The 57,671-nt window shown below is 51.1% G+C and carries 42 protein-coding genes (1 of these 42 running past the window's edge); 35 read left to right on the forward strand and 7 right to left on the reverse strand.

Annotated elements, in window-relative coordinates:
- Positions 1-705, forward strand: a 705-nt coding sequence (locus AC3GOJ_RS09925; RefSeq protein WP_488237310.1) for a cobaltochelatase subunit CobN, incomplete at its 5' end; no start/stop codon positions are given.
- Positions 706-717: 12 nt separating this feature from the next.
- Here the strand turns inward: AC3GOJ_RS09925 and recG are convergent.
- The 5 genes from recG to AC3GOJ_RS09950 are packed head-to-tail and all read right to left on the reverse strand — an operon-like array spanning position 718 to position 5,416.
- Positions 718-2,781 (reverse strand): ATP-dependent DNA helicase RecG, encoded by a 2,064-nt coding sequence (recG, locus tag AC3GOJ_RS09930; protein ID WP_488237311.1) that lies wholly within the window; start codon positions 2,779-2,781, stop codon positions 718-720.
- 45 nt (positions 2,782-2,826) lie between these two features.
- Entirely contained in the window at positions 2,827-3,219 is a 393-nt protein-coding gene (locus AC3GOJ_RS09935; RefSeq protein WP_488237312.1) for a RidA family protein, read from the reverse strand.
- Positions 3,206-3,397, reverse strand: coding sequence for a hypothetical protein (locus tag AC3GOJ_RS09940; protein ID WP_488237313.1), 192 nt, complete (start codon positions 3,395-3,397; stop codon positions 3,206-3,208). The genes AC3GOJ_RS09935 and AC3GOJ_RS09940 overlap by 14 nt, the downstream gene beginning before the upstream one ends.
- Positions 3,398-3,437: 40 nt before the next feature.
- Positions 3,438-4,868 (reverse strand): D-alanyl-D-alanine carboxypeptidase/D-alanyl-D-alanine endopeptidase, encoded by a 1,431-nt coding sequence (dacB, locus tag AC3GOJ_RS09945; protein WP_488237314.1) that lies wholly within the window; start codon positions 4,866-4,868, stop codon positions 3,438-3,440.
- Positions 4,865-5,416 (reverse strand): hypothetical protein, encoded by a 552-nt coding sequence (locus AC3GOJ_RS09950; protein WP_488237315.1) that lies wholly within the window; start codon positions 5,414-5,416, stop codon positions 4,865-4,867. Before AC3GOJ_RS09950 ends, dacB begins: the two co-directional genes overlap by 4 nt.
- Positions 5,417-5,872: 456 nt before the next feature.
- Here AC3GOJ_RS09950 and AC3GOJ_RS09955 point away from each other — a divergent pair, with 456 nt between their 5' ends.
- The 26 genes from AC3GOJ_RS09955 to AC3GOJ_RS10080 all read left to right on the forward strand — a co-directional run bounded on the left by AC3GOJ_RS09955 (position 5,873) and on the right by AC3GOJ_RS10080 (position 39,382).
- Entirely contained in the window at positions 5,873-6,316 is a 444-nt protein-coding gene (locus AC3GOJ_RS09955) for a hypothetical protein (RefSeq protein WP_488237316.1), read from the forward strand.
- Positions 6,317-6,329: 13 nt separating this feature from the next.
- Complete coding sequence (locus AC3GOJ_RS09960) at positions 6,330-7,451, forward strand: glycosyltransferase family 4 protein (RefSeq protein WP_488237317.1); 1,122 nt, start codon at positions 6,330-6,332, stop codon at positions 7,449-7,451.
- Positions 7,452-7,475: 24 nt separating this feature from the next.
- Positions 7,476-9,245, forward strand: coding sequence for a lipid A export permease/ATP-binding protein MsbA (gene msbA / locus AC3GOJ_RS09965; RefSeq protein ID WP_488237318.1), 1,770 nt, complete (start codon positions 7,476-7,478; stop codon positions 9,243-9,245).
- On the forward strand, positions 9,245-11,110 hold the full coding sequence (asnB, locus tag AC3GOJ_RS09970; RefSeq protein WP_488237319.1) for an asparagine synthase (glutamine-hydrolyzing): 1,866 nt from the start codon (positions 9,245-9,247) through the stop codon (positions 11,108-11,110). The genes msbA and asnB (AC3GOJ_RS09970) overlap by 1 nt, the downstream gene beginning before the upstream one ends.
- On the forward strand, positions 11,110-12,234 hold the full coding sequence (locus AC3GOJ_RS09975) for a glycosyltransferase family 4 protein (RefSeq protein ID WP_488237320.1): 1,125 nt from the start codon (positions 11,110-11,112) through the stop codon (positions 12,232-12,234). Before asnB (AC3GOJ_RS09970) ends, AC3GOJ_RS09975 begins: the two co-directional genes overlap by 1 nt.
- Before the next feature lie 2 nt (positions 12,235-12,236).
- Positions 12,237-14,102 (forward strand): asparagine synthase (glutamine-hydrolyzing), encoded by a 1,866-nt coding sequence (asnB, locus tag AC3GOJ_RS09980; protein ID WP_488237321.1) that lies wholly within the window; start codon positions 12,237-12,239, stop codon positions 14,100-14,102.
- A complete protein-coding gene (locus AC3GOJ_RS09985) occupies positions 14,099-15,184 on the forward strand; it encodes a glycosyltransferase family 9 protein (protein ID WP_488237322.1) in 1,086 nt (361 codons plus the stop codon). The genes asnB (AC3GOJ_RS09980) and AC3GOJ_RS09985 overlap by 4 nt, the downstream gene beginning before the upstream one ends.
- Complete coding sequence (locus tag AC3GOJ_RS09990) at positions 15,177-16,577, forward strand: O-antigen ligase family protein (protein ID WP_488237323.1); 1,401 nt, start codon at positions 15,177-15,179, stop codon at positions 16,575-16,577. Before AC3GOJ_RS09985 ends, AC3GOJ_RS09990 begins: the two co-directional genes overlap by 8 nt.
- On the forward strand, positions 16,574-17,329 hold the full coding sequence (locus tag AC3GOJ_RS09995; protein ID WP_488237324.1) for a hypothetical protein: 756 nt from the start codon (positions 16,574-16,576) through the stop codon (positions 17,327-17,329). The genes AC3GOJ_RS09990 and AC3GOJ_RS09995 overlap by 4 nt, the downstream gene beginning before the upstream one ends.
- Positions 17,326-18,363: a glycosyltransferase family 9 protein gene (locus tag AC3GOJ_RS10000; RefSeq protein WP_488237325.1), complete on the forward strand. Its 1,038-nt coding sequence runs from the start codon at positions 17,326-17,328 to the stop codon at positions 18,361-18,363. Before AC3GOJ_RS09995 ends, AC3GOJ_RS10000 begins: the two co-directional genes overlap by 4 nt.
- 2 nt (positions 18,364-18,365) lie before the next feature.
- A complete protein-coding gene (locus AC3GOJ_RS10005; RefSeq protein ID WP_488237326.1) occupies positions 18,366-20,225 on the forward strand; it encodes a glycosyltransferase family 2 protein in 1,860 nt (619 codons plus the stop codon).
- A 137-nt stretch (positions 20,226-20,362) separates the two neighbouring features.
- Complete coding sequence (locus tag AC3GOJ_RS10010) at positions 20,363-21,808, forward strand: mannose-1-phosphate guanylyltransferase/mannose-6-phosphate isomerase (RefSeq protein WP_488237379.1); 1,446 nt, start codon at positions 20,363-20,365, stop codon at positions 21,806-21,808.
- Entirely contained in the window at positions 21,808-22,602 is a 795-nt protein-coding gene (locus AC3GOJ_RS10015; RefSeq protein WP_488237327.1) for an ABC transporter permease, read from the forward strand. Before AC3GOJ_RS10010 ends, AC3GOJ_RS10015 begins: the two co-directional genes overlap by 1 nt.
- The gene (locus tag AC3GOJ_RS10020) at positions 22,602-23,879 is read left to right on the forward strand and encodes an ABC transporter ATP-binding protein (RefSeq protein WP_488237328.1); all 1,278 of its coding nucleotides are present in this window, start codon (positions 22,602-22,604) and stop codon (positions 23,877-23,879) included. The genes AC3GOJ_RS10015 and AC3GOJ_RS10020 overlap by 1 nt, the downstream gene beginning before the upstream one ends.
- Positions 23,879-25,840, forward strand: a complete 1,962-nt coding sequence (locus AC3GOJ_RS10025) for a hypothetical protein (protein WP_488237329.1) — start codon at positions 23,879-23,881, stop codon at positions 25,838-25,840. The genes AC3GOJ_RS10020 and AC3GOJ_RS10025 overlap by 1 nt, the downstream gene beginning before the upstream one ends.
- Positions 25,841-25,854: 14 nt before the next feature.
- Positions 25,855-28,404, forward strand: a complete 2,550-nt coding sequence (locus AC3GOJ_RS10030) for a glycosyltransferase (RefSeq protein ID WP_488237380.1) — start codon at positions 25,855-25,857, stop codon at positions 28,402-28,404.
- A 44-nt stretch (positions 28,405-28,448) separates the two neighbouring features.
- Positions 28,449-30,035 (forward strand): hypothetical protein, encoded by a 1,587-nt coding sequence (locus AC3GOJ_RS10035; RefSeq protein ID WP_488237330.1) that lies wholly within the window; start codon positions 28,449-28,451, stop codon positions 30,033-30,035.
- 15 nt (positions 30,036-30,050) lie between these two features.
- Positions 30,051-31,016, forward strand: coding sequence for a glycosyltransferase (locus tag AC3GOJ_RS10040; protein WP_488237331.1), 966 nt, complete (start codon positions 30,051-30,053; stop codon positions 31,014-31,016).
- Complete coding sequence (locus tag AC3GOJ_RS10045; protein ID WP_488237332.1) at positions 31,006-31,404, forward strand: GtrA family protein; 399 nt, start codon at positions 31,006-31,008, stop codon at positions 31,402-31,404. The genes AC3GOJ_RS10040 and AC3GOJ_RS10045 overlap by 11 nt, the downstream gene beginning before the upstream one ends.
- A gap of 3 nt (positions 31,405-31,407) precedes the next feature.
- Positions 31,408-32,457, forward strand: a complete 1,050-nt coding sequence (gmd, locus tag AC3GOJ_RS10050) for a GDP-mannose 4,6-dehydratase (RefSeq protein ID WP_488237333.1) — start codon at positions 31,408-31,410, stop codon at positions 32,455-32,457.
- Positions 32,457-33,305 carry an NAD-dependent epimerase/dehydratase family protein gene (locus AC3GOJ_RS10055; RefSeq protein ID WP_488237334.1) on the forward strand — a complete coding sequence of 283 codons (849 nt, stop codon included), beginning with the start codon at positions 32,457-32,459 and terminating at the stop codon, positions 33,303-33,305. Before gmd ends, AC3GOJ_RS10055 begins: the two co-directional genes overlap by 1 nt.
- Positions 33,284-34,090, forward strand: coding sequence for an aldose epimerase family protein (locus AC3GOJ_RS10060; RefSeq protein WP_488237335.1), 807 nt, complete (start codon positions 33,284-33,286; stop codon positions 34,088-34,090). The genes AC3GOJ_RS10055 and AC3GOJ_RS10060 overlap by 22 nt, the downstream gene beginning before the upstream one ends.
- A 9-nt stretch (positions 34,091-34,099) precedes the next feature.
- Positions 34,100-36,640, forward strand: a complete 2,541-nt coding sequence (locus AC3GOJ_RS10065) for a glycosyltransferase (protein WP_488237336.1) — start codon at positions 34,100-34,102, stop codon at positions 36,638-36,640.
- Entirely contained in the window at positions 36,630-37,529 is a 900-nt protein-coding gene (locus AC3GOJ_RS10070) for a glycosyltransferase family 2 protein (protein WP_488237337.1), read from the forward strand. The genes AC3GOJ_RS10065 and AC3GOJ_RS10070 overlap by 11 nt, the downstream gene beginning before the upstream one ends.
- Positions 37,530-37,564: 35 nt before the next feature.
- Positions 37,565-38,278, forward strand: coding sequence for a glycosyltransferase (locus AC3GOJ_RS10075; protein WP_488237338.1), 714 nt, complete (start codon positions 37,565-37,567; stop codon positions 38,276-38,278).
- Between the two features lie 3 nt (positions 38,279-38,281).
- Entirely contained in the window at positions 38,282-39,382 is a 1,101-nt protein-coding gene (locus tag AC3GOJ_RS10080) for an MraY family glycosyltransferase (protein ID WP_488237339.1), read from the forward strand.
- A gap of 12 nt (positions 39,383-39,394) precedes the next feature.
- Here the strand turns inward: AC3GOJ_RS10080 and AC3GOJ_RS10085 are convergent, their stop codons facing one another.
- Positions 39,395-41,686, reverse strand: coding sequence for a tetratricopeptide repeat protein (locus tag AC3GOJ_RS10085; protein ID WP_488237340.1), 2,292 nt, complete (start codon positions 41,684-41,686; stop codon positions 39,395-39,397).
- Positions 41,683-45,510 (reverse strand): O-linked N-acetylglucosamine transferase family protein, encoded by a 3,828-nt coding sequence (locus AC3GOJ_RS10090; RefSeq protein WP_488237341.1) that lies wholly within the window; start codon positions 45,508-45,510, stop codon positions 41,683-41,685. The genes AC3GOJ_RS10085 and AC3GOJ_RS10090 overlap by 4 nt, the downstream gene beginning before the upstream one ends.
- A gap of 195 nt (positions 45,511-45,705) precedes the next feature.
- Between AC3GOJ_RS10090 and AC3GOJ_RS10095 the strand changes: the two genes are divergently transcribed.
- The 8 genes from AC3GOJ_RS10095 to AC3GOJ_RS10130 form a co-directional block, all read left to right on the forward strand.
- On the forward strand, positions 45,706-49,119 hold the full coding sequence (locus AC3GOJ_RS10095; protein ID WP_488237342.1) for a beta strand repeat-containing protein: 3,414 nt from the start codon (positions 45,706-45,708) through the stop codon (positions 49,117-49,119).
- Between the two features lie 162 nt (positions 49,120-49,281).
- Positions 49,282-50,994 carry a type I secretion system permease/ATPase gene (locus AC3GOJ_RS10100; protein ID WP_488237343.1) on the forward strand — a complete coding sequence of 571 codons (1,713 nt, stop codon included), beginning with the start codon at positions 49,282-49,284 and terminating at the stop codon, positions 50,992-50,994.
- Between the two features lie 8 nt (positions 50,995-51,002).
- Positions 51,003-52,130, forward strand: a complete 1,128-nt coding sequence (locus tag AC3GOJ_RS10105) for a beta-barrel domain-containing protein (RefSeq protein ID WP_488237344.1) — start codon at positions 51,003-51,005, stop codon at positions 52,128-52,130.
- A 2-nt stretch (positions 52,131-52,132) separates the two neighbouring features.
- Positions 52,133-53,491 (forward strand): TolC family outer membrane protein, encoded by a 1,359-nt coding sequence (locus AC3GOJ_RS10110; RefSeq protein ID WP_488237345.1) that lies wholly within the window; start codon positions 52,133-52,135, stop codon positions 53,489-53,491.
- Positions 53,492-53,505: 14 nt separating this feature from the next.
- Entirely contained in the window at positions 53,506-54,744 is a 1,239-nt protein-coding gene (locus AC3GOJ_RS10115; RefSeq protein ID WP_488237346.1) for a glycosyltransferase family 4 protein, read from the forward strand.
- Positions 54,745-55,111: 367 nt separating this feature from the next.
- The gene (locus tag AC3GOJ_RS10120; RefSeq protein ID WP_488237347.1) at positions 55,112-56,293 is read left to right on the forward strand and encodes a DegT/DnrJ/EryC1/StrS family aminotransferase; all 1,182 of its coding nucleotides are present in this window, start codon (positions 55,112-55,114) and stop codon (positions 56,291-56,293) included.
- Positions 56,290-56,964 (forward strand): NeuD/PglB/VioB family sugar acetyltransferase, encoded by a 675-nt coding sequence (locus AC3GOJ_RS10125; protein ID WP_488237348.1) that lies wholly within the window; start codon positions 56,290-56,292, stop codon positions 56,962-56,964. Before AC3GOJ_RS10120 ends, AC3GOJ_RS10125 begins: the two co-directional genes overlap by 4 nt.
- A protein-coding gene (locus AC3GOJ_RS10130) for an AMP-binding protein (protein ID WP_488237349.1) crosses the window boundary here: on the forward strand, positions 56,961-57,671 show its 5' portion. 699 nt of this gene lie beyond the right edge of the window; the window shows 711 of its 1,410 coding nt (coding positions 1-711); the start codon lies at positions 56,961-56,963; its stop codon lies off the right edge, out of view. The genes AC3GOJ_RS10125 and AC3GOJ_RS10130 overlap by 4 nt, the downstream gene beginning before the upstream one ends.

Raw genomic sequence — 57,671 nt, forward strand, 5'->3', positions numbered from 1 at the left:
GCGCATACGACCACTGCCCAGAAAAGTATCGCGCTGGAAATGCAATCCCGCTACCTGCACCCGGGTTGGGTGAGTGGCCTGCAGAAAGAAGGTTACGCCGGTACCTTGCAGGTACTCAAAGCAGCCCAGTTTGCCTGGGGCTGGCAGAATACCGCACCAGACACCATTCGCCCGGATCACTGGCAGTCTTTCTTCGACGTCTTCGTTAAAGACACCCACCAGCTCGGCACCCAGGCATGGATGCGGTCGCATCCGCAGGCCTATGCCCAGATGATAGAGCGCTTAATTCAGGCCGAACGGCACAACTACTGGCAACCCGATGCCGCAACGCGCCAGGGGCTGGCGCAGCTGTATGAGCAACTGACGCGAGACGCCCCGTTGGCACAACCGTCGGCCCAGGCTGCCGCCTGGACGGCGCAGACCCTGGATAAGGTCGTTGAAATCGCCAAGACTGATGCAGCTCAGGCGGCTCAAGCAGATCGCGTGCAGGTGCTCACGGAAGGTGCAGCACCGAAGCCGGTAGAGGCTGCAGTGGCCTTAGCGACACCGTATACGGTAGTGCAGGGCGCGCGTCTGAGCAAAGTCGATCCCGCTGAACCGATTGAACCGCCGCTGCAAATCACGCCCTGGTTATCTGTGCTCTTGCTCGTGGGGCTTCTGTGTCCGGTAGTCGCCGGGGGTTGGGTGCAGTATCGGCGTCGCTAAGGTGGTATGGCCTCAGGTCTTTAAAAACCCTTCGGCATGACCGAACCAGCGATCCATATGCATGTCGGTGAGCGCGGGCGTTTCCTTCAACATCAGATCCGCAATTTTCTGCGCAGTGGGGATCAAGTCGGCATCCCGCTCCAGATCGGCGTAGCGCAGCATCGGCACACCGCTTTGCCGTTTGCCGATCAGTTCGCCGGGCCCGCGTAGTTGCAGATCGGCCTGGGCGATTTCAAAGCCATCGGTATTCTCGTAAATAATGCGCAAGCGTTCTTTGGCGGTATTGGACAGTGGTTGTCCGTAAATCAGAATACAGCTACTTTCTCGGGCGCCACGCCCGACGCGACCCCGTAACTGATGCAGCTGTGCCAACCCAAAGCGCTCGGCATGTTCAATCACCATCAGGCTGGCATTGGGCACATCCACGCCTACTTCAATGACCGTGGTGGCAACCAGCAGATGGTGTGTTCCCTCGGCAAAGGCACGCATAGCGCTCACCTTCTCATCGGCTTTCAGGCGGCCATGCACGAGCCCCACCTGATATTCCGGTAAGGCTTCGGTTAACAGGGCGTGGGTATCAATCGCCGTTTGCAATTCCAGCGTTTCAGATTCTTCAATGAGTGGGCAAACCCAGTAACACTGTTCGCCACCGGCAATCGCACTGCGAATTGCAGTGATGACATCGTCGCGCCGTGTATCGGCAATCAGGCGGGTGCGAATCGGCGTCCGGCCGGGTGGCAATTCATCAATTACCGAGCAATCCAGATCGGCAAAGTAACTCATCGCTAGCGTGCGGGGAATCGGTGTTGCCGACATCATCAACTGGTGCGGGTTATTGCCCTTTTCGCGGAGCGCCAACCGTTGTGCCACGCCAAACCGATGCTGCTCATCAATAATCACCAGCCCCAGCTTTGAGAAATCCACGGTGTCTTCAAACAAGGCGTGGGTGCCGACCACTAGATTCGCATCAGATGCCGCGGCTGTTAGTTGAGTCGTGCGTTCCGATTTTTTCTGGCTACCGGATAGCCACGCGATTTTAATGCCCAAAGGCGTGAGCCATTCAATCAGCTTGTTGTAATGCTGCTCGGCCAGCAATTCGGTGGGTGCCATAAAAGCCACCTGGTAGCCCGCTTCAATGGCTTGGCACGCCGCCAGTGCCGCCACAACGGTTTTGCCGCTACCCACATCGCCCTGCAACAAACGCTGCATGGGAAAGTGCTGGTTCAGATCGGCACAGATCTCACCATACGCGCGCTCTTGGGCGTGTGTCAGCGCAAAGGGTAGGCGTTTGATCAGCGCATTGGTCAAAGAACCATTGCCACGCAAAATTGGCGCACCTTTTTGTCGCCGTGCCAGGCGTGCCTTGCGTAACGATAGTTGCTGCGCGACCAGCTCTTCGAGGCAGATGCGTTGCCAGGCCGGGTGGTTGCGTGCGTTGAGTGCGCCTACATCCACATCAGGCGGCGGCGCATGCAGAAACTGCAGCGATGCGTTCAGACCAGGCAGGTGGCGCGTTGCCTCGGTGTGGGGCAACGTCTCTGCCAGATTCAGGTCTTTCAGCGTCTTATTAATACGCGACCGCAACTGGGCTTGCGATACCCCGGCGGTCGTCGGGTACTGTGGCGTGAGCGTCTCGCTCGGTGCCTTTTCTGTAGCGGCTTCAGGCGGTATGCTGATGGTCGGATGCACCAGCTCCGGGCCCAGATAGCCAGGCTTTAGTTCACCCCAGGCATGCAGCGTCAGATCTTCATCGCGGGCGCGTTCGAACTTTTTGGTCTGGCTGCCGTAAAAATTCAGAAAACGCAGATTGGCGCGGCCGCTGGCATCTTCTACTTGTACCACCAGCTGACGCCGTGGCCGAAAGGCCACCGTAACGGCACGTACCTTAATGGCAAATAACGCTGGACCGGCAGCGGGCGCTTCAGCAAGCAGCGTTACGTGTGTCTGGTCTTCGTAGCGCAGCGGCAGGTGCAGTACAAAATCGAGCGGCCGCCGCAGACCCAGTTTCTCCAAGCCGGCGACAATGCCGGTCGATGATTTGCCGGGCTTGGCCACGGCAGGTTTTTTGGCAGTCATGCCCGAATTCCCTGCGTGGCTATCGTTTCAATAATCGCGGTGTGCTTACAGCACCATTACCGCATCGGCTTCCACTTGTGCACCACGCGGTAGCGAGGCCACGCCCACGGCGGCACGTGCCGGATAAGGCTCGCTAAAGTACTTGGCCATGGTCTCGTTCACTTTGGCAAAGTTACCCAGATCCGTGAGGAAGACATTCAGCTTAACAATGTGGTTCAACGAACCACCAGCAGCTTCGGTAACGGCTTTGAGGTTTTCAAAAACCTGCACGATTTGTGCATCAATGCCGTCGACCATCTCGGCAGTTTTCGGATCCAGGCCAATCTGGCCAGAGAGATATACCGTGCCGTTGGCATTCACCGCTTGTGAATAGGTGCCAATGGCAGCGGGCGCGTTCGGTGTAGCAATGATGGTGCGGGGTGTTTTAAATTGGGTCATGTGAGAGTTCCTCGTGCATGTTGGGATCGGCTTTGTTGGCGAAGAAATCTTCAGAAGGGCGCTTGCCGTTTAAGAAGTAGTCAGTCCAAATGCCCTTTGTTTGTTCAGATGGTGAGTTGTTAAGCGCTTCGGACTTTAGCTTAACTTTTTTCGATTGGGTTCCGGTGTTGATAGGCATTTTACGAACATCCCCCTTGTTTGCCTAAGGCTAGCACGTTCTATTGGTTCGCCAGACTATTGCTCAGCTGGTCAATGGCCTCGCGCAATGCGCCGTAATTGGCCGTAGCCTTCGGGTCCTGGATCATTACAACCAGGGTATGCCAGCGGCCACGATTATCCTGCACATAACCGGCCGCCGTGCGGGTGTTTTCCAGAGAACCGGTTTTCAGGCGAATACGGCCGACGTCGCCCCCATTGTTCTTGCTCTTCTTTAGCGTACCATCGGTGCCGCCAATCGGTAGCGAACTCAACAGCTCCGGCATGCGTGGGTCATTCCAGATCACACGTAGCAACCCGGTCATTTCTTCCGGCGTGGTGGCTTCTTTGCGTGAAAGCCCCGAACCATTCTCAATCACCAGATGTTTCATCGGCACCCCGCGGGCGGCGAGCGTCTGGCGCAGCGCCTGTTCGGCACCGACCTGGGTAGAGGGCGCATCGGCCAACAGCAGGAAGAGTTGCCGCGCCATCACGTTGTTGGAGTACTTGTTAATATCGCGTACCAGCTGCGCCACCGGAGGGGATTCTGAGCTCGCCAGCCATACCGCGCCCGTGGGCGTCACACCACTCACGGCCTTGCCGCTCCAGGTGCCGCCCATCTCCTGCCATAGGCCACGGATCAGTGCCTCGGCATATTTATTGGCACCGGATTCCCCGGCCAACTCAGGTCCATGGGCCGCCAATTGCAGTGTTTGCGGTGTACAGGATCGCGGGAACCGGCCCTTCAGGGTAATGCGGAAGTTGCTGCTGATCGAACTTTGCACGGCATCTTTCCAGTCACTGCATGGCCCATCGCCTAATTGCAATTGGTTATCCACCGAAGCGCCCGCTAAGGGGGTATCCAGTCGGGCCTGAACGCTGTCATTTTCCGGTGTCAGTACCACCTGGATCGCCCTAAAATTAAGCAACAGCGCATCCGGCCCCACGTTATAAGGCCGCATGGGTTTGCTATCAAAGGTGCTTGGGTCAAAGGGCAGGGCGGAGGCCGAGCCAAAGCGGGAGCGATCCAGCACGATATTGCCGCGAATATCCTGGATGCCCTGGGCGCGTAACTGGCGCAGCAGGCTCGACAGGCGTTCTATGGTGATTGAGGGGTCGCCGCTACCGACCAGAATCAGGTCATTGTTGCGCTGCCATACCTCGGTCTTCAGCGTGGTGGCCGGCCCCAGGCGCACCAGGGCTGCATAGGTCGTGTATAGCTTGGCGGTGGATGCCGTGAGTCGCACAGCCTGAGGGTTGAGCGACCAGCCCGGGAGCGCTTTATCTGCCGCATCCAGCGGCTGGGCCACCACGCTGACGTGCGCCGCAGGAATATCTACTGCGGCCAATGCGCGGGTAAAACGTGCAATGGGCACGGCGACCGCAGCGTCCTGCGCCGAGACAGCCGGCGCAATTGTGATCAGGCACGCTAAAAATAAGCATGGAAGCTTCATGAGGATCGCTCTTCCCGGCAGGCCGCTTCAATCAGGTCAAATGCCGTCTCGGTGACCGTGGCCTGAAACTGCTTCCGGCGATTGGTTGAAATCTTGCCCTCGTTTTGCAAGGCGGACCGAACAAGAAGGGTCAGATCGTTTCCCCGAATATCCTCGGCGGCATCAACGGTTTTGTACACCCGATCAAACTGCATGAGGAATTGCGTTTCTTCTTTCAGATCCTGCTCGAGCGCCTCTTTAGCCATCTGCAGGCAGAACGCAACCGCGGTCGTAGCATTCCAGTAGCGGTAGATGGTGTCATCCGCCTTGAATTTGAAGTCGTAATCCTCATCGCCGATCCAGGTGACATCCCAACAAGCTCTGGCAGGTGCCGAATACGCTTGTAAAGCCGTCAGATAATCGCGTTCGTGTCGCTTCATCGCAAAGGAGCTCTCGGTTTCATGGAGAAACGTCCAGGATAAGGCCCGATCCATAAAGTCCGTACCCTGTTCGGCCATAAATTGATTGGCTCGGGCGAGGGTGTCTTCAGCCAGTAACGCATTGATCACTGGCGTTCTTTCGACCGTAGCACAGTAATCCAGTGTCCCGATGCCGTTGAAGTTGACGCGCCAGCGTGCATCGCGAACCCCTTGAGTTGTGATGTAACGCCGTTCATCAAACAGTTGATGGTTGGTCCGCTGATATCAGGCAGGGGGTCTAGATGCCGTTTGTTGGCCTTTTCCCAGAGAAAACCCAGCAAGCGGATATAAGATCCGGAAGGCGCTGTTTTGACCGCATCGATCATATCCGGGTCGCTAACGTGTCGCAGTGCTTGCATTAAAGTCTGCAGCCATTTTCTTAATGCGCCCAGGATTTTATTAAATAACCGTTAACGACCAAAGATTTTGTTAACGATGGCTTGGTGCCATTCTAGCGGCTATTTCGGTCAGTGGTGTGCCGAGACAGCCGGCGTAATGCCGAATAGAATAGCGGCTAACATCAAACTGTTTTTCATGGAGACGATTATGCCAGCCAATCTGTTCAAGCTTGTGGGCAGTCCCCGTTCTTTGCTGGCTGGGCTGGCCATCGCACTGAGCGCCACCGCCTGCGCGCCGGATCTCATGCAGATCGGCATCAGCAAGCAGCTCGATGATTACATGGATCGCGTTGCCAATAACTGCGGCAATATGTACATCAACGGCTTCCAGGTCTGGGTGCTGGCGCAAGGAGAATCGGCCGATGCCAGTTATCAGGAATACTTTCTGGACCAGGCCTCCATGCTGCTCTATGGCACCATCACCCCGGAACAGTACGTTGCCGACATGAGCGGTTACTTTGACGATATGAGCCCGCGCGGCATGAAAACCTATCAGTGCATCATCGCCCAGCTGCCCGAAAATGCCCCGGCGCTACCCAAGGCCTATCGCACCATCATGAAAGCCGCCCCACAGGTTTCGGGTAACGATTGATACCGAGCCTGCAATGAAGTTGGCCATCATCCGGCAGAAGTACTCCGCCTTTGGCGGGGCAGAGCGTTTTATCGAACGCCTGTTGCCCGGGTTGGCCGCCCATCAGGTTGAGGTCAGCCTGATTGCCCGCAAATGGTCGGGGGATGCAGCGAGCCCCATGCGTTGGGTGAAGTGCGATCCGTTTTATCTTGGCAGCGCCTGGCGGGATAAAGCTTTTGCCAGAGCCGCATGTGAGAAAGTTGCCGAAGGGGATTACGACCTCGTTCAATCGCATGAACGTCTGGCCTGCTGCGACATCTTCCGCGCCGGCGATGGTGTGCACACTGCCTGGTTAGAGGCGCGGCAGAACTATCTGGGCGAATCAATGGCTTGGCTACGTCTCAATCCCTTTCACGCCAACTCGCTGGCCGCCGAGCAGCATATGTTTGCCAGCCCGCGCCTGAAGCAGGTGATCTGCATCTCGAATATGGTGCGACACGATGTGCAACGCCTCTACCAGGTGCCGGATGAAAAGCTGGTCACCATCTACAACGGCATTGATCTTGAGGCGTTCTGCCCGCAAAGTGCGGAAATGCGTCATCAAATGCGAGAAGCGCTCAATATCCCGCAAGATGCATTGACCTATGTGTTTGTGGGCTCCGGTTTCAAGCGCAAAGGCCTGGAAACGGCGATTCATGCTTTGCCTGAAGCCGCGCATCTGATCGTGGTGGGTAAAGACAAAGAAACCGCACGTTTTCAGAAGATCGCTGCACATAGCGGGGCAAATACCGTGCAATCAACACGTGTTCACTTCCTCGGGCCGCAAAAAGACGTGCGGCCCTATTACGCGGCTGCCGATGCCCTGGTTTTCCCGACCATTTACGAACCCTTTGGCTCGGTCGTGCTCGAAGCCCTGGCTTGTGGGCTGCCCGTCATCACCACCGATCGTTGTGGTGGTGGCGAAGTCCTTACCCAGGGGGTGGATGGATTTGTGCTGCCTACCGGAGATATTCCGGCATTTGCCGCCTGTATGCGGCAAAATACAATTTTGGACTGGGGTAACCGCCGCACTGCAGCGCGCCTGACCGCAGAACGCTATCCCATCAGCCGCACGGTCGATGCCATGTTGGCGCTTTATCAGGAACTTGCTCGCTGACACGGCCGTGTTGCGACGATATCAATGATTAATAAAGACACGCTGCAACTCTATAAACGCCTGCTGGTCTATGCGCGTCCGTATTACAAAGCGCTGGCCTTGGGTTCGGTGCTCGCGGCGTTGTCGGCCGCGACCGAGCCGCTGCTCCCGGCGCTGATGAAGCCCATGCTGGATGATGGCTTCAAGTTTGGTGAAGGCAGCCCACTCATCTGGTTGCCGTTTGCCGTCGTCGGCATCTTTTTTGTCCGTGGGGCTTTGGGCTTTGCGTCGACCTACGTCATTTCCTGGGTGCAAACCCGGATCGTTTTTAGAGTCCGCGTCGATATGTTTGCCAAGCTGGTGCAGCTCCCCAGCAGTTTCTTCCAGAAGGAACCCTCGGCAAAAACCATTAACCGCATCACGAACGATGTGAATGGGGTCACCTCGGCCAGCACCACCGTCCTGACCACCGTGATTAAAGATGGTGTGACGGTGATCGGTTTGCTGGCCTGGTTGCTCTACCTCAACTGGCAGCTCATGCTCATCGCCGTGACGGTGGTCCCTGTGCTCATGGTGTCCGTGCGCAAGCTCAGCAAACGCCTACGCCGCCTCATGCATGCCGAGCACGACAATATGGTGCTCATGACCACCGCCGTCCAGGAAGCCATTTCCAATCAGAAGGTCATCAAGGTCTATGGCGGTGAGCAGCAGGAGCTTTCCCGTTTTGAAGGTGTGGCCAACTACCTGCGCGGCATCTTCATGCGTGGGGCCATTACGGCGGCCCTCGGTACACCCATCACCCAGCTGACTTCGGCCTTTGCGGTGGCCATCATTATTGCGGTGGCGATGGTCCAGTCCGCCGAAGGCATGACCACCATTGGTGGCTTTGCCTCCTTTATTACCGCCACGCTCATGATGAATGCGCCGCTCAAGCGCTTGTCGGATCTCAATGCGCCGATTCAGCGCGGCCTTGCTGCCGCAGAGCATATCTTTGCGCTACTCGATGAACCCGCGGAACGCGATACGGGCTCGGTGACCCTGGATCAGGTCCGGGGCGAAATTATCTTTGACAAAGTCAGCTATCGTTATCCCGAAGCCGAGCGGGATGCCCTGACGGACATCAACCTGCTCGTTCGTCCCGGTGAGCGTATTGCGCTCGTCGGCCCCTCGGGCGGCGGCAAAAGTACCTTCGCCAATCTGTTGCCCAACTTTCTGCACGTCACCGGTGGCGAGATCCGGATTGATGGCCACCCCATCGACACCGTTCACCTGCAGAGCCTACGCCAGCAAATGGCCTTGGTGACCCAGGAAGTGCTGCTTTTTAATGACACCATTGGCAATAACATTGCCTTTGGCGCCACGCGGCAGCTCAGCCTAGAAGAGATTCGTGCTGCGGCCAAAGCCGCACATGCGCTGGAATTTATCGAAGCGCTGCCAGAAGGTTTTAACACCTTGGTCGGTGAGGGCGGCATGCGCCTTTCCGGTGGCCAGCGCCAGCGTATCGCTATTGCCCGTGCCGTGCTGAAGAATGCGCCGATCCTCATTCTCGACGAAGCCACCTCGGCGTTGGATAACGAATCGGAACGCCATGTGCAACAGGCGCTGGATGAACTTATGGTCGGCCGCACCAGCTTTGTCATCGCCCACCGCCTAAGCACCATTGAAAACGCCGACCGCATCGCCGTGCTCAAAGAAGGGCGTATCGCCGAAATTGGTACGCACAGTGAACTGCTGGCGCTCAATGGCATCTACGCCTACCTGCACCAGGTACAGGGTGATGCAAAACCCGTGACCACTGAAGAGGGGGCTGCCTGATGTGTGGTTTTGTCGGTTGGCTGGATAAAAGCCCTGCAGACCAGAGCGTGCTCGAGCGCATGACCACCACGCTAGCCCACCGCGGGCCGGATGCGGCAGGCTATCATCTGGATGGCCCCATCGGTCTGGGCCATCGTCGCCTGGCAGTGATTGATCTGGCCGCCAGCCAGCAACCCATGCTCAGCCACTGTGGCCGATACGCGCTGGCCTATAACGGCGAACTCTATAACTTCAAAACCCTGCGCGCAGAACTGCAAAGCAAGGGTGTTCAGTTCCGTACCAACGGCGACACCGAAGTATTGCTTCAGGCGTTGATCGCCTGGGAGGATGACGCGTTACCGCGTCTGGAGGGCATGTTCGCCTTTGCCTTCTGGGACAAACACACCGGCTCACTGCTTCTGGCGCGAGACCCCTTCGGCATCAAGCCGCTCAATATCTATCAGGATGACCAGCGCATCCTGTTTGCCTCCGAGCTCAAAGCCCTACTCGCCCACCCTGGCGTCAGCCGTGACATCGACCTGGATGCCTTGCAGCTCTATCTGGAATGCCAGTACATCCCGGCGCCGTTCACCATCTTCAAGCAGATCCGTAAACTGCAACCGGCGCGGGCGATGCGTTTGCAGAACGGCCATGCATTCGAATGGACCTACTGGAACCCCAGTTACGAACCCAAGTGGACCGCTAGCGAAGCCGAACTGACTGATCAACTGGAAGCGGAGCTCAAGCGCTCGGTGTCTTCCATGCTCGTCGCCGATGTGCCGCTCGGTGCCTTTGTCAGCGGTGGCATTGATTCCTCCCTGGTCGCCGCACTCATGAAAGACGCTGGCCAGAGCCAGCCCAAAATCTTTAACCTCGGTTTCGTCGGTAATACCAGCCACAGCGAACACGAATACGCCGCCCGCGTGGCGCAGCACATCGGTGCGGACCATCACCCGCTCATGGTGCAACCGGGTGACGTGATTGAAGCCTTTGATCAATGGGTCGACATCTACGACGAACCCTTTGGTGATCAGGCTGCGCTGCCGACCATGCTGCTGTCACGCCTGACACGTCAACATGTGACCGTTGCGCTCAGTGGCGAAGGGGCCGACGAAGTCTTCGCGGGCTATAGCAACTACGGTAAGCGCCTCAAAGAGGCCAAACTGGCGGCACGTCTGGGTCACCCCTTGTCGCCGCTGCCGCTGATTTATCCACTGCTGCCGGCCACGCTGCGTAAAGACCGCCTCATCAAAGCCGCCGCTAGACCGCTGGCTCGTCGTTACCTCACCATCCCGAACCATTTTGATCGTGAGTTGCACAAAGGCATTCTCAACCCGGCGCTCACCCGGCAGACGTCGGTGCCACTCGAGATGCTGGCCGAAGAGGCCTATGTCAATTGCCAGGCCAACGGCTATCTCGACAAGCTGCTGACGATTGATCAGAAACTCTGGTTACCGGATGACCTGCTCACCAAAGTAGACCGCGCCACCATGGCCTATTCGCTGGAGGCACGGGTGCCGTACCTTGATCACAAGTTGGTTGAGTTTGCGGCACGCCTGCCGGCCAACATGAAGCTGCACGGCCGGGACACCAAGTATCTGCTTAAAAAAGTGGCAGAGCGCTATCTGCCGCACGACATCGTCTATCGCGGCAAACAGGGGTTTGTCATGCCGCTGCACGAGTGGCTGGCTGGCGGCCTGAAAACCTCGCTCACCGATATGCTCGGTGAGGGTGGTCTGGCCGGACGCAATATCTTCCGCGCGGGCTTCCTCGACAAATTGCAACGCGAACAGGCCACACCCAAACAACCGCATGGCGGCCGCCTGTGGACCCTGATGGTGCTGGAACTCTGGTTCCGTCGCTATGCCCCGGATTTCAAACTGTGATGAACAAAAAACCTCTTTCGATTCTGCATACTGAATCCTCCACCGGCTGGGGCGGGCAGGAGATCCGGATCCTCACCGAAGCTGCCGGCATGATCGCGCGCGGTCACAAGGTCGTGCTCGTCACACCGCCGGAGGCGGAGATTGCGCCGGCTGCCGTCAAGCGGGGTATCCCCACCGTGACGCCGCCCATCGCCTGGAAAAACTGGGAAGGCTTTCGCGCCATGCGTGCTTATCTCAAAGCACACGGTCACGAATTCGATGTCATCAACACACACAGCTCTACCGATAGTTGGCTGGTAGCCGCCGCCCGCGCGACCTTGCCCAAGATGCCGCCGCTGGTGCGTACGCGCCATGTTTCGACCACCATCCACAACAAATTGACGACCCAGTGGCTGTATCAGAAAGCCACGCGCCATATCGTTACCACCGGCGAAGCACTACGCCAGCAGTTGCATCAGGACAATGGCTTCACGCTGAATAGCATGACTTCCATTCGCACGGGCATTGATCTGAACTACTATCAACCGCTCGAGCAGCTAGCCATGCGCGCCAAGCTCGGTGTGCAAAATCGCCCGACCATCGGCATTCTGGCGACCCTGCGCGATTGGAAAGGCCATGATCAACTGCTCGATGCCTGGACCACGCTCAAGAGCGAATTTCCCGGTTGGCAGATTCTGTTCATTGGCGACGGTCCGCGCCGTGCGCATCTGGAGCAACGCGTTGATGAGATGGGCATGCGCGATTCGGTGTACCTCGTCGGCAATCAGGACAACGTGCCAGAATGGCTGGCCTGTATTGATCTCTTTGTATTGCCGTCCTACGGCGAAGAAGGCGTCCCGCAAGGACTGATGCAGGCCATGGCCTGTGGCAAACCCGCCATCAGCACGCCCATCGGCGCGATTGGCGAAGCCTTGCAGGACGGTCAGACCGGTCTCATGACGCCGCCCAAAGATGTGCCGCAGCTCACCGAAACACTGCGCCGCCTCATGCAGGATACCGCCTTGCGTCAGCAGTTTGCGGCGGCTTCGCTCGACTACGCACGTAACAACTTTGGCATCGATAGTATGCTCGACCGCATGGAACAAGTTTTCCGCAATACCATCGCCGCTGAGGGTTCGCGCTAACCATGTGTGGCATTGCCGGCATTCTTGGGCAGCAGGCGCTGGCACCCGCCACGCTGAATGCCATGCTGGCAGCGCTGCGCCGCCGTGGGCCGGATGCCGAGCACGTGGTGGGGTGGAACGCCCAGGGTGTGCTCACCAACAGCGATAGCGATGTCGCTCCCGATGTGGCACTCGAGGTTGCGTTGATTCATACGCGCCTCGCTATCATGGATCCGCGCCCCGAAGCGGATCAACCCTTTAGCAACGATGATGGCAGTATCTGGCTGTGCTACAACGGTGAAGTCTACGACTGGCAGCGCCATGCCGATGAACTCAAAGCACAGGGCGTGCGCTTTAAAACCCATGCTGATACCGAATTCATTCTGCGCGGCTATGAGGCCTGGGGCCTGGAAGGCTTGCTCCCCAAACTACGGGGCATGTTTGCCTTTGCCATTCTGGACTGGAACAAACGTGAAGTCTTTTTAGTGCGTGACCGCATGGGTCTCAAGCCCTTGCTCTACACCACGGCCAATGGTGGTTTGGCCTTCGGTTCCCTGGTACGCGCCGTGTTGCCGGCCGTGCCCAAGGATCAGCGGCAGTTCGCGCCCGAAAGTATCGATGCCTATCTGGCGCACCGCTACATCCCTGCGCCGCGTACCATTTTCCAGCACATCCATCGTCTGGAAAACGCCCACTATCTGCATTACCGGCTCGATACGCAGCAACTGACCAAGCATTGCTACTGGCAGGCCACGCCGACCAGCGCCGACTGGCAAACCGAACTTGATACGGCCATCCGTATCCGCACCGTGGCTGATCGACCGCTCGGCGTGTTTCTTTCCGGTGGCATCGATTCCAGCACCATTGCCTGCCGGCTTAAAGAACAAGGCTTTGATCAACTACAAACCTTCTCGGCCTCATTTCCGGGCAGCACGCTGGATGAATCGTCGGTAGCCAGATCCATTGCCGAGGCGCTGGATCTGCCCAACACCGAAATCCCCGTGCCGCTCACCATTGCCCATGACTTCGAGCAGATCATCGCCGATCTTGATGAGCCTTTTGCCGACCCTTCCAGCTTTCCCACCTGGTATCTCTCACAATCCACCACACAGCATGTGAAGGTGGTGCTCGGGGGGGATGGCGGCGACGAACTCCTGGCCGGTTACAAACGCATCGGCAAACATTTGCGCACTACCTGGCGGCGTTTACTCAGACTCCCGTTGCCCAAACTGTCCGACATCGCCGGTAAAGGCTGGCGTAAGCTGGTTGAAGAACTGCGGCTTAACTGGCTGGAGGCCTACAGCCTGCGCTTCTCCGGCATGACGCCGGGGCAACGCGCTTTTCTGCAGCCGACACTAAGAAATCCGCAGGTGACCTACTGGCGTTACCCGTCGGCCGAACGTCTCAATCAGTTGCCACCCATCAAGCAGCTGCTGGCGGTGGATGCCGACAACTACCTGCCCGAATACATTCTGCGCAAAGCCGATCTCTGCACCATGGCGCATGGCCTGGAACTGCGAGCCCCGTTGCTGGATCATCGGTGGGCTGAATGTGTGATGGCCTTGCCGGATAATATCCGCTTCACTCAGCCCGCCAAAAAACTCTTTGCCGACGTCACGCAACGTCTGGCATCGCTCAAGCTTTTCGAGATCAAGAAACGCGGCTTCAATCCCCCGCTGCAGCCCTGGCTGCAACAGGACCTTAAAGCCCGCTTTGCGGGTTTGGGCCATCGGCTCGACGCGCTGACCAGCGGCCAGCTCAACGCCCAACGGGTGGAACAGCTTGTTGCCGAATATCAGCAAAGGCCTGCGTTGGCCGAGCAGGTGCTGCAGCTCCTCATTCTCGATGCCACGCTAGGTCAGCTGGCCAAACTGCGGGCGCAGGCATGACGATTAATCAGCCAGCACTCGCCGACCTGCAGCCCCGGCGCATTCTCTGCATGTATGTCGCCCGCTTTGGCGATACCCTGCTCATGAGCGTGGTTCTCAAAGCCCTGGCCAAACAATACCCGAACGCAGCGATTGATTTTTTAGGCCACAGCAAGCGCATTCAAGTGCTGGAGAATCTGCCGTTTATCCGACATCTGGGTGCCATCAGCAAAAAATCGGCCCAATTCAAAGGCTGGTGCGCCAAGCTCATGGGGCGCAAACCTTACGATGTGGCCTTTGTCTGGGGCCATGATGCCGAGCTGGTCGATTACGCCAAACGCGTCAGCCGCCATGTCGTGATCAGCAGCCAGTGTAATCAGAAGCGCATCAACCAGGTGGACGCCGTCATTGACTACCCGGCCGATACCCTCAAGATTCGGGAGGAAGACGACAAACCGCTTACCCAGTGGTTACTCGATATCCCAGAAAAAAGTCTGGGCTTCAAAGCCGACGACCCTACCAGCGAATACATGGTCACCCTGGCCGAGCGGGCGTTGGCCCTCGAGTTGCTGCAAAGCGCGACTCGCAGCCAGCCGCTGCCGATGCTCATTGGCCTGGTGGTCGAAAGCCATCCCTCGGCACCGCATCGTGACTGGCCCCTTGAAAAATTCACGGAGCTCACGGCCCGCGTACACCAGAAATATCCCGAAGCCTGGTTTGTGGTCATCAGTGGTGGTCTGGCAGCGGCCAAGCTCAAGCAGCTCAAAGCCGCCGCCGGAGACCAGCTGGCCGAATTCGGCAGCCGTCTCAGTATGCGTGACAGCGTCGCCATGATGAGTCTGCTGGATCTCTATATTGGCGTGGACACCGGCCCGACGCTCTTTGCTGCCGCACTCGGTATCCCTGCGGTCACAATGTTCCATTGCATGCGGGCGGGCCATCTTGTGGTGAACCCCAAACAACCGGCCAACATGACCATCATTGACCACCCGAAACCCCGTTGCCAATGTACGCTGCAAACGGCGATGGGAGAACTGGATGTCGACACGGTCTACGCAGCGGCTGTTCAACGGCTAGGATTGGAGGCAGAACCCCATGCCTAATCCATCGTTAACGCCGGTGCTTGTGTTGGTCAGTACGTTATTAATCGCTTGGCCCATTCCTGGCACCATCGGGTTAAGAAATGTCTTGGCAGGCCTCACCTTGCTCATGCTGGTGCCAGTGATGCGTTCAGGTAGTTGGCATCAATTTAAATGGCCGCGCTGGCCGACCCGTTTTTATTGCGCACTCACACTCTGGATCACGCTGGTGATTGCCGCGTGGTCTGTAGAGCCGACCTTGAGCTGGCGAGAGTATTGGCCACAGTGGTTGTTGCCGGGCCTCTGCGGGGTTACTGGTGTGCTATTAGCCATCAAGGCCCTGGGGCTAGGAAGTCGGGCGGTCAGTCGTGTGGTTGCTACCGTCTTCTACACATTTTTCGCGCTGGTGCTCTTACACGATGTGCTGGATGCGATGTACTGGATCCTGACCGGAACCCCGCCTTTCCGACAGGCCCCGGTGTTGTACCTGCCGGAAATGGCGCAAGCTCTCACCCACGGCGAATCAGTATGGTCTGTGTTTCGCGGTCAATACGGTGAAAAATTCAGCTTTGTGAACAATACCTTCGCCGCCATGCTCTTTGCTGAAATCATTCAGCGCATCATTCAGCGCAAACGCTGGATTCCCGTTTCCAATGGTGTCCTTGCGTTGGGTTTGGCATCACTCCTGTTGTGCAGTTACTGGCTGAGCTTTCGCAACGGCAACATCGGTCTGATGGGCATGCTGATCATGGCAGGCATCATGGTACTGATCCGTGTCCGGCATCGAATTTCTTGGGGCAAAATCGTCGGGCTTTCGGTCGCTGGCATCGTGTTTGTGATCGTCATGATCGGCGTCTTCTGGAAAAGTGACCCGCGTTGGGCGCGATTTGCCGAAACCTTGCCGATTGCCTGGGATACCGAGCATCATCAGGCGTGGATCTCTACGCGCTTGGAACCCTATCCCACCCTCAAAGATGGTTCAACCATTGATCCATCCGCGTATGAACGCATTAGCTGGATCAAGGAAGGGACTAAACTTGCCATCGAAGACCCGCTTGGTACGGGCTTGAACCGCAATGCTTTCTTTGATGGCATCGATCGCAAGTTCAACCTCGGCGGGTCTGTGCGCGGTGGGCACGCCCACAGCGGTATTGTGGACTTTACGATTGCCAACGGATTGCCCGGCATCATCCTGTGGCTGGCCTTTCTGGCCTCGCTGGCCTGGATCGGCTGGCAAGCCTTTCGCGATGGGCGCATTTCTCTGGGCTTGCTGGTGATGTTTTTAGTCAGTGGATTCTTTACCCGCAGCCTGGTCGACAGCAATATACGGGATCACGTACTCCAACAGTTTCTATTCCTGATCGGGCTCTTTGTCATGTTGGCCAATAATTCAGAGCAAGAGAGGTCACTGCAATGACAACAGACCTCTCCCAGGTGCTGGTGGCCATGACCACCTATCCGGGTAATTTCGAGCACCGGATGATCCTGCACAAAGTGCTCAAGCACTTCCGCTGGCGTAACGGCTGGCGCATCAAGCTAGCGATCTTCAGTGACGGTGTCATGGATGACCCGTTGGTGCATCACTACGCCGATTACGTGTTGGATCGACCTGGTCCCAGTGGAATCTACGAAGGTGAGCTGGAGAGCGTTCGGCGTTTGGCGGCATTCGCCAAACAACATCATTTTCTGGTCATCATGAAAACCGCTGGCGACATCATCATGAACCGCAACGACTGGGTCGAGCGTGCGGTTCGCTACTATGATAAAAAAAACTGCCGCCTTCTATCTACCCACTGGCATGAGAACAACAGCGGCATTGTGGGTACCAAGTTTTTTATCTGCGATACCGATTTTTTACGCGAAACCTGGCCGGCCATTCGCTATACCAGTGAGGTGGAAGAGGCCTTTAGTGCCAGTATTGCCGAGCGTTTCAATTCGGACGAGGTGCTGTATCTCATTAATTCCAATACCGGCGAAGCGGATGAAGTTGAGGCAGAGCTCAAAGACTGGTGTTGGGAGCACGGCCACCGATTAAGTAAATTCAAGCAACTGGATGACTGTACGCCTGTGCTTCAGCGGATTCTTCACAAGACGTTTCTTTACCAGTGGCTTCGTGTACGCCGTGATATCCAACGCAGCGCCAGTCGCTTGAAGAAAGCCCGACCGTGAAGCTCCATCGTATTCTCGTCATCCGCCGTGACAACATCGGCGACCTGGCCTGCACCACACCGGCCATTGCCGCTTTGCGCAAGCACTACCCGGATGCCGAGATTGGGGCACTGGTCAACTCCTACAACGCCGACGTATTGCGTGCTAACCCCAACATCGACAAAGTCTTCGTTTACCAGAAGCTCAAGCATGCGGGTGGTATGGCCAACCAGTTTAAGGCGCTGAGCGAGCGTCTTAAATTGGTGGCGCAGCTGCGTCGCTGGAAACCGGGTGCCACGATTCTGGCGAAATCCAGCTATGACCTGCGTGGGCTCAATTTTGCCCGGCAGATTGGTGCCAAAAAGATCATCGGTTTTGTGCCGGAAGACACCAAGCAGGCGAAAGCCCTGCCCGATGTTCGGCTTAAAACGCCGGTCTTCACCGAAGTCCACGAAGTGGAGGCGGTCAATCAGCTGCTCGGTGCGCTCAATATCTCGGATGGGTTGGGTCCCTTGCAGGTCTTTCCAGAACAGCAGGCAATGGTGGCCTTACTCAACCGCTTGCCGCAAGCATCCCACCGCATTGCCTTACATATCAGTGCGCGTGAACCGGAGCGCCGTTGGGGCAACGACCACTTCATCGCACTGGCAACGCATATTCTTGCAACGTATCCAGAGTCGCAGATACTGCTCTTCTGGTCACCCGGTAAGGCGGATGACCCGCATCACCCGGGAGATGACGAAGCCGCTGCAACAATCCAGCAAGCGGTGCAGAGTGATCGGCTGGTACCGATGCCCACGCAAAACCTCACCGAGCTGATTGCCGCGCTTTCACTCTGTGAGCTTTTTATCGGCACCGATGGGGGCGCTATGCACCTGGCCGTGGGGCTGCAAAAGAAAGTACTTGCCCTCTTTGAAAACCTGCCGACTAAGCTGAACCACTGGTACCCGTGGCAAGTCACACATGAGGTCGTTCACGGCGTTGACTCGTCCCAACCCAACATCGACCAGATCAGCTTAGCCCAGGTCGAAACAGCCTTGGCGCGCTTGTTGTAACCATGGGGCTGAATTTACGGGGAGCCCTTATCGAGCTTCGGTGCCGCGGTGGGCTTATCCGGTGTGCCAAACAATTACCCGCCATCCTCCGCTGCTTTGGCTGGAAGCGCGGCTTTAAATTTCTCTACAAACAGATCCGCCGCAACGACTATCAGACCTGGATTCAGCGCTACGACACATCAGATGCGGTTCTAGAAGCGCAGATCCGTGACCAGATCAAGGCCATTGAGACTCCGCCGAAGATCTCACTGCTGATGCCCGTTCAATCGATACCGCTGAAATTCCTCCAAGCCGCAATTGCCTCGGTTCAGTCACAGTCCTACGACAACTGGGAACTCTGCTTGCTCACCGATGCATCGGTTGATCCGGCGGCGCAGGCCATGCTGCAGGCGCTGATCAAAGCAGATTCGCGGATCCATCTTGTTTCGCAGCCCATGGGCGCAACGAGTGCAATGGGCGAGAGCCCGGCGGGATTGAACGCAGCACTGACCCAGATCACCGGTACTTACCTCGCAACGATCACAAGCTGCGATGTGCTCTCACGGCATGCGCTTTTTTATGTTGAACAGGCCATCGCTGCCGATCGGGATGTCGCACTTTTGTACACCGATGAAGACCGCATCAGCGAGCAGGGTGTCCGCTATGCCCCACATTTCAAGTGTGCGTTTAATCTGGAATTGATGTTGGCTCAGAACCGGATTGGTCATCTGGTGGTTTACCGATCCGAGCGCGTTAAAGAGGCTGGTGGCTGGCGACCGGGTTTTGCTGGCGCCGAAGATTATGATCTTGCCTTGCGCTTGATTGCCCGGTTGCAGCCATCGCAAATCATTCATATCCCGCGAGTGCTCTATCACCAGCGCACTGTGCGGGGGATGCTTGTCGCCAATACGGTCGCAGCCACACAAGCCGTCGCTGCCGGACGACGCGCGGTGGGTGACTATCTGGCAAGTTCAGGTCGGGGTGGATCCGTCGAGCCATGCCCCGAGGCGCCTCAATACAACCGCGTGCGCTACCCGCGGCCTAAGAAGCAGCCGCTGGTCAGCATCATCATTCCGACACGGGATCGTGCCGAACTACTCGGTATGTGCCTTGATTCGATTTTTGCAAAAACCACTGACGCCCGTTTTGAAATCATCATCGTCGATAACGGCAGTGTTGAAGCGGCGACACAGGCGCTCTTCCAGAAACAACCTGCGGCCAAGGTTAAAGTCCTCCGTGACGATGCACCGTTTAATTACTCCCGGCTCAATAACCTAGGGGTTCGAGCCGCTCAGGGCGATGTCATCTGCCTGATGAACAATGACATTGAAATCCTGACACCGGATTGGATCGAGGAAATGTTGTCCTTTGCGCTACAGCCGGACATCGGCTGCGTGGGCGCAAGGCTCTGGTTTCCCGATGGCCGACTCCAGCACGCGGGGGTGATCACCGGGCTGGGCGACATTGCCGGGCACCCCCATAAATTCTTTCCGAAAGCGTATCCAGGCTATCATGGCCGGGCAGTGTTGACTCAGAGCTTCAGTGCCGTGACTGCAGCGTGTTTAATGGTGCGGCGTCAGGTTTGGGAACAGGTCAACGGACTCGATGAAACGTTAGCTGTCGCCTTCAACGATGTCGACTTCTGCCTCCGTGTCAAAACGGCGGGTTACCAAAATGTCTGGACTCCTTACGCGGAAATGAATCACCACGAGTCCGCATCGCGTGGCAACGAAACCACGCCGGAAAAGCAGGCACGATATCAGGCAGAAATCGAACGGATGATTAGCCGCTGGGGCGATGTCCTAGATCACGATCCCGCCTACAACCCAAATTTAACGCTTAAGCACGATGATTTTTCCTTGGCCTGGCCCGCAAGTCATTGAATGCAAATAAAAATTTGAGGATTTTGTGCTGTCGTGGCTATGCTATAATGTCTTATGTTTTTTTGTAGATATCAGGCTTGTGTTTTTGGCTAAAATTTTTTAAGAGTTTTTCTCTAAATCAAGATCAATCTAAAAATATGCAGTTGATACCAGTTGTCTTGTCAGGTGGTGCGGGTACGCGCTTATGGCCTGTTTCACGTGAAGGCCATCCTAAGCCGTTTATGAAATTGGCTGACGGTGAAACGTTGTTAGAAAAAACCTATCGGCGCGCAACAAAGCTTCCTGGCCTCATAGACTGTGAATTTGGCCCCAAAATAGTTACGGTGACTAACCGTGATTATTATTTCATGACACGCGATGAGCTTCAGAAGGCAGGAGCTGCTGGCCCGTTTCTACTTGAACCTTGTGGACGGAATACGGCCCCGGCAATTGCGATGGCGGCACATTATATTCTTGATAAATTTGGGTCGGATGCAGTCATGTTGGTTTTATCGGCAGACCATTTGATTCAAGATGAGATCGCATTCGCTGAAGCTGTTAAAACGGCCACAGAGCTAGCAACATCAGAGGCCAATTTTTTGGTGACATTCGGCATCGTGCCCAAAGCACCGGAAACGGGATTTGGTTACATTAAGGCAGGTGGTCAATTGACCAATGCTTATCAGGTAGAGGCTTTTGTTGAAAAACCTGATGCTGTAACAGCTCAAAAATATCTGGACTCCGGAAATTACTTCTGGAATGCTGGGATGTTCTGTTTCAAAGCCAGTCAATTCCTGGGCCAACTCAGCCTCTACGCGCCCAAAGTTGCCCTCACATGCAAAAAATGTTGGGACGCGATTGAAGTAAGTGCAATGCAAGGTGAGCTCATGCTAGAAATTCCAGAGCGGCTTTTTTCTGGTGCAGAAGATATTTCCGTCGACTATGCGCTTATGGAGCGGTCTAACAAGGTCGCTGTAGTTCCCAGTGATATAGGGTGGAGTGATATTGGCTCTTGGAGTGCAATTCGTGATCTGATAGAACCAGATTCCCAGAACAACCGTGCTTATGGCGATGTAGTCTTCGTAAACAGTCATAACACCTTTGTGCAGTCAGAAGATCGGCTAGTGGCTGCAGTTGGGTTGGACAACGTGATGATCATTGATACCCCTGATGCACTACTTGTGGCTAACCCAGAGTTCTCGCAAGACGTGAAAACTGTCGTGAATCTCCTGAAGAAAATCGACCATGATGCGTTTAAATTGCACAAAACAGTCTGTCGTCCATGGGGTACATACACCGTTTTGGAAGAAGCGCCGGATTTCAAAATGAAGCGAATTGAGGTTAAGCCAGGTGCGCGGCTTAGCCTCCAGATGCACAAACACCGGAGCGAACACTGGATTGTTGTTCAGGGAGAAGCTGTGGTTGTTAACGGCGATGAAGAGTTCCTCGTCCAACAAAATGAATCGACCTACATTCCCGCGGGGCATAAACACCGCCTTGAGAATCGAACGGATCGAGATCTCGTGTTGGTTGAAGTGCAATGCGGTACATATCTCGGTGAAGACGATATCGTCCGATTTGAAGACAATTACGGCAGGGTCTGATGCTACGTTTTGCAAAACCTTTATGGGCTTATCGTAGCTTCATTTCTGGGAGCGTCAAGCGAGAATTTCAGACCAGGTACAAGGCATCCATGCTCGGTGCTGCCTGGGCAGTCTTAAATCCACTGGCCATGATTGCCGTCTACACCATCATCTTTTCTCAAGTCATGCAGGCAAAATTGCCAGGGGTCGGTAACGTTTATGGCTACAGCATTTACCTCTGCGCGGGCACCTTAACTTGGGGGCTGTTTGCGGAAATTGTTGGGCGGGGTCAAGCCGTCTTTCTCGACAACGCAAACCTGCTGAAGAAACTGAATTTTCCACGACTATGCTTACCCACAATTATCGTAGCGACAGCACTCGTAAATTTTGCCATTGTTTTTAGCCTATTTCTTGGCTTCTTAATTATTACAGACAGCTTTCCTGGCATTGTTTTCGTAAGCGTCATTCCTTTGCTTGCCTTGCTGGTTTTGTTCTCAATTGGCTTAGGGGTAACGCTGGGTGTTTTAAACGTCTTTTTTAGGGACGTTGGCCAGTTCTTTGGCATCTTCGTTACGTTCTGGTTCTGGCTAACCCCAATCGTCTACACAACAAATATCATGCCTGAATCGGTTCGTGATTGGATTGCCATTAACCCTATGGCGCCCATCATGGAAGGATTTCAAACCGTAATTTCAGCGGGCCAGTGGCCAGACTGGGAAGCGCTGATCTATCCCGCTATATTGGCAACCATGCTATGTGCCCTCGGGTTTCGATTGTTCCGAAAGCATTCGGGTGAAATGGTGGATGAACTCTAATGGGAACCGTCACAGCAGTTAACCTGGGAAAGGCCTACAAGCAATATCCTTCCCGCTGGGCAAGAATCGTCGAATGGCTCTACCCAAGTGGTGTGGCTCGTCACCAACTACATTGGGTGCTCAAAGACGTTAATTTTTCCATTCACGCGGGTGAGGCTGTGGGCATCGTTGGGGTTAACGGTGCGGGTAAGAGTACCTTGCTTAAAATGATCACCGGGACAACCCAGCCGAACGCCGGAACCGTGCAAACCACTGGTAGTGTTGCGGCGCTGCTAGAGCTCGGCATGGGTTTTCATCCAGACTTTACAGGTCGCCAGAACGCTTTAATGGCGGGTCAGTTACTGGGCATGCAACCGGAAGAAATCATCAAGCTAATGCCCGAGATCGAGGCGTTTGCCAGTATTGGCGAGTACATTGACCAACCCGTAAGGGTTTATTCCAGCGGTATGCAAGTCAGGCTAGCATTTGCGGTCGCCACCTGCAAACGCCCTGATATTCTGATTGTGGACGAGGCATTGTCAGTGGGCGATGCCGCATTCCAGCGCAAATGCTTTCAGAGAATCGAAGGTTATAGAGCAGCGGGTACGACTCTGCTTCTGGTAACGCATGACGTTGAAACAGTAAAAAAAATCTGCGATAGGGCTATCTTCATCAAAAACGGAACCTTGTTTCAGATAGGGCCGGCCAAGCAGGTATGCGACCAGTACGAGCAGTACTTGTTTGGCGGTCGCAAAGATAAGCCCCTTAAAAAGCCTGCAGAAGTTGAGCGTATACCTAATGCGGCGAGATTTGATCCGGGTATGGTTGCCAGTTGCGAAACGATTTATGGTAATGGCGAAGCAGAGATTGAAGCCTGTTGGTTGGCTGATCTTGATGGGAACCGCATTAATATCGTTGAATCAGGTGAGCCCTTTCGTTGGTGCTACCGCGTCAGGTTTAACGAAGATGTAACAAATCCTAAATTTGCGATGATGCTCAAAACGCTTGAGGGTATATCTATATTTGGCACAGATTCAGAACTGACCAATGAGGCCTCAAATGTTATCAATGCTGGTCGAGTATTATTAGTCGAGTTTTCTCTGCAGAATCTTTTGGCGCCAGGTATTTACTATTTTAATTGTGGTGTTCGTGTGGATACGCTTGAAGGTGTTCGATTCCTAAGTCGTCGTGTAGATGCTGCGCTACTTAGAGTCACCGCGTCTAAGGAAACCACAGTAATTGCTGGTTTGCTGGAAATGAAAATGCAAATGGAAATAAAAGACTTGGTGGATGATTAATGAAGAAAATTAATCAACCAATTTTTATTCACTCCTTGTTTAGGTCCGGAAGCACCTACATTTTTAATGTTTTTCGACGTGCGAAATATGCTTATATTTGCTTTCAGGAGCCTTTGCATGAGATGGCAGTTTTAGCAAAGAATAGACCAGATGACCTCATTGTTAACTTTGGTGATCATGAGGCGTCAATTAATCGTCACCCAAAGCTAGAGAAACCATACTTCTCGGAGCTATTTGAGGCGTGGCCGGCATGGCAAGAGCACATTAAGGAGAAGTATGTTTATCAGTCCTACTTTGCTAATAAAAAGGAAGATGTTGGCATTGGCTTTTGGCAGTCATTAACTTCTGTAGCCAAAGGGCGCCCCGTATTCCAAGAGTGTCGGACGTCTGGCCGTATTGGCGCCATTAAGAATTATATTGGTGGTCTACATCTTTATCTGTGGCGCAATCCCTGGGATCAATGGTGGTCCTACAAAATCAACAACTACTTCGAGGCAGCAAATCAACTCATTATTCATGCTGATAATCCACCTGCACCATTAAGGCTCATGCTTGCAGCAATGGATCTCCCCAGATTTGATGGTAAAGGTGTTGTGGCAGCAATTCAGCATTATCAGTCAACGCCAAAAACCACGGAGGAAAGCTACCTTGTTTTCTACATGCTATGGTGCCTGGCGCTGCGGGAGGGGACAACCTATGCAGATCTCATATTTAGTATCGACCGTCTTAGTGATTCCAAAGATTATCAACATGAGATTTTGATCAAGCTTCAAAAGCTCGGCATTGACGGAGTAGACTTTTCAGATTGCTCTGTTCCCCAAGGTGTTTACTCAGAAAAAGACAAGGCCTTTTTCGGAGCGTTGGAGGCAAAGGTTCATTTATGGCTACTAGAAGGCGGGTGGAAGCAGGCTGAAATTGATGCGATTCTAAATTTGCGCAAAGATTTTGCGCCAAAGCAATGGAGCCAGCCAGTTGCGAATTTAAATCCAGAAACCCTTGTTGATTTGGTAGAACGTTTTAGCGAGCTTTCTAAGCGATTTGAAACTACCAATGCAAAAAATGAACGAGCGGCAGACAAAAATCGATTTGAAACAGAGTCAAAAATTCAGCAACTAGAGAGACAATACCAAGACGCTCGAACAAAAGATGAGCAATGCCAGAACAATCTAGGTCAGGCAATACAGGCAGTTCAACAAAGTCAAGCTCAATTGCAAGAAATGGTTGGTATAGTTAACCAATCGAATAGGCTTGCCCAAGAAGCCGAGTCAAGAGCCGCTCAGTCTGAAAAGATGGCCCAAGAAGCCGAGTCACAAGCCGCACTATCTGAAGTTCGCGCACAAGAAGCCGAGTCAAGAGCCGCTCAGTCTGAAAAGGTGGCCCAAGAAGCCGAGTCACAAGCCGCACTATCTGAAGTTCGCGCACAAGAAGCCGAGTCACGTGCCTACCAATCAGTGCAGATGGTCGAAAAACTCAACTCAGAGATCGCATCGCAGAGAACCGAACTTCATAACGTCCTAGAATCCAATCATCATCATTGGAATCTAGCCAATCAAAGATGGCAAGAGCTTATCGCAGTGTATAACAGCAAATCTTGGCGCATAACGGCTCCCCTAAGGTGGCCAGTTAATCAGTTTAGATTATTGAAAATGCACGGATTCAAAAGCCGTGCAAAGGCATTGATTAATAAACTTCTCCGGAAGCTCAATGCCTATTTGTTGGGTAGACCTAAGCTTCGCAGAACATTATTGTGGCTATCACAAAAAATTGGCATTTACAGACTATTAAAAAGCTGGCGAGATCGTTTGCGCAGCCAACCTGATTACATAAAAGAGGTCCTCCAAGCTGAAAACCCAAGTAAAGAAAATTGTGAAGATTTAACAAAAGAACTAATGCCACAAGCCAGAATGATCTATAACAAACTAAAAATATCAATAGAGCAGCGTCAGGGCCAAAGTCGATGAGAATAGTGATTGATATGCAAGGTGCCCAATCCACCGGGAGTTGGAATCGTGGCATAGGGCGCTATACCTTGGCGCTTGCATCGGCAATCGCTAGAAACAGAGGCGATCATGAAATTCTTCTGGTGTTAAATGGAGCCTTCCCAGAATCCATAGAGCGAATTAAGCAGCACTTCAGTGAGCTGATTCCCGAAGAAAACATTAGAATCTGGTACTCAAATCAACCCACAGCTTTTAATAATGAAAACAATAAATGGCGTCGTGAAGTTGCGGAGCTTGCACGGGAGGCATTTATTGCCAGTCTAAAGCCTGATTTTGTTTTAATAGGAAGTCTATTCGAGGGTTTGGGTGACGATGCAGTTGTTACTATTAAGTTGTTTGATGAAAGTATTAAAACCGCAGTTGTTTTATATGACTTAATACCGTACATAAACAGCGATATCTATCTGCAAAACCAAGATGTGAAAAGATGGTACTTATCAAAGATTGAGCATTTGAGTCGGGCCGATTTATGGTTAGGTATTTCAGAGTCCTCGGCTCAAGAGGGTATCGATCATCTTGGATTTGACAAAAATAAATGCGTTAGTATTTCGACTGACGCAGATGAGCAGTTTAAAGTGAATGTTGTGTCAGACGCAACGATGGCTGGATTAAAAAGAAAATACGGAATTATAAATGATTTTATAATGTACACCGGTGGTATAGACTACAGAAAAAATATCGAAGGTTTAATCAAAGCGTATGCATTAATGCCTGAGTCGATCCGCGCCAACCATCAGCTAGCGATTGTTTGCTCCATTCAGGAAGAGACAAGGAATTCACTAATTAGGCTTGGAGAATCACTTGGACTAGAAGAGAATCAGCTACTTTTAACGGGTTATGTGCCAGAAGAAGACTTAGTTTCGCTTTATAACATATGCAGGCTGTTTGTATTTCCGTCATGGCACGAAGGTTTTGGATTGCCGGCACTGGAAGCAATGCGATGTGGTGCTGTGGTATTAGGAGCAAACACCTCGAGCCTGCCTGAAGTGGTTGGCAATCCAGAGGCCTTGTTTGATCCATATTCAGTTGAAGACATGGCCAAGCTTATAGAGCGTTCCCTAATGGACGATCAATTCCGCTTTAGTCTTAAAGAAAAATCAATTAAACAAGAGAAGAATTTTTCCTGGGACAAAACTGCAATTAAAGCAATAACGCTCATTGAAAATTCATTAAAAAGCTCTTTGCCAAGTAGTAAAAGCGAAAAACCAATAGGATATAAGCCTAGATTGGCCTTTTTATCACCACTTCCTCCGTTGAGATCTGGTATAGCTGGATATAGTTCCGAGTTGATTCCTGCTTTGACCGCATGCTATGAAATATCAGTTGTCTTAGACCAGGACGTCATGACAGATGAATGGATAAAATCCAATTGTAAAGTTTTGAGCATAGAACAGTTTAGAGAAAGAAGAAAGGAATTTGATCGAGTCTTATTTCATTTTGGGAATTCCGAATATCACAAGCACATGTTTGACCTCCTTGAGGAGACTCCCGGAGTTGTTGTCCTCCATGATTTCTTTATGTCAGGTGTGCTTAATTACATGCAGGCAAAAAACTACAAACCTGATGCAATGGATAGTCGCTTACTGCTCTCTCATGGATATACTGCACTTCAGTTCAAGCGTGCATGCACTAATGCTGACGAATTTTTATCGAAATACCCTTGCAATTTTTCAGTAATAGAAGACGCATTAGGCCTAATAGTCCATTCTAAATACTCTAAACGCCTTGCTGAATCTTGGTATGGAATTAATCAAGAGAAGTGGGAAATAATCCCGCTCTTACGAGAGACCAAAGTGTTTCAGTCACGATCCGATGCTCGCAGAGAACTTGGGTTTGATGAAAATGATTTTTTGGTTTGTTCATTCGGAATGCTTGGTCCGACAAAAATGAATGATAGGCTGTTAAGAGCATGGCTAGATTCTGGACTTTCAAAGACACAGAATTGCCATTTGATCTTTGTAGGTGAAAATCATATGGGAGACTATGGTTCAGAGCTGCTTGAAGTTATCAAGCGAAATAAAGTGAAATCGAAAATAAAAATTACTGGATGGACAGATGATCGAATTTATGATCAATATCTGGCGGCTGCAGACATTGGTGTACAACTAAGAACGCTCTCCCGTGGAGAATCCTCAAGCGCAGTTTTAGATTGTATGAAGTATGGACTCCCTACAATAGTTAATTCTAATGGCGCTATGAGTGATTTGGCTAGTTGCCCTGTCTGGATGATAGATGACGAATTTGGTGATGCAGATTTAGTATCTGCATTAGAAACGCTATGGAGTGATAAGGAATTGCGGTATAAGCTGGGATCGTCAGCTAAAGAAATGATAATTGAAAAACATAATTCAAAGATATGTGCAGAGAAGTACATGGACGCAATTGAGAGATTCTATGATGAGAGTCACAACTGCTTGGATAGGGTCATCCATAAAATTTCAATGCTCGAAACGAAAAACCAAACGGATGCTGAGCTTGTCCAGCTTTCGATAAATTTGTCAAAATCTTTCATATCGATAGCCTGAGTCAATAAAGACCAGTTTTTTTAAAATTCCACTAAGTCTATTCAATGTATAAGTTTTTAAAAGAAACGAAGGAATATAAAGGCAAATTTATAGCCACAAGCCATCTCCTTCTGTTTACGGTCATTATCTGTCTGCTTTTTTTTGTTCTTCATACCTACAGATGGCGCTTTCATTCTGATGCTGCTACAGCTGGGATGATTGCATTAGAACAGATTAGAACCAATCAATTACTTGTTAACGGATGGGCTTACTCTCAAGATTTTTGGCCGATGTTTGTATTTAACTCTGTTTATTTCTTAGAAGGACTCCTCGATAGTGTTTTTTTAAGGACCCAAGTATGGGTTGCCCTTCAATCCATATTAATTGCATATCTTACATACAAATTGCTCGGGCGGCTTACAAGTGGTCTTGTTAGAAATATTTTTTTGGTTTACCTCCTTTCTGGAGTTTCTGCGCTATGGTCAGAGTTTTTTTTCGGTCAAGGTCAGTATGGTAATGTATTGCTATTTATTCTCCTTGCAACAACTCTAGTCTTAAACATTCTTGATCTGAAGAGACCTGTCTTAACGAGTGGTATAGGCTTGTTTCTTATTTTGACTTATGCCAACAGCACCTCAATCAGGTACGTTCCACTTTTCATTTTGCCATCAGCTCTTTCACTTGTTGCAATTGGGTTGAGCTTACGGGAATTACGAGTAAGAACGTTTATTTCGCTATCGATATTAGTTGTTTCTACTGTTTGTGGCTTGTTAATTTTTTCAATTCTTAAGAAGAACTTTGTATTTTTGGACGGTGTAAACGCCTCTACGTTAGTTTCCTACGCCACTGCTTTAAGTGAAAACTTACCGGTCTTGTTAGATGGCTTATTCTCTTTACTATCTGAAGAAGTTATTGGTGTGAGGTTTGCGTCGCTTTCTTCAGCTCTCTTCCTTTTAAAACTTGGGTTGGGGCTTGCCCTAATCGCGTGCTCTTTTTTTATAATTTTTAGAAAGAATAATTACTCTGAGCCTATTCTAACAACCATATATATCAAATACTTTGGCCTTGCACTTCTAATCATTTCCTTGGCTTCAGTTTTATTTATTTCATCAATAACCAACAAGGTTGCTGCTGCTAGATACTTAATGATCCCCGTGTATTTTTTGATATTGCTGTCTACTTTGTTTCTAAACGATCTCCCTTCGTTGTATCGTCGAACTTTGATTGCGACTATGGTTGTGGTATCATTTTCAAATATCTGGATATACTACATAAAGCCCTATAATTCCGTTAATCAGTTTGATGTAGTAAAGGCCGAACTAGTAAATCGAGGGCTAACGCGTGGGTTTGCAACTTACTGGAATGCGGATGTAATCACTGTTCTTTCTGATTACAAAGTTAAAGTATTTCATCTCGATGCCGATTCGCTTAAGCCTTCTTTTTTTATGTCTTCAAAAAATTTCTACGAACCAAAAGCCATAAAAAAAACTTTTTTGTTACTTAATAGAGAAGAAGTGGCTAAGCACAATAATTTTTTGGCGTCGCATCTGCCCGGCATAACTGATTCATTTGATATTAATGGGTTTAGTGTATTTGTTTTTGAACAAGGTTTTGAGAATGAATTTTCCGACTGGTACAAACCTTTTAATTAAATTCAGGAGTTCCAAATGAAGTCGTTTTATCGGGGCCAAAGTGTTGCCCTTATTGTTCCTTGCTTCAATGAGGAAAAGGCGATTCAAGAAGTTGTTCTTGGTTTTAAAAAGTCAATGCCTGAAATTGATGTCTATGTCTTCGACAATAATTCGCATGATCGTACAGCACAGGTTTCGAAGGACTGCGGTGCTAAAGTTGTTCACGTATCTTTGCCTGGTAAGGGCAATGTTGTAAGAAGAATGTTTGCAGATGTCGATGCTGATGTATATGTGATGGTTGATGGGGATTCAACTTATGAAGCTGCTGCTGTTTGCAAACTCGTTGATAAGCTCCTTGATGACGATCTGGATATGGTTGTTGGATGTAGAGTGACTGATTCTGCTGCTAGTGGAAAGGCATATAGAGCTGGCCATGAGTGGGGAAATCGACTGCTAACCCAAAGTGTCGTAAGGATCTTTGGCGGTGAATTTACCGACATGCTTTCGGGGTATCGAGCATTTACAAGGAGGTACGCTAAATCCTTTCCTGCGTTATCCTCAGGTTTCGAAACAGAGACCGAATTGACTGTTCACGCGTTAGAATTGCGTATGCCATTTGGGGAGATTTCTACTGCCTACGGTGCAAGACCAGAGGGTTCGCACAGTAAACTTTCAACTTATAAAGATGGCTGGAGAATTCTAAAGACTATTGTTAAGCTCTACATTTCGGAGAGGCCACTTTACTTCTTTACCGGATTGTCGATCCTTCTAACGCTTACTGCGATTCTTCTTTCTTGGCCGATCTTTCTTGAATACTTTTACACAGGATTGGTTCCTAGGTTACCCACGGCTTTGCTTTCTGCGTCGCTTATTATCTGTGCGTTGTTGTCGTTTGCATGTGGTTTGATTTTGGACAACGTGACTCGCGGGCGTCATGAAATAAAGAGGCTGGCCTATCTCTCTTATGCACGGCCAAAGCTTGATACCAACAATGAAGTTTGAAAAAGAATTCTTTCTATTTGCAATAGTCGGTAGTGCCGGCTTTGTTGTGGATTCAGTAGTCCTATCGATTTTTTATGAGGTGATGGGTCCATACGTTGCCAGAATTCTATCCTTCACCTGTGCAATCTTACTTACTTGGATACTAAACAGATCATTCACGTTTGCGAATAAGAGCTCTAGCTTCTCCCTAGTCAGAGAATTTCTGTCTTACGCTGGGCTAATGATTGGTGGTGGGATGGTAAACTATATTTGTTATGTGTTGATGGTTACTTTTGTGCCTTTTGTGGATAATCGGCCCATACTTGGCGTGGCAGCTGGCAGCTTTGTTGGGCTGGGTGTGAATTTCGTCACGTCCAAAAAATTTTTGTTTAAGCACACTGAGTCTTAAAGTTTGGAGGAGTTTGTTGTGAGCATTGCAATCGTAACGGGCATCACGGGCCAAGACGGGGCCTACTTGGCAGAACTTTTGCTCGAGAAGGGTTATACGGTATACGGCACTTACCGCCGTACAAGTTCTGTTAACTTCTGGCGTATTGAAGAGCTGGGTGTTCAGAATCACCCTAACCTGCACTTAGTCGAATATGATCTTACTGATCTTGGTGCCAGCATCGCATTGGTGCAAAAAGTACAACCTGATGAGATTTACAACCTAGCAGCTCAGAGCTTTGTTGGGGTCTCGTTTGACCAGCCGTCCACCACGGCCCAGATTACGGGCATTGGAGCGTTAAATCTTCTTGAAGCCATTCGGTTGGTGAATACTAAGATTCGCTTTTATCAGGCCAGCACTTCTGAAATGTTTGGCAAGGTTCAGGCTATTCCTCAGAAAGAAGATACTCCTTTTTATCCACGCAGCCCATATGGCGTTGCCAAACTCTACGCGCATTGGATGACCATTAATTACCGTGAGAGTTACGACATTTTTGGTTGTAGCGGCATTCTCTTTAACCATGAGAGCCCGCTGCGTGGCCGTGAATTCGTCACACGCAAGATCACCGACAGTGTGGCCAAGGTCAAGCTCGGCCAGTTGGAGTGTATGGAACTGGGTAATCTAGACGCGAAGCGCGACTGGGGTTTTGCCAAAGAATACGTTGAAGGTATGTGGCGCATGTTGCAGGTTGATACGCCAGACACCTACGTTCTGGCCACCAACCGAACTGAAACAGTCCGTGACTTTGTCGAAATGGCATTCAAGGGTGCCGGCATTCAGGTTGAATTCAAAGGCACGGCCGAGAATGAAACCGCTGTAGACACAGCAACCGGTAAGACGGTTATGCGCATCAACCCCAGGTTCTATCGACCAGCCGAAGTTGAACTGCTCATTGGTGACCCGGCCCACGCTAAAGCCAAGCTGGGTTGGGAGCCAAAAACCACCCTGGAGCAGTTATGCCAGATGATGGTCGAGGCGGATTTGCGCAGAAATAAAGCCGGTTTCTCTTTCTGATGAAACGATTGCTGATCACGGGTGCCGAAGGGTTTACCGGACGGCACCTTGTTGATGCTGCGGTGGCATCCGGGTTTGATGTTACTGAATTAAAGTCCGATCTGACCAATGCTCCAGCCCTTGAGCAGGAAATATTGGCAGCCAATCCGACGCATGTAGTCCATCTGGCTGCGATTAGCGCAGTGACCCACGCGGATCAATCCGCTTTTTATCAGGTCAACCTGTTTGGTACCCTGAATCTTCTGAATGCGCTCATCGCTCTGCCCACGCCGCCAGAGAAAGTGCTTTTGGCGAGTAGTGCCAACGTTTACGGCAACCAGATCGGAGAAATCTCAGAGGCTGTCTGCCCCAAGCCCGTGAACCATTACGCCACGAGCAAGCTGGCCATGGAGCATATGGCGATGACCTATGCCGACCGGCTACCGTTGCTCATGGTACGGCCTTTTAACTACACGGGGGTCGGTCATGATCAGCGCTTTGTTATCCCCAAGATCATTGATCATTTTAAACGCGGTGCCGAGAAGATTGAGCTTGGTAATCTGGAGGTATACCGCGAGTACAACGATGTGCGTATGGTTTGCGACGTCTATTTGAGGCTGCTGGAAAAAGGCCAGTTGGGGGAGATTTACAATGTATGCTCGGGCAGGGCCTTTTCGTTGGGGGAAGTGATCGCCTTGGCGGAGAAGCTGTCAGGTCAACACATAGAGGTATCGGTCAATCCCATGTTTGTTCGGGCCAATGAGGTGCATACCCTATCCGGAAATGCGGAGAAGCTTGAATCTGCTATTGGGCACGTTCATGGCTATTCGTTAGAAAACACCCTAGCGTGGATGTTGGCGTCAAACTAGTTCAGTCAACGCTTGGTGCACAGGTTCTAGAAGCCACCGCAACGGCAGTCGGGAACTTGTTTTACAGAAGCGCACTGAATGTTCTTCCGGGCAAAATTCCTAGGGGCGGTGTGCCAGTTATCTTTCCCCAGTTTGCCGAATATGGTGATCTCGGCAAACATGGCTTTGCTCGCAACATGCAGTGGCAGAATACGCTGGCCGATTCTCAGGATAAGGGTTCTGCGCTTGGTCGAACCCGGCATACGCTGACGATTAATGATTGGGACATCAGCTTATGGCCCTACCATGCGCAGATTATTCTGGATACGGAATTAACGTCTGAGCATTTTGAGCAAACCCTGACCGTCATCAATCTAGGCAATCAGGAATTTTCCTGGACGGGTGGTTTACATCCCTATTTTTTTACCATGGACATCCGAAGTTGTACTTTGACGGGTTTGTCCGGTGTTGGTTACCACGATAGATATTCCGATCAGCCGCGATTAAAAGGGAGTCACCAACTGGTTTGGTGTGAAGCCCCGTGTGAAAAGCTATTTGCAGAAGCCCCGCCTTTGCAATTGCAAGCAAATGGGCGCATTTTGGACCTTAGCTGCACGGGGTTTGATCAATGGATGATCTGGAACCCCGGTAAAGAGGGAGGCAGAGAGCTCGATGACATGGCAGATGACGATTGGCAGCGTTTTGTCTGCATTGAACCGGTATGTGTCGAGAGGCCTGTAAGGTTGCCGCCCGGTGAGACGTTTACAGGTAGCTTACGTCTTGGTTGGGGGGCGAAGTGTCTGTAAACTTCCATAATGCTCAGAAAAATTAAATGCTTTGTTAGGGATGTGTGGGCATCCGTTTTTTTTTCTGTTGTACTACGGAAACCAGAAGCATTTTCTTCAGACCAGATCGGAATCAATTTTATTGGCTATGCAAAAGCCGAAATGGGGCTTGGTGAAGCCCTTCGTTCGTTGGTTCGTTCATTACAAACAGTCAACATCCCGCTGCTGGTTCGGGATTTTGACCCGAAAATCCGAAGTGATCAGACGAACATGGAAATGGCAGGCCTTCTGGAACCGGCCTGTCGATACCCCATAAATTGCCTTTGCATCAACCCTGATATGCTTTATCGCCTGCCCAAATGGTTGCGATATCGAGAATGGACAAAACAATACAACGTTGGGTATTGGTTCTGGGAACTCTCAAATTTTCCCGCTAACTGGCGGTATGCAACAAAGCTGGTAGATGAAATATGGGTTAATACAGAATACGTGGCTGAAGCCATGAGAAAAAGCGGTAAACCAGTCTACAAAATTCCGTTTTCAGTGGCGTTTGTATCGCCCTCGGAGCGCATCACCAGGAAGCAACTGGGGCTCGATGAATCTGCATTTCTATTTTTGTTCAGCTACGATGTTCTCTCTTCGTCAGGACGAAAAAATCCGGAAGCAGTCATTGATGCTTTTTTGCAGGCGTTTCCCAAACAGGAGAACGCATCAGTGGGTTTGGTCATCAAATCTGTTAACGAAAGCGTAGCGCCCGACCTAACAGCAAGGTTGCTTGACCGGATTCAGCAAGACACCAGAATCACCATTATCGATAAGGTGTTGGCAACAGATGAGATGCGCGGCCTGATAAGCTGCTGTGATTGCTATGTGTCCCTCCACCGGGCAGAAGGGCTCGGCTTGGGGATGGCTGAAGCAATGTATCTGGGTAAGCCCGTAATCGCGACCGCCTACTCGGGAAACATGGAGTTTATGAATGAGAAAAATTCATACCTGATTCCCTATCGGATGATTCCCGTAGACCCCGACGACTATCCAAACGCACAGGGTCAATTCTGGGCGGATCCGGATGTATCAGCCGCTGCCGCATCAATGCGCAGCGTCTTTGAGTCGCCTCTTGATGCCAAAGTCATCGGGCAGTCCGCAGCAAACTACATCCGCCAGCACCACTCACCTGAAGTATCGGGTCGGGCAGTACTTGAACGAGTTAGGCAAATCGAACAGAGTGGCCGCACCGAACCCCGAAGTGATCCCGTGCCCAAGAGCATTCTCATGCTCGGCCAGAGAGGTTTGCAGGCATTGGTCAGCCTGATGACCATGCTCTTCATTGCAAAATTTCTCTCACCAGAGTCCCAAGGGTGGTACTACGCCTTTTTAAGCCTCGCTTCCTTGTATACGCTTGCCGATCTGGGATTGTCGGTGGCACTGGTTCCTTATTTTGCAGTCAGTTTTAGCAAAATATCGCTACGTCGGCCAGGTCTTCTGGATGGCGCGGACAGTGCACAGTTGGTACAGCGATTAAGGCAGTCAGTAGACTGGTATGTCTTATTGGCTTTTTTATACGTACTCATTCTCACGCCATTCGGCATCTGGTTTTTTGGCAGGCTGCCTTCGACCCAAACGGACTGGCTGTTGCCGTGGGTGGCAATTGTTTTTACGTGTGCAGGGCAACTCTTACTGCTTCCGTTGATGGCATTCATTGAAGCCGCAGGTAAAGTCGTTGCCATCACCTACATGAGATTGGTTCAAATTGCCCTAAGCGGCGTTGCCTGCTGGTTTTTGCTGTACGAGAACCAAAGTTTGTGGGCGGCCTTTATTGTGGTCTTTAGCGCTGTAATTATTCCTTTTATATGGTTGAAATCCCAATGGCCAAGACTGCTCGAGTTGGTCCAGTCAGATATCTGCAAAAACTTCACTTTCAAGTCGTCGATCAATGGCGTTCAGTGGCGAATTGGCGTCTCATGGCTCTGTGCCTATTTATCCAGCCAGATATACAGCCTTATTCTTATGCAGCTTGATGGCCCGATTATTTCTGGCCGGCTGGCGCTGAGCATGGCGATTGCCAACATGGTCGGGGTGCTCTCGTTATCTTCAATGGCTGGAAAAGTCGCCTTTGTCAGTCATGACGCTGCGCGCAACGACATATCAGGATTTAGAGCTAAATTTCGGGCTGACATGAGCTTCTACGGAGGAATATATGCCCTAGGTATATTGTCTGTTCTGGCCGTGTACTGGTTTATTCAAGACACAACCTATACAGAACGGGTTTTGCCCCTATGGCAGATCATGGGCCTGATGGGGTTCATGTTTGTCGTAAACCTGCTGAATCTTTTTTCATCCTATGTGCGTTCCTATTTGCGCGAGCCATTTATGCGGGTTAATTTGATCGGTACGTTATTGACCTTGCCACTCGCTTATCTGGGGGCCGTCTATTTCTCATCGGCTGGCATCGTTATTGTGCTTGCTGGTGTTGCTCTTGTCGTAACCTTGCCTTTGGCAATAGTCGTTTGGCGTTCAGAGATCAAGAAAGCGGTTGAAGACGCAGGTAGAAAGAACGATCATGCATTCTAAAACAGCCTCGATCGTAATCACCTACAATCCCGACAAGGATAACCTGCTAAGGCTTATAGATAAAACCGTACAGCAACTTGACTGGGTGCTTGTTGTCGACAATGGTTCGCAGCAAGATATTCGTCAATGGCTTGGTGGGTTTCGGGAAAATGTCGAATTTATCCCTTTAAGAGAAAATCTAGGCATTGCGCAAGCCCAGAATGTCGGGATTCGGCGTGCCAAAGAGCTCGGGGCAGATTATGTCGTACTCTTTGATCAAGATAGCAATCCTGAGCCCACAACCTTACCAGCGCTGGTGACTGCTTTAGAAAAGCTGCTGCAAGAAGGTCATCAAGTGGGCTGTGTTGGCCCACGTTATGTGGATAGTCGTCAGAACAACCCAACGCCATTCATTCGGGTCGAAGGATTGCGTCTGGTTCGTACATCATGCGATTGCCAATCGGAAGTGGTGCCTGTCGATCATTTAATTGCCTCGGGTTCGCTCATTCCTATCAAGACACTGGATATTGTCGGTGGCATGAAAGAGGAATTGTTCATTGATTATGTCGACCTGGAATGGTGCGAACGGGCTTTGGCCATGGGGTATCAAACCTACGGTGTATGTGCTGCAAAAATGGAGCATGCTCTGGGGGATGAACCCATCAAATTCCTTGGAACGGCTTATCCCGCTAGAAGCCCGTTAAGACATTACTACATGTTTAGAAATGCGGTTTGGATGTACCGGCAAAATTATGTCCGATGGAACTGGAAAGTCGTTGATGCATTGCGCCTCTTGCGTAAATACGTTTTCTACACGCTCTTTGCCAAGCCCAGGCATCGGCACTTACAGATGATGACCAAGGGAATGTGGCACGGCCTCATCGGTAAGATGGGTCGGTTCGAAGCATGATATCGGCCTCGATCGTAAGCCACGGGCATGGCGATATGGTCTGGCAACTGGTGCGTCAGCTAGAAAGTTGCCCGGAGATCTCGCAGATTATTGTAACGCTAAACATTGAAGAACCGAGTCCAGCCGCACAGCATGAAAAATTCACCATCATCAGAAACAGCACACCCAAAGGTTTCGGCGAAAACCACAACGCTGCCTTTGCTCTGGCAACCGGCGATTTTTATGCAGTGATTAATCCGGATATCGTTCTTGAGCAGAATCCATTTCCTATTTTGCTAGAGACGTTCAACGAAAATAATGTTGGCCTCGTCGCCCCGCGAGTAAATGGACCCCATGGTGAACCTGAAGACAGTATGCGGCGTTTCTTAACGCCTTGGTCAATGCTCATGCGTGTGATTGGCTATGATTCTGGTGCATATTCATACGCTAAGACGCCTCATGCCATCAACCCGGACTGGGTCGCGGGTATGTTCATGCTATTTCGCACCAATGCCTATGCTAGGGTTCAAGGGTTTAATGAACGCTATTTCATGTACTGCGAAGACGCAGACATTTGCACACGGTTATGGAAGGCTGGTTACGCCGTTGCCGGTTGTACATCGGCCAGTGTCATTCACAATGCCCAACGCGCTAGCCGCCAGAATCTTAAACATCTATCCTGGCATCTGCGTAGCATGATGCGGTATTTTTTGAATCATTCCTTTTCGTTGCCGAAGTGTACGGTCTGCGTAGACACAAAAAGAAGATAAACCATGTCAGCCTTGGTCGTCGCCTTCGTTCTGAGCCTAATTGCCACCTTGCTTGTGGTGCGCTTTAACCATCTGCACGAACACATTACTGCAGATCATGACACACAGGGTATCCAGAAATTTCATACAAGCCCTGTGCCACGTGTTGGCGGATTGGGATTGGTCATTGGCCTAGTTGGCGCGCTGGGATTCAGATATTTTCAGAATCAGGAGGTGGGTACTTTTGGCCTGCTTTTACTTGTGGCCGCGATACCGGCTTTTGGGTTTGGCTTCGTAGAAGATATTACGAAGCGGATTGGGGTCAAAGTCCGTCTCATCGCCACGGCATCGTCGGCAGTATTGGCAGGTTATTTGTTAGGTGCGTGGTTATCGAGCCTGCAGATTCTGGGCATCGATAACCTCATGAGCCATTACCCCCTGTTTGCAATTATTGTCACGTGCTTTGCGGTGGCCGGGGTCGCTAATGCTTTCAATATTATTGACGGCTACAACGGTTTGTCCGGTATGGTTGGTGTCATTATTCTTGGCGGCATTGCCTATGTGGCATTTCAACTCCAAGACCATGAAATCATGATCGCTGCCGTTGCCATGATAGGCGCCATCCTCGGTTTTTTGATCCTAAATTACCCACGCGGCCTTATATTTCTGGGGGATGGTGGCGCCTATCTGATCGGTTTCTGGGTTGCAGAACTTTCAGTGCTCTTAACAGCACGTCACCCTGAAGTATCCAAATGGTTTCCTTTGTTGCTCTGTGCCTACCCGATTTTTGAGACACTCTTCACCATTTACCGGCGCGTTATCATTCACCGCACGCACCCGGGTATGCCGGATGCAGCGCACCTGCACCAGATGATCTACAAACGGGTTGTGCGTTGGGCAGTAGGGTCGAGCGAGCCGGTTGATAAGGTCATACGTAATTCACTAACGGCCCCTTACCTCTGGGTGCTCACTGCCCTGGCTGTTATACCAGCGGTGCTCTTCTGGCATAACGCCTGGGTATTGCGCGGGTTTGCACTGCTATTCGCGATCACTTACGTTGTACTTTATCGCAAGCTTGTATACTTCAAAACTCCAAAATGGCTCAGCCTTAACTGGAAGCGCTAAGCTACAAAACAATTAGCCCTGCACCTTCACATGCATCGGCGGCAGGCCCTGGCAGGCGCGGTTGTGAATGGTTGTGAAGGCTGTTTCGATATGGCGGGCGAAGGCCTGGTTATCGAAGAGGGCTGAACTGGGCAGATTGGCCGCCAGTTTCTCACGGATAGATTGCATCAGTGCCGGGTCAGAGGCCAGTTCAACTGCTTTATCTTCATACGCTTGTTCAGTCGCAGTAACCAGCTCCGGCAGACCCACCGCCTTCAGTAGGCTTGACCCCATCCGCCCTGCAAACGACTTACCCGTCCGGGTCAGCACTGGTAGCCCCACCCGCAGTGCGTTACTGGCCGTTGCTCCTGCGTTATACGGCAGCGTATCCAGGAACAAATCCCCCAACCGTTGGCGCGCTAGGTGATCCTCTAGCAGAATCTTCTTGGCAAAGATTAGTCGGCCTGGGTCTACCCCGTGCGCTGCTGCAAACGCCCTTAAATTCTCCTGGGCCTTCTCATTACTCACAAACAACCACAGCACCCCATGGGGCACCCGGTTCAGAATCCGCATCCAGATCTCAAACACCGGGGGCGTAATCTTGTAATTATTGTTAAACGCACAAAACACAAACGCATCATCCGGCAACCCGAACTCCGCCCGGGTCATCGGTCGGTCAGAAGGGTGCTGCTCCGGGTCATTGATCTGGTAACTCGGCAGATAGATCATCTTCTCGTTGTAGAAAGGCCTTGCCTCTGCTGGCACAATCGTCTCATCCGTCACCAGATAATCAATATAGGGCGCGCCCATCGTCCCCAGATACCCGATATAGCTCACCTGCACCGGCGCCGCCCGGTGTGCAAAGATCCCGGCCCGGCAGTTCTCAGTAAACCCATTCAGATCCACTGCAACATCGATCTCCATTGAACGGGCGAGTTCAGCCACCTCCTTGTCGGAGAGATCCTGGATCTCGATAAACTGATCCACAGACTCTTTGACCCGCTGATGCCACTTATCCTTGATTGGGTTACCCAAGGAGAACGCAATCACCTCAAAGCGGTTACGGTCGTGAGCCGCAAATAGCCCCAGCATCAAATGGGCGACCGGGTGGTTTCTGAAGTCGGTCGAGAAGTAGCCGATCTTAATCCGAGTGTGCTCGGCATGTGTCAGAGGTGGCGGCAGTTCATCCTTGGCCGGAAACTCACTCCCTACAAAAGTCTCAATAGCGCGCTGCTGGACTTGTGGATCGTCCACCAGGGTCATTACAGCAAATGGGGCCGACACCGGCTTGCCGGCCATAATGTCACGCGTCAGGTCTGCAACTAGGCCATCGAACCCCGCCCATTCCCCCACATGCAATTTAATGTAAATACATTGGGCGCGTAAGAACTTGGTCTCCGGATCAATCGCTAGTGTGCGCTCGTAAGCAGCCAATGCCGCGGGGAAATTTCGTTGTGAATAGTATAGATTGCCTCGATTGAGTGTTGTTGAATGCTTCATAGGCTCAAGCGCTAACGCCTGATCGTAAAGTGCTTCAGCCTCATCGTAGCGGAGCTGTTTAACTAAAACATCAGCACGGTTACCCAAACAATCCACATGCTTCGGTTGAAGCAACAAACAATGTTTGTAAGCAGCATCGGCCTCGCTTAAACGTCCCAGTTGCTGCAACAAATTGCCTAAGTTGTAGTATGAATCCGGCAAATCTGGATTCAAGGCAATCGCCTTGTTGTAGCAGATTCTGGCCTCGTCAAGCCGTTTCAACTGCTTGAGCGCCGTGCCCATATTGCAGTAGCTCTCAGCGGCTTTCGTTTCAAAGCAGATCGCTTGCTCGTAACAGGCAATTGACTCCTCGAAACGATTTAAATCTACGAGTAAATTGCCCAGACGAAAGTAGGCATCGGAATATCTTGGGTCGAGCGCTATGAGCTTCTCATAACAAGCCAAGGCTTCATCTGGCTGGTGGAAGCTTTCACATAGCAGAACCCCTAAATTAGCGTAGGCACTCAAGCAGTTCGGGTCAACGGCAATGGCCTGTTCATGATAAGCGCGCGCCTGGTCGAACTGCTTTAAACGGCGGCACACCACGCCAAGGTTTGTAAGCGTATCGGCATTGTTCGGCTGGAGCTTTAGAGCCTCCTTAAAATGGCTGGCGGCATTCTCCATTTCCCCCAGTGCAAAAGCGACCTGCCCCAAGCGGATATGAATGGGCGTCTGTTTTGGTAACTCCTTAGCAAGCGCCAGAAAAACTTTCTGGGCATCTTCCAGTCGGCCAGCGTTTTGATGCGCAATACCCGCCTGAAACCGCTGATTGGCACTTGTGGTCATCGTTCTTCGCCTTTTACGGCGGTATGCGCTGGCGGCAGGTTTTGGCAAGCGCGGTTGTGAATGGTTGAGAAGGCGGTTTCGATATGGCGGGCGAAGGCCTGGTTATCGAAGAGTGCGGATGTGGGTAGGTTAGTGGCCAGCTTCTCTCGGATAGACTGCATCAGTGCCGGGTCAGAGGCCAGTTCAACTGCTTTATCTTCATACGCTTGTTCAGTCGCAGTAACCAGCTCCGGCAGACCCACCGCCTTCAGTAGGCTTGACCCCATCCGCCCTGCAAACGACTTACCCGTCCGGGTCAGCACTGGTAGCCCCACCCGCAGTGCGTTACTGGCCGTTGCTCCTGCGTTATACGGCAGCGTATCCAGGAACAAATCCCCCAACCGTTGGCGCGCTAGGTGATCCTCTAGCAGAATCTTCTTGGCAAAGATTAGTCGGCCTGGGTCTACCCCGTGCGCTGCTGCAAACGCCCTTAAATTCTCCTGGGCCTTCTCATTACTCACAAACAACCACAGCACCCCATGGGGCACCCGGTTCAGAATCCGCATCCAGATCTCAAACACCGGGGGCGTAATCTTGTAATTATTGTTAAACGCACAAAACACAAACGCATCATCCGGCAACCCGAACTCCGCCCGGGTCATCGGTCGGTCAGAAGGGTGCTGCTCCGGGTCATTGATCTGGTAACTCGGCAGATAGATCATCTTCTCGTTGTAGAAAGGCCTTGCCTCTGCTGGCACAATCGTCTCATCCGTCACCAGATAATCAATATAGGGCGCGCCCATCGTCCCCAGATACCCGATATAGCTCACCTGCACCGGCGCCGCCCGGTGTGCAAAGATCCCGGCCCGGCAGTTCTCAGTAAACCCATTCAGATCCACTGCAACATCGATCTCCATTGAACGGGCGAGTTCAGCCACCTCCTTGTCGGAGAGATCCTGGATCTCGATAAACTGATCCACAGAATCCTTCACCCGCTGATGCCACTTATCCTTGATTGGGTTACCCAGGGAGAACGCAATCACCTCAAAGCGGTTACGGTCGTGAGCCGCAAATAGCCCCAGCATCAAATGGGCGACCGGGTGGTTCCAGTAATCCGTAGAGAAATACCCGATCTTGATCCGCGCATGCTCGGGGTGTGGGGTTGGAAGCGGCAGTTCATTCTTGGGTGGATACTCACTCCCTGCAAAAGTCTCAATAGCGCGCTGCTGGACTTGTGGGTCATCCACTAGAGCCATCACCGCAAACGGGGCCGACACCGGCTTGCCGGCCATAATGTCACGCGTCAGGTCTGCAACTAGGCCATCGAACCCCGACCAATCCCCCACATGTAACTTAGTATACAAATAGTGGCCTTGCAGAAAGTTGACCGGCACACGCAGCTCAACAGCTTTCTGATAATTCTTTACGGCTTCCGGATAATTCTTGAGGCCACCATAGCAGATCGCCATGTTGGCTAAAGCAGAGCCGTAATCTGGCCTGATCGACAGCGCTTGCTCAAAGAGGGGGATTGCTGCTTTAAAGTCCTTGCGCCGCATATATACATTGCCGAGGTTGTAATAGGCATCTTGCAGCTTAGGGTTTAGCGAAATCGCCTTTTTGTAGGCGGCAATGGCCGCTTCAGGTTGTTGGAATGCCTCATGCATCAAAAGCCCAAGGTTACAATGGGCTTCAGCATAATTCGGGTTAATTTCAATTGCCTTTTTCTGGCACGCCAGTGCGTCATCGTAACGCTTTAGCCGGCGGTAGATCACACCCAGATTTGCCACCGTATCAGCTCGCTTTGGGTCGCAGGATAGCGCATCTTCTAAGTGCTTGGCAGCATCTTCCAGATTACCCAATGCAAAGGCAGTTAGCCCTGCACGGTTGTGCAGGGAAAACTCTCTGGGAAACTGTTGCACCAAGGCCGTAAACACGCCATACGCCTCAGCGGCCTTGCCGTCCGTTAACAAACGAATGCCTTCTTGGAGGCGTCGATTGGCAAAGGCGATCGCGTCAGAGGTGCCACGTTTCTGTAGTTTTCGGTTTTTCAAAGCGTTCCTGCTTGTCATTAGCGTTTCTGAAAGCGCGGCTCGAACCTTGGTCACAACGGCATCCCAGCGACCGGGCTGGGCTTGTCGGAAGAGGCGGGCGCTTGGGTACCAGGGTGAATCTTTCCGCGTCAGGAGCCAGCGCCAATCCGGTGCAGCGGGAAGTAGAATCCAGACGGGTTTTCCCATGGCGCCTGCCAGATGCGCCACCGAGGTATCGACCGAGATCACTAGATCCATCAACGAAACAATGGCCGCGGTATCCGCAAAATCATTAATTGCCTCGCAATGAGTACGAATCATCGGTAACGCAGCAAGACTGTTTGCATCCTCTTCTCGGATCTCTTTTTGTAGGCAATGAAATTCAATCGGTAGCGATAAGAACGGTAAAAGTTCCTTCAGCGCAAGACTCCGGTTATGGTCATTTTGGTGCAATGTTGAGCCAGACCAGACCAACCCAACCCGAGGCTTGGCATGCGAGCCGAGTCTTTGAGCCCAGGTTGCAACGCGTAACGGTTCGGTAGACAGATAAGGTGCTGAAGGCGGCATATGGTCGAGCGTTGTGCCAAATGCCAAAGGCAAACTCATCAGCGGGATATAGTAGTCAAACCTAGGTAACGGGTCGCCCATAACAACAAGCTCGCAGGCGGGTGTCAGTGTCTTCAGCAGCGGTACCAAAGGTGCCGGGGTTTCCAGAATAACCTCGGCGTCCATTTCGACTGCTAATTGGACATACCGGGCATATTGGATGCAGTCGCCGATCCCTTGCTCATGATGTATCAGCAAACGTTTGCCTGCGAGAGGCGTTTTGCCGAGCCATAGGGGCTCATTGAAATCGCGGCTACCCAAGCGCATTCCCGATTTCCAGCCCCATTCATACAACACAAAACCCTCTGGAAAATCTCCCATCAGGAGCTTTAGAAATGCTTTGTTCCAGTAGGCGTCCGCAAAGTCAGGGTTCAGTGCAATCGAACGATCAAGGCACGCCAAGGCTAGTTCATAATTGCTTGTCTTATGGGAAAGCAGGCCCATGTTAAAGTGAGCGTCCGCTGAAGCGGGGTCTAGCATCAGCGTCCGCTGAAAAAAGTAGCGGGAATCTGCCTCGTGCCCTAGGTCCGCAAGCGTGACACCCATATTGCAGTAAGCTTGGGCGTAATCGGGCTTCAGTCTAATGGCATCTTGGTAGGCGCTTAGAGCATCGGCTAAACGGTTTAGCTTGCGCAATGCATTGCCGCGGTTGTTGTGGACTACTGCAGAATTAGGGTTGTGGACTATTGCACGATCATAAGATTCAAGCGCCGCATCAAAGCGCCTCAGCGCTTGAAGAGCGTTACCGTGGTTAATATAAGCATCAGCATAATTGGGCTTAAGCGCAAGGGCCTTTTCTGCTGCGGCAAGTGCAGCCTCCGGCGGGCTGTGGCCGTCTAGCAGCGTTATAGAGAGGTTGTTGTAGGCTTCGGCATACTCGGGATTGAGTTGAATCGCCGCACGATAAGCGGCTTTCGCAGCAGTAAAGTTGCGTAGATTTCCGAGGGCGACGCCAAGGTGAGATAATGTATCGGCCTGATTTGGATCAAGATTTAACGACTTTCTTAAAAGCTCAATCGATTGTACGTAATGGCCGGCTTGAAGCTCTGCGCTACCTGCAAGGTGTAAAAGTCGCGGATTGGTGGCGTGTCGATTAACAAGCTGCCGTAAAATCGCAATAGCTTGTGCATGGTTACCAGTGCCTTGTAATGCCTGAGCCTCAGCCAGGAGCGCGTTGTCACCATCAGGTATGTGTGCTTGATCGTCCATGACATGATTTTAAAGTAAGTTATCAAAAAAGCGGCGGGGTCAGAGTTGTTGTAAATGCGCAACACTTCAAAAAAAACACAATGAATTGGTTGCCATGGCGCTGAAGTATGGTTAGTATCCAACCGTTAGTCTCGAATATTGCTCGTGGCAAGAGTATTTGCGCATGGGTTTTGTATTATCTTTAAGGAGCGTTAAATGGCTTTTACCTATACCTTGTCGGGCTCGAGCGGCTCATACACACTAGAAATCGCGTCAACTCAAGGCGTGACACTATCACTGGCCTCTGCTAGTTCTAGCGCCAACGTTACGATCAGCCAAGGTGGGTCAACGGTAGACTTAGGCGCTCCAATTAGCGCATTTGCTGTTGGCGGGTTGCCGGTTACAACGAACGGTTCTGCCATCGTTACCTATGATGCCGTAACGTTTATAACGGGCTCGGGGTTGGCTAGCAAATTTACGGCCGGCGCTATTTTGGCGGTATCTGCAAATGCCTCGACAAGTAATTACCTGGTTACTGCTGACAACCTGAATGTGATCGCTGATAACGCGATTCAGGATCTGAACCTGACTAATGTTCAATTTGCTGCTGTAGCAACAAACAGTCTCAATGCTGTTCTTGATGAAAAGCTGTCGAGCGTAGCGGGTGATGAAGCTACAATTAATGCTGCGGATTTCTCAGCTGGTACAACGATTAGCGCAGCTACATACACCTCTGATTTTATCGTGGTTGGCTCTTCGGGTGCTGATACGATTACTGGCGGCGCGGGTGCTGATACGATTACCGGTGGCTCGGGTGCTGACAGCATTGTCGGTGGCTCGGGTGCTGACATTATTACCGGTGAAGTAGGTAATGACACTGTGATCGGTGGCGCAGGCGCTGACACCTTTAACGTGGACAGTGGTACGGACGTCATTAACGATCTGGGCAATGGCCAAGATATCTTGGTTGTTTCTTCGGGCGCAACTGCTAATGCCACAGTGGCTACAAGCTGGACGGCTACTGCTGCAACAGTCAACAGTGGCTCGGCAACGTTGGATCTGAATGATGGCGTTGGCGTTGATCTGACGGGTGTTACTGCAGCTGGTGCATTTGCTGTAACTGCTAGCGGCAATACTGCAGCTTCCTATGTTCGTGGTTCGATCAACGCGGACACAATTACAGGTAGCTCGTTGGCCGATGAACTGCGTGGTTACAATGGCAATGACAGCATTTTCGGTGGTTCTGGCAACGATGTTATCTACGGTGGCGTGGGTAATGACACGGTCAACGGTGGGGTGGGTAATGACACCATCACAGTAGACTGGGGTACGGACACCATTACCGATCTGGGCCTGGGTCAGGATGCGCTGGTTGTTACATCAGGCGCAACGGCTAATGCAACGGTCACCACGGACTGGACGGCAACTTCGGCAACATCAAACTCTGGAACGGCAACGCTGACTCTGGGTGACGGTGTTGATGTCGTTCTGACCCTTGCTGCTGGTACGTCGGGCTTCACGATCGCTGCTGGTAATGCAACGACCGCGTCTGTAATCGTTGGTTCGGGTAATAATGACACGATCACAGGTAGTTCGCTGAATGACATCATTAACGGTAACGCGGGTGCTGATAGCATTACCGGTGGTGTGGGTGCTGACACTGTGACCGGTGGCGCAGGCGCTGACACCTTTAACGTGGACAGTGGTTCGGACGTCATTAACGATCTGGGCAATGGCCAAGATATCTTGGTTGTTTCTTCGGGCGCAACTGCTAATGCCACAGTGGCTACAAGCTGGACGGCTACTGCTGCAACAGTCAACAGTGGTACGGCAACGTTGGATCTGAATGATGGCGTTGGCGTTGATCTGACGGGTGTTACTGCAGCTGGTGCATTTGCTGTAACTGCTAGCGGCAATACTGCAGCTTCCTATGTTCGTGGTTCGATCAACGCGGACACAATTACAGGTAGCTCGTTGGCCGATGAACTGCGTGGTTACAATGGCAATGACAGCATTTTCGGTGGTTCTGGCAACGATGTTATCTACGGTGGCGTGGGTAATGACACGGTCAACGGTGGGGTGGGTAATGACACCATCACAGTAGACTGGGGTACGGACACCATTACCGATCTGGGCCTGGGTCAGGATGCGCTGGTTGTTACATCAGGTGCAACGGCTAATGCAACGGTAACCACGAGCTGGACGGCAACTTCGGCAACATCAAACTCTGGAACGGCTACGCTGACTCTGGGTGACGGTGTTGGTGCAGACCTGTCGCTTGCTGCTGGTACATCGGGCTTCACGATCGCTGCTGGTAATGCAACGACCGCGTCCACTGTGACAGGTTCTGCCAACAATGACACGATCACAGGTAGTTCGCTGAATGACGTCCTGAACGGTGGTTCGGGTGCTGACATTATTACTGGTGGCGTAGGCACTGACACTGTGACCGGTGGCGCAGGTGCTGACACCTTTAACGTTGCCTCTGGTACGGACGTCATTAACGATCTGGGTAATGGTCAGGACATCCTGGTTGTTTCTGGTACAGCAACTGCCAACGCCACAGTGACTACAAGCTGGACAGCAACTGCTGATACAGGCAACAATGGCACAGCTGCGACTCTGACGCTGGAAGATGGCGTTGGTGTGAACCTTGCTCTTGCTAGCGGTCTGGTGGGTTATACGGTCACTGCTGCCGGCAATACGGCAGGCTCCTATGTCCGAGCCTCTGCCAACGCTGACACAATTACAGGCAGCTCTTTGGCAGATGAACTGCGTGGTTACAACGGCAATGACACCATTTTCGGTGGTTCTGGCAACGATATCATCTTCGGTGGCGTGGGTAACGACACGGTCGCTGGTGGTGCAGGTGCTGATAGCATCACGGTGGATTGGGGCACAGACACCATTACCGATCTGGGTCTGGGTCAAGATGCTCTGGTTGTTACATCAGGCGCAACGGCTAATGCAACGGTCACCACGAGCTGGACGGCTACTGCCGATACAAGCAACGCCGGTACGGCTACGCTGACGCTGAGTGATGGTGTTAATGTAAATCTGGCCCAAGCTGCTGGTACGTCGGGCTTCACGATCACTGCTAGCAATGCAACTACTGCGTCCTATGTACGAGGCTCTGCCAACAGTGACACAATCACAGGTAGCTCGTTGGGCGATGAACTCCGTGGCTTTGATGGTAACGATTCCATCGTCGCAGGTGCAGGCATTGATGTCATCTGGGGTGGCGTAGGTGCTGATACGCTAAATGGCGGAACCGGTGTTGACATTTTCCACTACGATGCTGTTGCAACAGGTGCCACATTGGCAACATCGGATGTGATTCAGAGTTTCACAGCATCGGATGATTTAATTAGTACCGGCATCGTTGGGTTCCAGATAAGCGATGTCACAATTGCTGATGGTTCGAGCCAAACCTTTGCTGACTTTACCAGCGCAGCATCGGCTGCATTTGCAAGTGGTCAAGATGTTTATGTCTCCACCAACTTTGGTGCGACTGGCACTGGACTTGTTGCAATTAACAACACCGGTGGTAATACGTTCGCTGAGGGCGATTCGTTGATCCAGCTTGTTGGTACCTCAGGCACGATTGTAGCGGCCAACTTTATCGCTTAATCTTCCTTATTGAGGATGCCCGCAGTTCTCTGTGGGTTGTTTTAGTAAGCCCCCGCTCACAAGGCGGGGGCTTTTGTTTTTCGGAAACGTAGTAACCTGGAATGAATAAATACCACTGATGTATAATGCGAAATCTGAAAATTCGGCAACAAAACCAACTTCATGCCCCAGAATTTCAACATAAGATCACTCCTCTCGCCCTACCGTAAGGCCTTTACATCTGTTGGCATATTTTCGGGTGTGATTAGCTTCGTGATGTTGGTGCCCGGCTTTTACTCCATGTGGTTGTTTGACCGGGTATTAACTAGTAAAAATGAACTCACGTTATTGATGTTGACGCTGATCGTCATTTTTTTCTTCGTTCTCTGGTGGGCGCTAGACGCGATTCGCTCTTATGTGGTTATCCACATCAGCAAACACATAGATGCCCGGCTTAACGAGCAGGTATACGATGCCGCCTTTCAGCAAGCCTTGAATCAGCAAGGTGGCGGAAACGCAGTTCAGGCGCTGAACGACATGACAGCGTTACGTCAGTTTGTCACAGGCCCTATTTTATTCGCACTCTTTGACTTGCCCTGGTTCCCTATTTTCTTGCTGATTCTTTTTATCTTTAACTTCTGGATGGGTCTGTTTGCAGTGGTGACGGTAATCCTGATGGTTGCACTAACGGCGTACAACGAGGTTCTCACCAAAACACAGCTAAAAAAAGCGCAAGCCATTTCCATGAAGGCGACTAATACGGCAGGTAATACGCTGCAAAACTCCGATGTCCTTGACGCAATGGGCATGCTAGGCACCATGAAAATGAAGTGGCTCAAGCTCCATGAAAGCTTTCTAGAGCATCAGATAATAGCCAGCCAGCGTGCCGCTACCTTTGATTCAATCACCAAGGTCTTCCAGATGTCAGTCATGTCTCTGATTATGGGCCTGGGTGCATTTCTTGTGCTGGAGCATCAGATTACGCCAGGTATGATGTTTGCTGCCTCGTTCCTTATGGGCAAAGCCATCATGCCTATTCAGATGATCGTACAAGGTTGGCCACAGGTTGCTCTGGCATTATCAGCATATCATCGTCTTTCTGAGCTGATTAATGGTAACCCAAATCGTGAATACACCATGAGCCTGCCTAACCCGGTGGGTAATATACAGGTTGAAAATGTATTCGTTGCGCCTCCAGGACAGAATCGTCCCGTCGTGCAAAGTGTCAGTTTTAGTATTGAACCCGGTGATCTTTTGGCCATTGTCGGGCCCAGTGCTTCGGGAAAATCAACCCTTGCCAAATGCATGATCGGCGTCTGGAAGCCACTCGCGGGTAAGGTGCGTCTTGATGGAGCCGATATGCATACCTGGAACCGTGAAGAGCTTGGACCTCATCTGGGATATTTACCCCAGGATATAGAGATCTTTGAAGGCAGCATCAGTGAAAACATCGCTCGGTTTACAGATTTCAATCCGCAGGATGTGATTGCCGCCGCCGAAGATGCGGGTATTCATCAGATGATTTTGCGGATGCCCGAAGGCTACGATACCCGTGTCGGCCCAGGTGGGGTAGGGCTGTCAGGTGGCCAGATGCAACGCGTTGGCTTGGCGAGAGCGCTATTCAAAAATCCGACCTTTGTCGTGCTCGATGAGCCCAACTCCAATCTCGATGACGTTGGTGAAAAGGCGCTCGCCGAGGCGCTGTTAAAAATCCGCCAGCGCAAAGGCACTGCCGTGATCGTCACCCACCGGTTGAGCGCCCTCAGTCTAGCTAACAAAATGCTGGTGATGCGTGATGGCAAGCTAAGTTTATTCGGCCCAACAAAAGCGGTGATGGAAGAGTTGAATAAAGCGAAACAGCCGCAATCTCTACCGCCATCACCTGCAGCGGCATAAGGGTTTTCATGAAGTTTGATGTGATTGATGTTTTGCACCGGTTTTATACTTGGGTCAATACCCGTCTAGAACCATTGAAGGCGTGGGGTGAGAAATCAACCCTGCATGTATCCACAGTGCCTAAGGATGTTGAGGACTTCACACGCCTAGGTTGGAAAGTGATGATCTTCGCCTTTGGCGGTTTCATGATCTGGGCCACCTTCGCGCCGCTGGATCGGGGTGTTAGCGCAAATGGTTATGTTATTACCGATGGCCAGCGTAAAATTGTACAACCCGTATCATCAGGCATCCTGGATGAAATGCTGGTGACAGAAGGCGAGCACGTTGAATCGGGGCAAGTGCTTGCCCGGATGAACAGCACCACCGCCACCGCCCAGCTAACAGCGGTTCAGGATAGTATTGCCAGTCTGGAAGGGCAAATAGAGTCACTGAAGCGCGGTATTGATAGCAAAAAAAACCAGGTTCGCATCATGCAGCAGCAGCTTGCTAATGCCAAGGAGCTGGCACGGGAAGGCTATATACCCAAAAACCGGGCGCTTGACGTTGAACAGAATTATGCCCAGTTGAATAGCGCCATTGCCATGGATGAATCAACACTCCAAGAGCGGCAGCGCATGCTCTCCGAGCAGAAGTCCAGGCTCGAGCCATCGCAGCTCGACCTCAACAGAACCGAGATCAAGTCACCGGTAAGCGGGTACGTTGTTAATCTCCAGTTCTTTACCCAGGGCGGTATTGTGCAGGCAGGCCAGAAATTGATGGAGATCACCCCGGACAATCAGCCATTGATCGTGGAGGCCAAACTGCCGACCCATCTGGTGGATAAAGTACACGAGGGTGACTCTGTCGAAATTTTGTTTACCGCCTTGAATCAGAACAGAACACCGCGCATTCCAGGCGTGCTTAAGGTGGTGGGCGATGACCGCATTGTCGACGATCGGCCGACAGACCCTCAGGTGGCTTCTTACTACCGGATACAGGTTGAGGTCACCCCGGAAGGTGAAAAGAAACTCGGTGATAACAAGATACGCGCTGGTATGCCGGCCGATGTCTTTGTTAAAACAGGCGAGCGGACACTGCTCAGTTACATGATCAAACCCATTTCTGATCGACTCCACTCGGCGCTACGCGAGGACTAGGCGTGCGCTTAAAGTCAGTAATTTTGGGAATCGGTCTACTGGGTGTGGTAACTCAGTCTTTTGCCTTTGATCTGTTTCAGGCGTATGACTACGCCTTGGCCAACGACCCGAGCTTTCAATCAGCCATTAAAGAATATGAAGGTGGCCTGGCCAATGAAACCATCGGCCGTGCGGCGCTCTACCCCAAGCTTAATGCCAGCTACTACACAGCACAGAATAATGCCACCCAGTGGGGTCGTGCCTACTCAGGGGGTCCCAATCAGGCCATGTCCTGGCAATACCCCAGCAATTACTATGGGTTGTTTCTGAACCAACCGCTGTTTAGCCTGGAGGCGGTCGCCCGCATGAAGCAAGGGAGCGCTCAGGCCGATGCCGCGCGTAACCGCTTTATCAATAGCTCTCAGCAGCTGCTGATACGAGTCTTGCAAACCTATGTCGTGGCACTGTTTGCCCAAGACCAGCTGACCTACCTCGAAGCAGAGCGGGATTCTTACAAACAGCAGGCTGCTACCAACGAAAAGTTACAGGCCAAGGGGTTTGCGACGATCACTGATGTACTGGAAGCCAAGGCGGCCTATCAGTTGGCCGAAGCTAAGGTCATTGAAGCTTCTAATGCCCTACTTCTGGCACGTAAGGAGCTGGAAAACATTACCAAGGCCAGCGATGCAGATCTGAAAAAGCTGGCCACATTAAGCCAGCGGTTTCGGATCTTTCGGCTAAACCCAAGCACCTACGAAGATTGGATGCAGAAGGCACTGGAAGCTAACCCGGATCTTGCCGCGGTTAGCAACCAGGTTGAGGTAGCGCGCCAAGAATACAAAAAAAATCATGCCATGCACTTCCCAGTGGTCAGCATTGTGGGTGGTCTAACCTCCCAGCAGTCGAACACAGTGGTATCCATTCAAAACACCACCAACCAGAGTTACATTGGTGTTCAGGTAAACGTACCGATTTTCCAGGGTGGTGAAGTCATCGGGCGCAGTAACCAGACCTTTGCCGGTTACGAAAAAGCAGTTTCCGACAGAGACGTGGCTTTCAACAAGATCACCTCCGAAGTTAAAAAACAGTTTGATATGGTGGTTACCAGTTCACAAAAGATTGATGCGCTTTCCAAAGCTGTCGAATCGAGCGAGCATCTGGTGCGGGCCACCAAAGCCAGTATCCGGGGCGGGGAAAAGACCAATCTAGATGCCTTGGTGGCTGATCGGTCGTTGTTTGTCGCAAAAAGAGATCTTGCTCAGGCAAAATACGCTTATTTGGTGTCTTATTTGCAGTTGCAACAGTTGGGCGGTAGTCTGACCGTGGATGAATTCTATAAAGTGGCCGAGTTCTTTGGTATGAGTAAGGTCGCGCATCGCTAGCTTAGGTAGGTTCAATGAAAATTCTGCTCGTGCACCAGAACTTTCCTGGGCAGTTCAAGCATATTTATGCCGTTCTGGCGGCAGATCCAGCGTACCAGGTTGTGGTTTTCACCATGAACCAGTTCAGCGCAGGCGATCAGGCGGATCGGGTACGTGTTATCCAGTATCAGCCGGGTCGGGGCAACTCCAAGGATGCGCATCCGTGGTTACGGGATATCGAGACTAAAACCATTCGCGCCGAGGCAGCCTTCAAGGCGGCCATGAAACTGAAAGAAGAAGGGTTTGTGCCCGATGTTATTGTCGGCCATCCTGGCTGGGGTGAGTGCCTGTGCCTGAAAGAAGTGTGGCCCAATACCAAAGCCTTGCTCTATGCCGAATTCTATTATCAGACCAAGGGCGGTGATGTTGGATTCGATCCCGAATTCGGCATACCCACAGAAGAAGGTTTGTGTAGAACGCGTTTTAAAAATATCAATGGCCTCCTGAATCTGGAGATTGCCGATGCCTGCATCTCTCCTACAGAGTGGCAGAAAAGCACCTACCCTACTGCCTACCAACCTAAAATTCATGTCATTCACGATGGCATTGATACCGACCACGTCAAACCGGATCCAACGATCAAACTGAAGCTTGATGGTATCGAAATCAGTAAAAACGACGAGATCATCACATTCGTCAACCGCAACCTCGAGCCTTACCGCGGGTATCACCACTTCATGCGCGCTCTGCCCAAAATCATGTCGGCCAGGCCTCAAGCGCGCGTAATTATTGTGGGCGAAGACGGCATCAGCTACGGTAGCCCGCCACCAGCCGGGAAAACCTGGAAAGAAATCTACCTCAACGAAGTGCGAGATCACCTCGATATGAGCCGCGTACACTTTGTTGGCAAGGTCAATTACCCGGTGTTTCTGGCGCTGCTAAGCTGCTCTACGGTTCACGTTTACCTAACGTACCCGTTTGTACTCTCGTGGAGTCTTTTGGAGGCCATGGCATGTGAATGTGCCATAGTGGCCAGTGACACGTCACCGCTTCGTGAGGCCATCATTGACGGTAAAACCGGCAAATTGGTGGATTTCTTTAACGAAGCGCAACTCGCAAGAAGCGTAATTGAACTATTGCAAGATCCCAAAAGACGCATGCAGCTTGGCGAAGCCGCGCGGCAGCATGTCATTACACACTATGATCTTAAGCGGGTGTGTTTGCCTGAACTAGTCAAGCTCATTCATACCTTGGGGCATCAGCCCCAAGTTTAGTGCTACTGCCTAACCGGCAAATCTGTGTCGTTCGGTTTGCACTCAACAATAAGAGAACCAAGGCTGGTTTGCAGAACTCGGTAACCTTGGGCCATGCATACATCCCCAGCCTTCTGGTAACAGCTACCCAGATCCCCATCGCCTAAAAAGCCCCCGCAGTTAATACGATAGCCAGCAACGCCTGAAGATGTATAGGTGGGCACAGCTGTTGTCGAGCATGCGACTAAAAAAAGGGTCGAAACTATAGGTGCGATAAATTTGAGCAGATTAGGCATGATAATTAAGTAGAAGACACTGGTTTGGCATTCTACAACTTAAACCCTTCTTCCGTCGATTAAGCAGCAGCTTTAGGTTTAAGCTGAAAGCCTTGGCTGCATCTGCTAAAATTGCGAAGGGAAAAGTAAAGAATCCGAAAATGGGAAATAATTCAAAACCAGTCTACGTAACCCAGCCCTTCTTGCCGCCGCTGGAAGAATTTGTCCCATATCTGCAACAAATTTGGGATAACAAGGTTCTAACAAACGGCGGCCCCTTCCATCAGCAGCTTGAAAAAGCGCTGTGTGACTACCTTGGCGTAAAACACATCAGTCTCTTTGCTAATGGAACAATTGCCCTGGTTACGGCGTTGCAGGCACTAAAGATCAAGGGTGAGGTCATCACCACACCGTACTCATTCGTGGCCACTGCCCACTCTTTGCTATGGAACGGCATTGACCCCGTTTTTGTTGATATTGACCCAAATACACTCAACATCGACCCAACAAAGATCGAGGCAGCCATTACCGAACGAACAACAGCAATACTGCCCGTTCATTGCTATGGCCGCCCCTGCGATGTGGATGCAATCCAGAAGATTGCAGACAAACATAAACTAAAAGTCATCTACGATGCAGCCCACGCATTTGGCGTTAAGTGTCATTGTGGCAGCGTACTCAATCATGGTGATCTATCTGTGTTGAGCTTTCATGCCACAAAGGTATTTAATACCTTTGAAGGGGGGGCGATTGTCAGCCCTGATGCAGAAACCAAACAACATATTGACCACCTTAAGAACTTTGGCTTTGTGGATGAGGTCACTGTTGTTGAGGCTGGTATTAACGGCAAAATGAGCGAGATCAATGCTGCTATGGGTTTGGTACAGTTAAAAAATATTGATGAGGCAATTGAAAAACGTAAAGAAATAACTCAAAACTACTTGAGTGGGTTAAAAGACACTAAGGGTATCGTCTGCTTAAACGAGGGCGGTACGTACACAAGTAATTACTCATATTTTCCTATATTTGTCCAGAAAAATTACCCGTTGACGAGAGATCAACTGTACGAAAGACTTAGGGTAAATAATATCTATGCGCGGCGATATTTTTACCCATTAATTACAGAATTTCCTATATATAAAAATTTAAATGGGACAAATTTTGATAAATTGCCTATTGCGCTCGAGTCTGCTAAAAATGTAATTTGCCTACCAATTTATACGAAACTAAAAGAGTCAGAACAGCAAAGAGTTTTGGGTGTGATAAATTCTGGATTTGAGGGGCCTGCAATATGACAAAATATCTTGCTATTTATTGTGCTGGTGGTTATGGATTAGAGATATTAGACTTGGCAATACGAATTAATAAGAATGAAGAAAAATGGAAAAATATTGTCTTTGTCGATGACACTCCCGAGAAAAATGGAACCATGCGCAATGGTATTTTGGTGTATCCATTTGATTGGGTGACAAGTCACCCAGAGAGGTCTGAATTTAAGTTTGTGATCGCAAATGGAGAGCCGTCAGCCCGCAAATCAATTTCTGATAAATTAAGAAATGAGAATTTTAAACTTGATATCTTGATTGACCCTAATTCAGTTGTTTCGCCATCTGCACAAATTGATGAGGGTGTTATCATTTCACAATATGCCTGCGTTGGGCCTAATGTGCATCTAGGGTCTAATGTTTCATTGAATATTGGAGCTAATGTTGGCCACGATATTGTAATCGGAGAAAATTCTGTTCTTTCTTCAATGGTTGTTGTCGGTGGTGAGTCTCATGTAGGTAGCTGTTCTTATATAGGAATGGGGGCACTTGTTAAAGAGAAATTATCAATTGGCACAAATGTGATTGTTGGCATGGGTTCGGTAGTTTATTATGATATTCAAGATGGATTAATTGCGCTTGGCAATCCTGCGAGAGTTGTCCAAAAAAGCATTAATAAAAAAATTTTTGATTCAAAATGAATTCAATTTTTGAAAATCAGACGAATTTCAAGATTGTCTCTGATTGTGGGCATTTCGTATCGTCTTGCGATCTGCAAAAGCTATACGATAGCATTGATTTTGTGCAAAGAAAGCTCGTTCTTTGTCTGTTTGACAATGATATTGATGGTATTTCCGGGTACATTGCACTAATGAAAAATTGTGCAGTGCCTATGCTAATGAGCGCCTCTGCATTGCCAAATCATGTAAATAATGTCATATCAAAATATCGGCCATCATATGTGTTTTGTCCAGCCAATAACGTTTGCTTTAATGAGCTTAATGTAAAATATCAGATAGGAAAGTACGCACTATTCCAGCTTCCTGCTAGTGATTACAAAATCCACCCAGATTTGAGTCTACTATTACCTACTTCTGGCACTACGGGAAATCCTAAATTTGTAAGGCTTTCTTATCAAAATTTGATTTCAAATGCAAGGTCTATTGTCGAGTACCTCGAAATTACACCGTCTGAAACTTCTATCACGACTTTGCCACCAACTTATTCCTATGGATTGTCAATTATTCATAGCCATATTATTTCTGGGTCTACAATTGCTGTTACCAATAAAAGTTTCTTCGATCGTGATTTTTGGAATTTTTTAAGAAAAGTACATGCAACAAGTTTTGGTGGTGTACCTTATCACTACGAAATCCTAAAAAAACTACGTTTCACAAGAATGGAGCTT

It is taken from the genome of Fluviibacter sp. (assembly GCF_057744235.1).

Coding starts and splice junctions, on each gene's coding strand:
- recG (WP_488237311.1), bottom strand. CDS start 2,781: ATGACTGCCAAAAAACCTGCCGTGGCCAAGCCCGGCAAATCATCGACC.
- AC3GOJ_RS09935 (WP_488237312.1), bottom strand. CDS start 3,219: ATGACCCAATTTAAAACACCCCGCACCATCATTGCTACACCGAACGCG.
- AC3GOJ_RS09940 (WP_488237313.1), bottom strand. CDS start 3,397: ATGCCTATCAACACCGGAACCCAATCGAAAAAAGTTAAGCTAAAGTCC.
- dacB (WP_488237314.1), bottom strand. CDS start 4,868: ATGAAGCTTCCATGCTTATTTTTAGCGTGCCTGATCACAATTGCGCCG.
- AC3GOJ_RS09955 (WP_488237316.1), top strand. CDS start 5,873: ATGCCAGCCAATCTGTTCAAGCTTGTGGGCAGTCCCCGTTCTTTGCTG.
- AC3GOJ_RS09960 (WP_488237317.1), top strand. CDS start 6,330: ATGAAGTTGGCCATCATCCGGCAGAAGTACTCCGCCTTTGGCGGGGCA.
- msbA (WP_488237318.1), top strand. CDS start 7,476: ATGATTAATAAAGACACGCTGCAACTCTATAAACGCCTGCTGGTCTAT.
- asnB (WP_488237319.1), top strand. CDS start 9,245: ATGTGTGGTTTTGTCGGTTGGCTGGATAAAAGCCCTGCAGACCAGAGC.
- AC3GOJ_RS09975 (WP_488237320.1), top strand. CDS start 11,110: ATGAACAAAAAACCTCTTTCGATTCTGCATACTGAATCCTCCACCGGC.
- asnB (WP_488237321.1), top strand. CDS start 12,237: ATGTGTGGCATTGCCGGCATTCTTGGGCAGCAGGCGCTGGCACCCGCC.
- AC3GOJ_RS09985 (WP_488237322.1), top strand. CDS start 14,099: ATGACGATTAATCAGCCAGCACTCGCCGACCTGCAGCCCCGGCGCATT.
- AC3GOJ_RS09990 (WP_488237323.1), top strand. CDS start 15,177: ATGCCTAATCCATCGTTAACGCCGGTGCTTGTGTTGGTCAGTACGTTA.
- AC3GOJ_RS09995 (WP_488237324.1), top strand. CDS start 16,574: ATGACAACAGACCTCTCCCAGGTGCTGGTGGCCATGACCACCTATCCG.
- AC3GOJ_RS10005 (WP_488237326.1), top strand. CDS start 18,366: ATGGGGCTGAATTTACGGGGAGCCCTTATCGAGCTTCGGTGCCGCGGT.
- AC3GOJ_RS10010 (WP_488237379.1), top strand. CDS start 20,363: ATGCAGTTGATACCAGTTGTCTTGTCAGGTGGTGCGGGTACGCGCTTA.
- AC3GOJ_RS10015 (WP_488237327.1), top strand. CDS start 21,808: ATGCTACGTTTTGCAAAACCTTTATGGGCTTATCGTAGCTTCATTTCT.
- AC3GOJ_RS10020 (WP_488237328.1), top strand. CDS start 22,602: ATGGGAACCGTCACAGCAGTTAACCTGGGAAAGGCCTACAAGCAATAT.
- AC3GOJ_RS10025 (WP_488237329.1), top strand. CDS start 23,879: ATGAAGAAAATTAATCAACCAATTTTTATTCACTCCTTGTTTAGGTCC.
- AC3GOJ_RS10030 (WP_488237380.1), top strand. CDS start 25,855: ATGCAAGGTGCCCAATCCACCGGGAGTTGGAATCGTGGCATAGGGCGC.
- AC3GOJ_RS10035 (WP_488237330.1), top strand. CDS start 28,449: ATGTATAAGTTTTTAAAAGAAACGAAGGAATATAAAGGCAAATTTATA.
- AC3GOJ_RS10040 (WP_488237331.1), top strand. CDS start 30,051: ATGAAGTCGTTTTATCGGGGCCAAAGTGTTGCCCTTATTGTTCCTTGC.
- AC3GOJ_RS10045 (WP_488237332.1), top strand. CDS start 31,006: ATGAAGTTTGAAAAAGAATTCTTTCTATTTGCAATAGTCGGTAGTGCC.
- AC3GOJ_RS10055 (WP_488237334.1), top strand. CDS start 32,457: ATGAAACGATTGCTGATCACGGGTGCCGAAGGGTTTACCGGACGGCAC.
- AC3GOJ_RS10065 (WP_488237336.1), top strand. CDS start 34,100: ATGCTCAGAAAAATTAAATGCTTTGTTAGGGATGTGTGGGCATCCGTT.
- AC3GOJ_RS10070 (WP_488237337.1), top strand. CDS start 36,630: ATGCATTCTAAAACAGCCTCGATCGTAATCACCTACAATCCCGACAAG.
- AC3GOJ_RS10075 (WP_488237338.1), top strand. CDS start 37,565: ATGGTCTGGCAACTGGTGCGTCAGCTAGAAAGTTGCCCGGAGATCTCG.
- AC3GOJ_RS10080 (WP_488237339.1), top strand. CDS start 38,282: ATGTCAGCCTTGGTCGTCGCCTTCGTTCTGAGCCTAATTGCCACCTTG.
- AC3GOJ_RS10085 (WP_488237340.1), bottom strand. CDS start 41,686: ATGACCACAAGTGCCAATCAGCGGTTTCAGGCGGGTATTGCGCATCAA.
- AC3GOJ_RS10090 (WP_488237341.1), bottom strand. CDS start 45,510: ATGGACGATCAAGCACACATACCTGATGGTGACAACGCGCTCCTGGCT.
- AC3GOJ_RS10095 (WP_488237342.1), top strand. CDS start 45,706: ATGGCTTTTACCTATACCTTGTCGGGCTCGAGCGGCTCATACACACTA.
- AC3GOJ_RS10100 (WP_488237343.1), top strand. CDS start 49,282: ATGCCCCAGAATTTCAACATAAGATCACTCCTCTCGCCCTACCGTAAG.
- AC3GOJ_RS10105 (WP_488237344.1), top strand. CDS start 51,003: ATGAAGTTTGATGTGATTGATGTTTTGCACCGGTTTTATACTTGGGTC.
- AC3GOJ_RS10115 (WP_488237346.1), top strand. CDS start 53,506: ATGAAAATTCTGCTCGTGCACCAGAACTTTCCTGGGCAGTTCAAGCAT.
- AC3GOJ_RS10125 (WP_488237348.1), top strand. CDS start 56,290: ATGACAAAATATCTTGCTATTTATTGTGCTGGTGGTTATGGATTAGAG.